The organism is Serratia sp. 2880STDY5682894 (assembly GCF_001537385.1).
Taxonomy (GTDB): domain Bacteria; phylum Pseudomonadota; class Gammaproteobacteria; order Enterobacterales; family Enterobacteriaceae; genus Serratia; species Serratia nevei.
On the sequence record NZ_FCJA01000001.1, the window covers coordinates 463153 to 509413 of the forward strand.

A 46261-nucleotide genomic window follows, 5' to 3' on the forward strand; every position below is an offset into this window, starting at 1 on the left:
GGGGGCGAGCCTCTGCCCGCCCCTCGATTACCCCTGAACAGGCGGAATGTCCTCCAGGCGGCGATAGACCGTCAGTCCCCACTCGTTGGCCAACCGCACGTCGTTATCGGCTCCCGCAGACGCCCCTTCGATGCGATACACCGCCTGACACTGCGCAATCAGCCGATGCGCCACCGGGTAAAGAAACGCCTCGCTCACCGCATCGCCAACCTGAGTGGAACCCGCCGCCGCCGCCAACGGCAGCGCCAGCCACTCGCCGATCACCGGCACGTGCCCCCGCTGGTAAACCGCCAGCGCCGCCTGTTCCAGGCGCGCCAGATTGGCGGCGATACGCTGCGGATCGCCATCGGTGCCGCTGCGATAGGGGCCGGCGATCAAGATTTGTTGGGCTTTCATCGTTCTTCCTCCAATGTCCGGTTCAAGGCGACAAACTGCAGCAGCATGATGGTCTTGGCGTCAACGATCGTGCCCTGGCGAACCGCCTGCAGGGCTTGCGCCAGCGGCAGCTCGAGCACCTCCAGATCTTCCCCCTCCGCCGCCACCCCGCCGCCCTCGTTGATGCGGTCGCCCGCCTGATATTCGCCGACGAAAAAGTGCAGCTTCTCGGTGACCGAGCCTGGGCTCATGTAGGCTTCGAACACCTTTTCCACGCTCTGCACGAAATAGCCGGTTTCCTCTTCCGCTTCGGCGCGGATGCGCGCCTCCGGCGACGCGTTGTCCAGCAAACCGGCGGCGGCCTCAATCAACATGCCGTCATGGCCGTTGACGAACACCGGAAAACGGAACTGGCGCGTCAGGATCACCGTTTGCGCCTGCCGGTTGAACAGCAAAATCACCGCGCCATCGCCGCGATCGTAGGTCTCACGGCTTTGTCGCTGCCAAACGCCGTCGCGCCGCAGAAAATCAAAGGTGGTTTTTTTCAGCAGGTACCAGTCATCGGACAACACCCGGGTTTCGACAATGCGAACCCTGTCTTTGGTGGCTATCATCGGTTTACTCCGCCAGAGGAAGGAAATTGATACTATCGTGCAATTTCGTGTATGATCAAGGAATTTCGTGCAACCCAAATTTGAGAGGAAAATGGCCATGTTGACCAGCCAGCGCAAGAAGATCATCCTGGAAAAACTGGCCCAGGACGGCCAGGTGTTGGCCAAGCAGCTCAGCGAAATGTTTGGGTTGTCGGAAGATACTGTCCGGCGCGATCTGCGCGAACTGGACGCCGAGGGGTTGCTGCAGCGGGTACATGGCGGCGCTCTGCCGGTTTCCTCTGCCATTGCCAGCTTCGCCGAGCGCAATCAGTTGGAATCCGGCGCCAAACGCGCGATCGCCAAAGCCGCAGCGGCGCTGATCGCCCCCGGCCAGGTAGTGATTATCGACGGTGGCACCACCTCTGCAGAACTGGTCCGGCAGCTGCCGCTCAACCTGAACGCCACCATCGTCACCCACAGCCCCAGCGTCGCCGTGGGCCTGGTCGATCACCCCACGGTGGAGGTGATCCTGATCGGCGGCCGGCTGTACAAGCATTCGATCGTCAGCGTCGGCGCCGCCGCGGTGGAGGCGATGTCGCATATTCGCGCCGATCTCTATTTTATGGGCGTGACCGGCGTGCACCCCACTGCAGGGCTGAGCACCGGCGATCTGGAAGAGGCCTACATCAAGCGGGCGCTGGCGGCCCGCGCGGCGGAAACCGTGGTGCTGGCTTCCGCCGCCAAGCTTAACGCCGCCTCGCAGTATGCGATCGGTGACATTACGCTGGCGCATACCATCATCGTTGAACGCGCCACCGACGACGCATTGATCGCGCCGTTGCAGCAGGCGGGCGTCAGCGTGTTGAAAGCCTGATTCACGACGATAATGCGATACACCTCGCATTATTTGTGATGTAAGTCACTTTTTTATGCAACGAGATGGCAAGTTTCATTCATTTGTTTTTATACTGTTCTGCACTTTACCTACGATAAATTAGCGAGTGCCCAGCATGATCGATCCCCGCCTACCGCTTACCGACATTCACCGCCATCTCGACGGCAATATCCGCGCGCAGACCATTCTCGACCTCGGTCGCCAGTTCAATCTCGCCCTGCCGGCCAACGATTTGGAGAGCCTGCGCCCGCACGTGCAGATCACCCACGCCGAACCGGATCTGGTCAGCTTCCTGCAGAAACTGGACTGGGGCGTAGCGGTGCTGGGCGATCTGGACGCCTGCCGCCGCGTGGCCTACGAAAACGTCGAAGACGCCGCCAACGCCGGCCTGCACTACGCCGAGCTGCGTTTTTCCCCTTACTACATGGCGATGAAGCACCAGCTGCCGGTCGCCGGCGTGGTGGAAGCGGTGATCGACGGGATCCGTTCGGGCTGCCGCGATCGCGACATCGACATTCGCCTGATCGGCATCATGAGCCGCACCTTCGGCGAGGCCGCCTGTCTGCAGGAACTGGAAGGATTGCTGGCGCACCGCGACGGCATTACCGCGCTGGATTTGGCGGGCGATGAGCTGGGCTTCCCCGGCAGCCTGTTCCTCAGCCACTTCAACCGCGCGCGCGACGCCGGCCTGCGCATCACCGTGCACGCGGGCGAAGCCGCCGGCCCGGAAAGCATCTGGCAGGCGATCCGCGAGCTGGGCGCCGAGCGTATCGGCCACGGGGTGAAAGCGGTCGAAGATCCGGCGCTGATGGACTTCCTGGCGGAACACGGCATCGGCATCGAATCCTGCCTGACCTCCAACATCCAGACCAGCACCGTGCCTTCGCTGGCGCAGCATCCGCTGGCCACCTTCCTGCGCCACGGCGTGCTGGCATCGATCAACACCGACGATCCGGCGGTTCAGGGCATCGAGATCGAGCACGAATACCGCGTCGCCGCGCCGCAGGCCGGGCTGACGCCGGAGGAAATCCGCACCGCACAGGAAAACGGCCTGAAGCTGGCCTTCCTCAGCGAGCAGGAAAAACAGGCGCTGCGCGCCAAAGTTCAGGGTTAAATCTCCCCAAGGCGCCAAGCGGCGCCTTCTTCTCACCCCCCCCATTTTCTTCCGCCTGCTCGTCTTTATCGCTGTTTTCACCCATAGCTCTGCCGCAAGAGAGGAATTCCGTATGTCTGACAAACTACGCCGCATCGTGCTGACCGGCGGCCCGGGTTCGGGCAAAAGCACGCTCATCGACGTTCTTCATCGCCGAGGTTACCCGCATTCGCAGGAGGCGGGCCGGGCGATTATTCAGGATCAGGTGGGTATTGGCGGCAATGCGCTGCCATGGGGCGATCGCCAGGCTTTCGCCGAGCGGATGCTGGATTGGGAGCTGCGCTCATGGCGAGAAGCGACGGGCGCAACATGCTGGTTCTTCGATCGCGGCCTGCCGGATATCGCCGGTTACCTGACGCTGTGCGGGTTGCCGATCCCCGCCCCCTTAACCGCGGCGATCGGCGCTTTTCGCTATGCCGATACGGTGTTCATCGCCCCACCGTGGCGAGCGATCTACGCGCAGGACAGCGAGAGAAAACAATCTTTCGCCGAAGCCGAGCAGACCTACCAAGCGATGTTGGCCGTCTACCGCCGATCGGGTTATCGGCTGCAGGAACTGCCGCGCGCCTCACCCAACGAGCGCGCCGACTTTCTGCTCGACGCGCTGGGCTGCCGTTAGCGGCCTGTGCTCTATTTGGCCACCAGCGCCTCCGCCTCGGCCCGCTGTTTGGCGGTTTTACGCGCATAGCGCTGCGCCAGCACCGCGCACACCATCAGTTGCACCTGGTGGAAAATCATCAGCGGCAGCACCATGGCGCCCACCGCTGCAGCCGGGAACAGCACGTTGGCCATCGGGATGCCGTTCGCCAGGCTCTTTTTCGAGCCGCAGAAAACGATGGTGATCTCATCGGCGGTATTGAAGCCCAGCCAGCGCGCCGCATAGGTGTTGATCACCAACACCACCGTCAGCAGCACCAGCGACATCACCAGGATGGTCAGCAGCGACCAGCCGTCGATACGGTGCCAAATCCCTTCCACCACCGCCGCGCTGAACGCGGTGTACACCACCAGCAGGATCGACGAGCGGTCGGTCAGGTTGATCAGCTTGCGATGGCGATCGACCCACTTGCCGATCAGCGGCCGCGCCAGATGGCCAACCACGAACGGCACCATCAGCTGCAGAATGATTGAACCGATGGCGTGCAGCACGTCGGTGTTGCCGCCCTGGGTATGCATCAACGCCCCCACCAGCAGCGGCGACAGGAACACGCCGAGAATGCTCGACGCCGAGGCGCTGCAGATCGCCGCCGCCACGTTGCCGCCCGCCGCCGAGGTAAAGGCGATGGCCGATTGCACCGTGGCCGGCAGCGCGCACAGGTAGAGGAAGCCGAGATAGACCGTCGGCGTCATAATGCCCGGCACCAGCAGGTTCATCGCCAGCCCAAGCAGCGGGAACAGCGCAAAGGTACTGAGGAACACCAGCAGATGCAGCTTCCAGTGGCTCATGCCGGCGACGATCGCCTCGCGCGACAGCTTGGCGCCGTGCATAAAGAACAGCAGCGCGATGGCGGCGGTGGTCAGGTGTTCAAAGAAGGTTTTCCAGATGCCTTCGCAGGGGAACAGCGAGGCGACGATCACCACCAAGATCAGAACCAGCAAAAATTTATCAATGCGCAAACGCTGCAACCAGGACATGAAACGGATTTCCTTGCACGTAAAGTCGTAAAAAGGCCCGACGTTGCGCCGGGCCACTGGAGAAACGGGCGGTATCAGGCCACCGGCAGCGCCTGCTGCAGCCGGGCCGACTCCAACCCCAGTTCGATCAATGCCATCACCGCAATGGCGTCGGCGGCCGGCACCGGGTTTTCGCCTGTGCCGGCGATCGCGTCGCGCACCGCGGCGTAATAGGCCGGGTAATTGCCGGGAATGTTGAGCAGCGGTTGCTCCGCCAGCAGATCGCCACGTGACAGCGTCACTACGCCGTCGCGCATGTCATAGCCCCAGTCGGCCTGCGGCAGGCGCTCGCCGGCCTTCAGCCGGTCTTCCTGCGGGTCCAGGCCGTATTTGATATAGCTACCGCGGGTGCCGTGCACCACGTAGCGCGGGCTCTCCGCCGCCGCCAGCATGCTGGCGTGCAGCACCACGCGGCGATTGCCATAGCTCAGCAGCGCGTGGAAATAGTCCACCGCCTGCGCCCCCGGCCGCAGCTCCCCCAAATCGACGAACAGCCGGTCGGGCTTGCCGAATAACTGCAACGCCTGATCGAGCAGATGCGGCCCTAAATCGTACCAGATTCCGCTGCCGACGCCGCCTTGTTCGCGCCAGCGCTGGCGCACCTGCGGCCGGTAGCGATCGAAATGCGACTCGAAATAGACCACCTCGCCCAGCGCACCCTCATTCAGCAGCGCTTTCAGGGTAAGGAAGTCGCTGTCCCAGCGGCGGTTGTGAAATACCGACAGCAGCAAACCGCTCTGCTGCGCCTGCTGTTGCAGCGCCTGCGCTTGTGACAATGTCACGGTAAACGGTTTATCCACCACCACATGCTTGCCGGCGGCCAGCGCCTGCTGCGCCAGAGGGAAATGGGTATCGTTGGGGGTAGGAATCACGATCAGATCGAGGGCCGGATCGGCGAACAGCGCCTGCGCATCGCCCACCACCGCCATCGACGGCCAGTCGGCGTGCACTTTGCCGGCATCGCTGCTGGCGACAGCGGCCAGCTCGAACCCCGGCGTACCGGCGATCAGCGGCGCATGAAAGGTTTTGCCGGCGTAGCCGTAACCGACCAGCCCAACACGAATTTTTTCAGCCATGGGATTTCCTCTTGCAGGCTCACGACAGACCTTTCGATTTGACACCATGCGGCCGGATGGAACAAGAAGTAAATGAGATGTTAATTTGAAGCAGGCTCAATACGGCGTCGAGTAGCCAAACGTGCTGCCACGCGCCGCGATGCCGGGCTATCCGGTTGATAGAGATGACGAAGCCGGTATTACCCGCTAAGCTATGCCGCCTGTGATCCCCGTTTCAATCAGGAAGCCTTTATGTCTCAAGCTGAATACTCTCGTATCGGCGGTTGGTTGCTGGCCCCGATGGCCTATCTGATCGTCACCCTGCTCAGCGCCAGCCTGATGCTGCTCCTGTACGCCATGGCGATCTTTATGCCCGAGTCGCGCGACTACCTGCTGACCAACGCCCAGGCGTTTACCCTGCAATGGTACTTTTCGGTGCTGACCACGCTCTTGATGTGGTGCTTCACCCTGTGGCTGCTGTGGCTGTTTTGCCAGCGCTCGCAGCGCTTCCCCAAGCTGTTCTTGCTGTGGCTGCTGATCACGGTGATCCTGGCGGTGAAAGCCTTCGCCTTCGCGCCGGTACCGGATGAAGTGGCGGTGCGCAGCCTCGGCTGGCCGCTGCTGATGGCGGCGTTGCTGGTGCCTTACATCAAGCGCTCGCAGCGGGTCAAAGGGACCTTTACCGAACGTTAAAGGCGGTTGCAGCACGTTTTATTGGGTGATTTGTGTAAATTTTCACCAAAAAAGGCAATACCCCTGCGATTCATATGTTGTCGTCCGGCCGCCGATTTCCGATAATAGGCGGCTTTTATTTTTTTAGGCATCGCAATGACCGAATACCTGCTCCTGTTTGTCGGCACCGTACTGGTGAACAACTTCGTTCTGGTGAAGTTTCTTGGCCTGTGCCCGTTCCTCGGCGTTTCCAAGAAGCTGGAAAGCGCCATCGGCATGGGAATGGCCACCACCTTCGTTATGACGCTGGCCTCCGTCAGCGCCTGGGTGATCAACACCTTTATTCTGGTTCCGCTGGATCTGGTGTACCTGCGCACGCTCTCCTTCATTCTGGTGATCGCCGTCGTCGTGCAGTTCACCGAGATGGTGGTGCGCAAAACCAGCCCGGCGCTCTACCGCCTGCTGGGCATCTTCCTGCCGCTGATCACCACCAACTGCGCGGTGCTGGGTGTGGCGTTGCTTAACGTTAACCTCGGCTACAACTTCCTGCAGTCCGCCGTTTACGGCTTCAGCGCCGCCGCCGGTTTCTCGCTGGTCATGGTGCTGTTCGCCGCCATTCGCGAACGCCTGGCGGTCGCCGACGTGCCGGCGCCGTTCCGCGGCTCCTCGATCGCGCTGATCACCGCCGGGCTGATGTCGCTGGCCTTTATGGGCTTTACCGGGCTGGTGAAATTCTAATGACTGCGTTGTGGATAGCTATCGCGGCTTTAAGCGCGCTCGGCCTGCTGTTCGGACTGGTGCTGGGCTACGCCGCGCGCCGTTTTGAGGTGGAAGAGGATCCGGTCGCCGAGCAGGTCGACGCGATCCTGCCGCAAAGCCAGTGCGGCCAGTGCGGCTACCCCGGTTGCCGCCCCTACGCCGAGGCAGTGGCCAACGGCGAGATGATCAACAAATGCGCGCCGGGCGGCGAACAGGTGATGCTGAAGCTGGCGGAGCTGCTCAACGTCGAGCCGCAGCCGCTGGGCAGCGAAGCCGCCGCCGAGCCGGAGCGTAAGGTGGCCTATATCGACGAGGCCAACTGTATCGGCTGCACCAAGTGCATTCAGGCCTGCCCGGTGGACGCCATCGTCGGCGCCACCCGCGCCATGCACACCGTCATCACCGACCTCTGCACCGGCTGCGATCTGTGCGTCGCCCCTTGCCCTACCGACTGTATTGAAATGAGACCGGTCGCCACCACCACCGCCAACTGGAAGTGGGACATGAAGACGATCCCGGTGCAAGTGATCCACGTGGAGCAACATGCTTAATCTGTTCGCCGCCTTTAAAAAAGACCGGATCTGGGATTTCGACGGCGGGATCCATCCACCGGAAATGAAAACGCAGTCCAGCGGTGCGCCGCTGCGTGTCGCTCCCCTGCCCAAGACCTTTATCATTCCGCTGCAGCAGCATCTGGGGCCGGAAGGCGAGCTGTGCGTCAACGCCGGCGATCGGGTGTTGAAAGGCCAGCCGCTGACCGTCGGCCGTGGCCGCACCGTGCCGGTACACGCCCCAACCTCGGGCACCGTCAGCGCCATCACGCCGCACATCACCGCTCACCCTTCCGGGCTGACGGAACTGTGCGTGATTATCGAGGCGGATGGGGAAGACCGCTGGTGCGAGCGCGATCCGGTGGCGGACTACCGCCAGACGCCTGCCGCAGAGCTGATTCAACGTATTCATCAGGCCGGCATCGCCGGTCTGGGCGGCGCCGGTTTCCCGACCGCCAGCAAACTGCAGGGCGGCATGAGCGGCGTGGAAACGCTGATCCTCAACGCCGCCGAGTGCGAGCCTTACATTACCGCCGACGACCGCCTGATGCAGGAACATGCCGACCAGATCATCGAAGGCACGCAGATCCTGCAACACATTCTGCAGCCCAAGGTCACGCTGATCGGCATCGAAGACAATAAACCGGAGGCGATCGCGGCGCTGAAGCAGGCGCTGCGCGGCCAGTCCGGCATTGGGCTGCGCGTTATCCCCACCAAATACCCGTCCGGCGGCGCCAAGCAGTTGACCAAGATCCTGACCGGCAAGGAAGTGCCGCACGGCAAGCACTCCTCCGCCATCGGCGTACTGATGCAGAACGTCGGCACCGCCTTCGCCATCAAACGAGCGATCGTCGACGGCGAACCGCTGATTGAGCGCGTGGTGACCCTGACCGGCGAGGCTATCGAGCGCCCGGGCAACCTGTGGGCGCGCATCGGCACGCCGGTGCAGCACCTGCTCGACTTCGCCGGTTTCCGCCCGCAGGCGCAGCAGATGGTAGTCATGGGCGGCCCGCTGATGGGCTTCACCCTGCCCGCGCTGAATGTGCCGATCGTCAAGATCAGCAACTGCATTCTGGCGCCGACGGTCGATGAAATGACGCCGCAGGAGCCAGAGCAGTCCTGCATCCGCTGTGGCCTGTGCGTAGACGCATGCCCTGCCGGGCTGCTGCCGCAGCAGCTGTACTGGTTCAGCCGCGGACAAGAGCACGACAAGGCGCGCAACCATAACCTGTTCGACTGCATCGAATGCGGCGCCTGCGCGTTCGTCTGCCCCAGCAACATCCCGCTGGTGCAGTACTACCGTCAGGAAAAGGCCGAGATCAAGGCTATCGATCTGGAGGCGGCGCGCACCGCCGAGGCCAAGGCGCGTTACGAAGCCAAACTGGCCCGTCTGGAACGCGAGAAGCTGGCGCGCGAAGAGCGGCACAAAAAAGCCGCCGTCAAACTGACCGACGACGATCAGGGCGCGGTGCAGGCCGCGTTGGCGCGCGTGCGCAGCAAAAATGCCGAAGCGGCGGTCACGCCGGTCGACGGCCAGCAGCCGGATAACAGCGAGATGATCGCCGCCCGCGAAGCGCGTAAAGCGCAGGCGCGCGAACGCCGAGCCCAGTTGGCGGCCGAAGCAGAGCAAGCCTCACCGGCCGTTTCCGGCGACGACGCGCGCAAAGCCGCCGTGGCCGCAGCGCTGGCCCGTGTGAAAGCACGCAAAGAAGCGCCGGCCGCAGATGGCACTGCTCCTGCCGTAACAGAGGACGATCCGCGTAAGGCGGCGGTCGCTGCCGCCCTGGCGCGCGTCAAAGCCAAAAAAGCAGAGCAGCAGGCGGACGTTCCTGCTCCAGCGGAAACGACGCCGGCAACCACTGAGGAAGACCCGCGCAAGGCCGCGGTCGCTGCCGCTCTGGCGCGTGTAAAGGCCAAGAAAGCGGCACAGCAGGCGGACGTTCCTGCTCCAGCGGAAACGACGCCGGCAACCGCCGAGGAAGACCCGCGCAAGGCGGCGGTGGCAGCGGCTATCGCGCGCGCCAAAGCCAAGAAAGCGGCGCAGCAGGCGGACGCCCCTGCATCGGCGGAAACGGCGCCGGCAACCGCCGAGGAAGATCCGCGCAAGGCGGCGGTGGCAGCGGCTATCGCGCGCGCTAAAGCCAAGAAAGCGGCGCAGCAGGCGGACGCCCCTGCACCGGCGGAAACGACGCCGACAACCACTGAGGAAGACCCGCGTAAAGCGGCGGTGGCGGCGGCTATCGCCCGCGCCAAAGCCAAGAAAGCGGCGCAGCAGGCGGACGCCCCTGCACCGGCGGAAACGGCACCGGCGACCGCCGAGGAAGATCCGCGAAAGGCGGCGGTGGCAGCGGCTATCGCCCGCGCCAAAGCGAAGAAAGCCGCCAGAGAATCGCTGGCGGCCGCAACGGAAGAAAAATGATCGATAGCGGCGCCGGGCCTACGCCGGGTGCCGTTTAATCGATAGAGATCAGGTAGGTGTAATCCACCTCAATCTGACGCAGTTTAGATTCCGGATTCCACTCTTTGGTCTGAATGATCTCCATTTCCATACTGCCGCGCACCTCATCCTTCAGCCCTGGCATCACATGCGACATCAGGTAACCGAAAAACTGCAGACACTCTTTCGCCGTGCCCTTATGGTTGATGGAGATAAACTCGCGGCTCGGCAAATGGAAGGTGTCTATCTGATGGTTGGAAAGAATATCCTTTTTGTGTTCAGGATCGACCGCCATCACCAGCGTGGATGACAGCTCGTCGCCTTCCCCGGCCTGGGGGGAATAGATGCTGTAAATCCGCCGGCAGTCGACGTGCAGCCCCTTGAAGAAGTCGTTGAAAATCTCGTCCTTCATCGCCATGCAGGAAGAGTACTCCAGCTCCTGCTCGGAGGCGAAATCCAGCCGGCGCGTGAAGCCGACCAGCTGCATCTCGGGCAGCGTCAGCCGCTTCACCTCCGGATAATAACCGGCGCCGTAGCTGGCTTCGAAGTTAAAGCGTGGCATCAGGTTTTTCACATCCCAGTGCTCCATCGCGCGGTAGCGATTGGGGGTGATGTTGAAGCGCTGCTTGAACATGCGGGTAAAGGTCTGCTGCGAGTCGAAGCCCAGCTCATCGGAAATGTCGATGATCGAGCGACGGGTGATGCGCAGCGCCACCGCGGCGCGCGTCAGGATGCGCGAACGGATATAGGTGGCGAGTTGAATGCCGGTAATACGCTTGAATTTACGCTGCAGATGCCACTTGGAATAGCCCGAAATACGCGCGACTTCATCCAGGTTTGGCCGCTTCTCCAGATGTATCTCCACCCACTCAATTAGCTCTTCAATAAAAAAAATGTCTTCATTTGTCATTATTATGGATTCACTAACTCAATAATGTCGCGATAGTAACCTACACAGATTATGTGAAAGTTGTTATTTTGTGCGAAAACTTGGAGAAAAATCATATCTCATTCATACGGTTACCCGGTTTTTTGCGGTCGCTAGCGGCACAAGTTCCACTGACAATTCCTCACGTTAGCCCATTTTCCGGCCAAAAAAAAATCAAATTGCATTGCCCCGATCGCCGCGAATGCGAAAAGCTGAATACCCCTATTATTAAGGCGTATTACCCTCGCATCGAATCAGGTAGAATGCTCGGCTATCATTTTTGCCGCGCCTTCAGAACGGCGCATCGAAACTGCCGCAGGCGCGGCGCAGAAGGTATCGTTACTCTATGAAGTTCAGGCCGGTATCACCCACAGCCGCCAAAGGCTTACACATCGCCAGCTCGCCTTTCACCCACAACCAGCAAAGCACCAGCCGCATCATGCTGTGGGTCATGTTGGCGTGCATTCCCGGCATCGCGGCACAGATTTGGTTCTTCGGCTACGGCGTATTGATTCAAGTGGCGCTGGCGGCGATCGTCGCGCTGGCGGCGGAAGGCGCGATCCTCAAGCTGCGCAAGCTGCCGGTGCGCAGCCGGCTGGCGGATAACTCCGCCCTGCTCACCGCGCTGCTGCTCGGCATCAGCCTGCCGCCGCTGGCCCCCTGGTGGATGATCGTCATCGGTACTTTCTTCGCCATCGTCATCGCCAAGCAGCTGTACGGCGGCCTCGGGCAGAACCCGTTCAACCCGGCAATGGTCGGTTACGTGGTGCTGCTGATCTCCTTCCCGGTACAGATGACCAGCTGGCTGCCGCCGGATGAGCTGCGCGCCACCGCGCTGTCGCTCCACGACACGCTGCTGGCCATTTTCAGCGGCCATACCTCGCAAGGCGCGACGCTGCACGAACTGCAGATGGGCGTGGACGGCATCAGCCAGGCCACGCCGCTCGACGGCTTCAAAACCGGCCTGCGCAGCGGCCACAGCGTGGAACAGGTGCTGCAGCAGCCGCTGTTTGGCGGCGCCCTGGCCGGCATCGGCTGGCAGTGGGTCAACCTCGGCTTCCTGGCCGGCGGCCTGTTTATGCTGGCGCGCCGCCTGATCCATTGGCAGATCCCTTTCAGCATGTTGGCCGCCATCGCCTTCTGTTCCGGCCTGGCCTGGTGGATCGATCCGGCGCATCAGGCTTCGCCGCTGATCCACCTGTTCTCCGGCGCCAGCATGCTGGGCGCGTTCTTTATCGCCACCGATCCGGTCAGCGCCTCTACTACGCCGAAGGGCCGTTTGATCTACGGAGCGCTGATCGGCGTGCTGGTGTGGCTGATCCGCGTCTATGGCGGCTACCCTGACGGCGTAGCCTTCGCCGTGCTGCTCGCCAACATCACCGTCCCGTTAATCGACCACTACACGCAGCCGCGCGTGTACGGCCATCGCTAAGGAGCCGCCATGCTGAATTCCATGAGAAAGCACGGCACCACGCTGGCGGTGTTCGCGGCGGTCACCACCGGCCTGACCGCCGTGGTCTACGCCCTGACGAAAACCACCATCGCCCATCAGGCGGCGCTGCAACAAAAAGCGCTGCTCGATCAGGTGGTGCCGCCGGAAAACTACGACAACGTCATGCAGAACGAATGCTTCCTGGTCAGCGACCCGGCGCTGGGCGACGGCGCGCCGCACCGCTTGTACCTGGCGCGCAAAAACGGGCAGCCGACCGCCGCCGCGCTGGAAACCACCGCGCCGGACGGCTACTCCGGCGCCATCAAGCTGCTGGTCGGCGCCGATTTCAACGGCACGGTGCTCGGCACCCGAGTCATTGAGCACCACGAAACCCCGGGGCTGGGGGACAAAATCGAACTGCGCATTTCCGACTGGATTTCCTTCTTCAGCGGCAAGAAAATCGAAGGCCCGGACGATAAGCGCTGGGCGGTGAAGAAAGACGGCGGCATGTTCGACCAGTTCACCGGCGCCACCATCACCCCGCGAGCGGTGGTCAATGCGGTACGCCGCACGGCGTTGTATATGGAAACGCTGCCGCCTAAACTTGAAAGCTTACCTGCGTGTGGAGCCAGCGAATGAGTGAAGCCAAAGAATTGATCGTCCAGGGGCTGTGGAAAAACAACTCCGCCCTGGTGCAGCTGCTGGGCATGTGTCCGCTGCTGGCGGTGACCTCCACCGTCACCAATGCGCTCGGCCTGGGGCTGGCTACCACGCTGGTGCTGACGCTGACCAACGCCTCCATCTCCGCGGTGCGCCGCTGGGTGCCGAGCGAGGTGCGCATTCCTATCTACGTGATGATCATCGCCGCCGTGGTGAGCATCGTGCAGATGCTGATCAACGCCTATGCCTTCGGCCTGTATCAGTCGCTCGGCATCTTTATTCCGTTGATCGTGACCAACTGCATCGTGGTGGGCCGCGCCGAAGCGGTGGCCGCCAAGAAGCCGGTCGGCCTCTCGGCGCTGGACGGCATGGCCATCGGCCTCGGCGCTACCGGCGTGATGGTGACGCTGGGCTCAATGCGCGAACTGTTGGGCAACGGCACGCTGTTCGACGGCGCCGATCAGTTGCTGGGCGGCTGGGCCAAGTCGCTGCGCATCGAAGTGGTGCATTTCGACAGCCCCTTCCTGCTGGCGATGCTGCCGCCGGGCGCCTTTATCGGCCTGGGGCTGCTGCTGGCGGTCAAATATCTGATCGACGAAAAAATGAAGGCGCGCAAAGCCCGCGCCGTGGCGGTGGAACCGCTGCTGGAACAAGGACGTGCTGAGAAGGCCTGATGAACAAGCAGAAGCGACTCGAAATTCTGACCCGGCTGCGCGACAACAATCCGCACCCGACCACCGAGCTGGTGTATACCACGCCGTTTGAACTGCTGATTGCGGTGCTGCTGTCTGCGCAAGCCACCGACGTGAGCGTCAACAAGGCGACCGCCAAGCTTTATCCGGTCGCCAACACTCCCGCCGCCATGCTGGCGCTGGGGGTTGATGGCGTCAAGGAGTACATCAAGACCATCGGCCTGTTCAACAGCAAGGCCGAAAACGTGATCAAAACCTGCCGCATGCTGCTGGAGCTGCACGGTGGCGAAGTGCCGGAAGACCGTGCCGCGCTGGAAGCGTTGCCCGGCGTCGGCCGCAAGACCGCCAACGTGGTGCTCAACACCGCCTTCGGCTGGGCGACCATCGCCGTCGACACCCATATCTTCCGGGTGTGCAATCGCACCCACTTCGCGCCGGGCAAGAACGTCGATCAGGTGGAAGAGAAGCTGTTGAAGGTGGTGCCCGCCGAATTCAAGGTCGATTGCCACCACTGGCTGATCCTGCACGGCCGCTATACCTGCATCGCGCGCAAACCGCGCTGCGGCTCCTGCATTATCGAAGACCTGTGCGAGTATAAAGAAAAGGTTTATCCGGAATCCTGAGTTTGTGGGGTGCGGCAAACCGTACCCCACCGCGTTCTTTCCCCCGCCAACGCCTCTTTTTTATCGGAAATGTGATATCGCGCAGCAGTAACCCCGGCGTTATCGCGGTTTTCAGTGAAAAACTCAGTGCCGTGTTATTTTCAAGCGAAAAATTAGTCGAAAATTGCGGTGAACGTCACGCTTTCGGGATCACAAGGCGTTCACAAATGCCAGTCCCGTTTTCCTAAATTTCTATAATTTTACAAAACGCGCCATATACACAACATTCCAACGGATTAATAACCGTACATACACTGATGCGCTAAGAAATAGCAATTCAGCAGAATATATCCCTGTTTAAAATCCGTATAGCTTTTAATCAAAACAAAAAATCGGCAAACCATTAAAACCCGAAAGTTAATACTGCATAACATTTGCAACATCGCAGCATAATCCTGTGGGCGTTAAATGTAACCAAATATGACAAACTGCTTGCCACGTTGACAAAGATAGTGAACATTAACCGCCGTCCCCATCCTATAACAACGCAAAAGGATGCCGTTCCGCATCAACTTTTGTACTTTCCCGTCCTCCAAAGACGGGCTGTGAAAAAACAGAGGTACCAGTGTCAACAGCAAACAACCAACACCCGGAGAGCGTTAGCCTTAACGCGTTCAAACAACCGAAAGCGTTCTATCTGATCTTCTCGATCGAACTGTGGGAGCGTTTCGGCTATTACGGCCTGCAAGGCATCATGGCGGTTTATCTGGTCAAGATGCTCGGCATGAGCGAAGCCGACTCCATCACCCTGTTCTCTTCCTTCAGCGCCTTGGTATACGGCTTCGTCGCCATCGGCGGCTGGCTGGGCGACAAGGTGCTGGGCGCCAAACGCGTGATCGTGCTCGGCGCGCTGGTGCTGGCCGCCGGTTACGCCATGGTGGCCTACTCCGGCCACGACATCTTCTGGGTCTACATGGGTATGGCGACCATCGCCGTGGGCAGCGGCCTGTTCAAGGCCAACCCATCCTCCCTGCTGTCCACCTGCTATGAGAAAGACGATCCGCGTATCGACGGCGCCTTCACCATGTACTACATGTCGGTGAACATCGGTTCCTTCTTCTCCATGCTGGCGACTCCGTGGCTGGCGGCAAAATACGGCTGGAGCGTGGCGTTCTCCCTGAGCGTGGTCGGCATGCTGATCACCCTGGTCAACTTTATGATGTGCCACAAGTGGGTGAAGGAAAACGGTTCCAAGCCTGACTTCAAGCCGCTGCATCTGCCGAAACTGCTGATGGTGCTGGTCGGCATCGTGGCGCTGATCGCCGTGTCCAGCTGGCTGCTGCACAACCAGGTGATCGCGCGCTGGGCGCTGGCCCTGGTTTCCGCCGGCATCGTATTGGTGTTCGCCAAGGAAACCTTCGCCCTGCACGGCGCCGCACGCCGCAAGATGATCGTCGCCTTCCTGCTGATGCTGGAAGCGGTGGTGTTCTTCGTGCTGTACAGCCAGATGCCAACCTCGCTGAACTTCTTCGCCATCCATAACGTGGAACACAGCATCTTCGGCGTTGCCTTCGAGCCGGAGCAGTATCAGGCGCTGAACCCGTTCTGGATCATGCTCGCCAGCCCGATTCTGGCCGCGCTGTATAACAAAATGGGCGATCGCCTGCCGATGCCGCACAAGTTCGCTTTCGGCATGATCCTGTGTTCCTGCGCCTTCCTGGTGCTGCCATGGGGCGCCAGCTTCGCCAACGAACAGGGCATCGTGTCGGTCAACTGGCTGATCCTGAGCTACGCGCTGCAGAGCATCGGCGAGCTGATGATTTCCGGCCTGGGTCTGGCGATGGTGGCACAGCTGGTGCCGCAGCGTCTGATGGGCTTCATCATGGGCTCCTGGTTCCTGACCACCGCCGCCGCCGCGCTGATCGCCGGTAAGGTTGCCGGTCTGACCGCCGTCCCGAGCGACATCAACGACGCGCACGCTTCGCTGGCCATCTACAGCCATGTGTTTATGCAGATCGGCATCGTCACCGCCGTCATCGCTATCCTGATGATGCTGACCGCGCCGAAGCTGTACCGCATGACGCTGGACACCACCGAAGACGCCAATCAGAAAGCGCAGGAAGCCACCGCGGCTCGCTGATCGCCGGCAGATTGAACGTAAATAAAAACACCGGGGTTAACGCCCCGGTGTTTTTTTATGCCTGCAAGAAAAAGGCTTACGCTGACTTGGGCTTGCCGCTCAGGTTGGCCCACATGAATTCGCTTACCAGCGCGCTGTGGAACGCCGCCTGTTGCTTGTCGGCGGCGGCGCTGTGCCCGCCTTCGGTATTTTCATAGAAATAGGCCTGCTGATACCCCATCGCCTGCATGCGCGCAGCCATTTTGCGGGCGTGGGCCGGGTTGACCCGATCGTCGCTGGTCGCGGTATAGAACAGCACCGGCGGATAGGCCGTCTGCGCCTGAATATTGTGGTACGGCGAGAAGGTCTTGATGTAGGCCCACTCCTCCGGCTTGCTCGGGTCACCGTATTCGGCGATCCACGACGCGCCGGCGGAAAGCTGGGTATAACGCTGCATGTCCAGCAGCGGCACTTCGCAGACGATGCAGCCGAACAGCTGCGGATACAGCGTCAGCATATTGCCCACCAACAGGCCGCCGTTGCTGCCGCCGCGCGCCCCCAGATGCGGCGCCGAGGTCACCTTGCGTGCGATGAGATCTTCGGCCACGGCGGCAAAATCCTCGTAGGCGCGATGGCGGTTCTGCTTGAGCGCCGCCTGGTGCCAGGCCGGGCCGTATTCGCCGCCGCCGCGGATATTGGCCACCACGTACACCCCGCCGCGCTCCAACCAGGCCGGCGCCTTGCCGCCGAGATAGCCCGGCAGCAGCGGCACTTCAAACCCCCCGTAGCCATACAGCAGCGTCGGCGTGCTGCCGTCCGGTTTGAGATCTTTGGCGGCAATCTGGAAATACGGCACGCGGGTACCGTCCTTGGAACGCGCAAAATGCTGGCTCACCTGGTAGCCTGACGCGTCAAAATCCTGCGGCGCCTGTTTCAGCAGCGTCGCCTCACCGCCGTCGAGATTGCCCATGTACAGCGAGGTCGGCTGCAGGAACCCGCTGACGGTCAGGAAATAGGCGTTGCTCTCTTCGTCGATGCCGCCGGCGGAAAGGGTGCTGATGGCGCCGGGGTTGCCCAGCGGGCGACGTTGCCAGCTGCCGCCCTGCGGCGTCAGCACTTCCAGCCGGTTGACCACGTTATCCATGATGCTGAGGATCAGATGATCGCGGGTGCCGCTGTAGCCGCTCAGCGCCTGCTCCGCCGTCGGGGTAAACAACAGCTGCAGCTCGCGCTTACCCGCCAGATAGTCATCGAAGTTGGCCGCCAGCAGCGCGCCGGACGGATAACGCTTGCCGCCCACCTCCCAGTCGCTGCTCGGTTTGATCAGCAGCCATTCCCGATGCGTGTCCAGCTCGGCGTCGGCCGGGATATCGATTTTTTTCTGCCGGCCGTCCTGCATCAGCAGGAAATAGTCGCGGCGATAGAAATCCACGCTGCGGCCGACGAAATCGCGCTCAAAGCCCGGCGTGCGATCGTGATAGGCGAAGACCGCCATATCCTCGGGCTGCGCTTCGTACAGCGTTTCGGCGGCGCTCAGCGGCGTGCCGCGCCGCCAGCGTTTGGCGATGCGCGCGTAACCGGACTGGGTCATCGATCCGGGGCCGAAATCGGTGGCGATGAACAGCGTGTCCCGATCGACCCAGGAGACCCGGCTTTTCGCCACCGGCACGTTGAAGCCGTCCTTGACGAAACGTTTGGCCACCAGATCGAATTCGCGGATTTCGGTGGCATCACCGCCGTCCGGCGACAGCTGCATCAGGCAATAGCGGTATTCCGGCGCCAGCGGTTGCGAGCCCTGATAGACCCAATCCTTGCCTTCCGCCTTGCCCAACGCATCGATATCCAGCACCGTCTCCCAGGCCGGTTTGGCCTTGCGGTACTCGTCCAGCGTGGTGCGCCGCAGCAGGCCGCGCGGGTTGGCCTGATCCTGCCAGAAGTTGTAATAGTACTCGCCGCGCTTGCTCACCCACGGGATTTGGGTGTCTTTATTGAGGATATCCAACACCTCGCGTTCAATGCGCTGAAAGTCTTCGCCCTGGCCGAAACGCGCCACGGTGCGCTGATTTTCCTGCTGCACCCATTGCAGCGCTTTTTTACCCTGCAGCTCTTCCAGCCACAGGAAGTCATCGCCGGCGGCCGCGCCGCCTTCCGCCGCCATCGCCAGGCGGATACTGTTGGGTAATGAAGTCATCGCGAATACGGCTCCTGCGGTTTGCGCACTGAGTTTAATGAACTGACGTCGATTGGTGACCGGCAAAATCAAGCTCCTTTTGAGTCGGCTGCAACGCCGCCCCGTCGTGGGCGACAGCCTGTGAAATAAGAGTCATTTTCAACAAGGTAGGCGTTTGGCGGCGCGGAGTCAAAGCCCACGGCCGCCGCGTTGAGTCAGGATTGAGGATAGTGGATCAGATCGTGAATACGCACCGTTTGTGAACTGGCGTTGCGGTAAGCGTGCGGCCGATCGGCCTGAAAGCGCATCGCCTCGCCGGCGGCCAGGCTGTGCCATTCGCCGTCTATCGCCAACTCCAACCGGCCGCTGATCACGATGACATGCTCGATCACGCCCGGCTCATGGGGCGACGACTCGCTGAGCGCGCCCGGTGCAAGATCGATGACGAACATATCGAAACCCAGCTGGCGATCGTAGGGAAACAGCGGCACCACGCGCATATCGGCGTTGTCCTGATCGTACACCGGCAGCTCGCCGTAGCGATGCAGCGTCGCCTGCTGCTGCGCGGGCGAGGCCTCAAGGAAGGCGGAAAACGCCACGTTGAAACCGGTGGCGATCTTCCACAGCGTCGCCACCGTCGGGCTGGACTCGCCGCGTTCAATCTGCCCGAGCATCGCCTTGCTGACGCCGGTGTATTCCGCCGCCTGCGTCAGGCTCCAGCCGCGCTGCGCGCGCAGCGTGCGAAGGGTGTGTGCCAAATGGCCGGCAAGTTCCTGCATCCAGTTCTCCTCTGCGTGTCGAGCCCGATTATACCCGCTTGTGCGCTATAGCGCACGGTGCTATGCTGATTTCTCAACGTGCGTTATAACGCACAACCACCGATTGGAGCCACTCATGCGCCCAGCCCTCTCCCTGCGCCATCTGACCCTGCCCGCCGTCATGGCCGGCTTTGTCGCCGTTCTGGTGGGTTACACCAGCTCCGCCGCGATCATTTTTCAGGCCGCCGCCGCTGCAGGCGCCACGCCGGCGCAGATCGGCGGCTGGCTGAGCACGCTGGGGATCGCGATGGGCATCACCTCGCTCGGACTCTCGCTTTACTACCGTACCCCGATCCTCACCGCCTGGTCGACGCCCGGTGCGGCACTGCTGGTCACCAGCCTGCCCGGCACGCCGATCAACGAGGCGATCGGCGTGTTTATCTTCGCTTCCGGTCTGATCCTGCTGTGCGGCGTCACCGGGCTGTTCGCCCGCCTGATGGACTACATTCCGCAGGCGATTTCCGCCGCGATGCTGGCGGGGATCCTGCTGCGTTTCGGCCTGGACGCCTTCGCTTCGCTGCAGCTCAATTTCCCTATGAGCGCCGGCATGGGGCTGGCCTATCTGCTCAGCCGCCGTTATCAACCGCGCTACGCCATCGTGCTAACGCTGGCGGCCGGGCTGGCGATCGCCGCGCTGCAGGGCAATATCCAGCTGACGCAGCATGCGCCGGCGTTCGCCATGCCGGAATTTATCGCGCCGCACTTCAGCTGGCCGACGCTGCTGGGCATCGGCGTACCCTTCTTCGTGGTGACCATGGCTTCGCAGAACGCTCCCGGCATCGCCACGCTGCAGGCGGCGGGCTACCGCGTGCCTACGTCACCGCTGATCGCCTGGACGGCGCTGACCGCGTTGCTGCTGGCGCCGTTCGGCGGCTTCTCGGTGTGCATCGCCGCGATCACCGGCGCCATCTGCATGGGGCCGGACGTGCATCCCGATCCGCAGCGACGCTATATGGGCGCGGTGGCCGCCGGCGGTTTCTACCTGCTGGCCGGGCTGTTCGGCGGCGCCATCGGCCTGCTGTTCAGCGCGTTGCCGGTCGCCCTGATCCACACCATCGCCGGGCTGGCGCTGCTCGGCACCATCGGCGGCAGCCTGCAGCGCGCGCTGCATGATGAGAAACAGCGCGACGCGGCGCTGATCGCCTTCCTCATCACCGCCTCCGGCGTCACGCTGCTCGGCATCGGTTCGGCCTTCTGGGGCATTGTCGGCGGCGCCATCGCCCATCTGCTGCTGTCGCTGCCGCGGCGAGAAACGGCAGCATAAGATGCCAAACGCACGCCGTGCATTGACAAGCTCGGCGGCGACGCCTTCACTTGGTGGGCACACTGCGTTTCCCGCACGAGGCCCGCATGAAAGAAAAGGAACAATGGTCCCAGGTCGATCGCTATATCGCAGACAGCCTGGTAGAACAAGATGATGCCCTGCTGCAGGCGCTGGCGACCAACGCTGCCGCCGGGCTGCCGGCGCATGATGTGGCGCCGAATCAGGGCAAACTGCTGCAGCTGTTCGCCCGCATGGTGAACGCCAAACGCATTTTGGAAATCGGCACGTTGGGCGGCTACAGCACCATCTGGCTGGCGCGCGCGCTACCGGCGGATGGCAAATTGATCACGCTGGAAGCGGATGAAAGCCACGCCGCCATCGCCCGCCGGAATATCACTCGCGCCGGTCTCGACGGCCTGGTTGAGCTGCGCGTCGGCCCCGCCATGACTCACCTGCCGACGCTGCACACCCTGGCCCCCTTTGATCTCATCTTCATCGACGCCGACAAACCCAGCAACCCCGATTACCTGCGTTGGGCGCTTAAACTCGCGCGCCCGGGCACGGTGATTATCGGTGACAACGTGGTGCGCGATGGCGCAGTCACCGACGCCGCCAGTACGGACGCCCGTGTACAAGGCGTACGCGAGTTCTTCACGATGATGGCGCAGGAACCCCGTTTGACCGCCACCGCCTTGCAAACCGTGGGCAGCAAGGGCTGGGACGGATTTTCTCTGGCTATCGTCAATTTTTAAGTGACAACGTCACCAAGGAAGCCTATGACTGAGAAAGCCGCGCTGTTAGCTCAGCGCTTGATACGCAATGTCGAACGGGTAGATAAGCAACACGATCGGCGACCGCCGCTGTATGACAGCGTCGGCGCTCGCCTCGGCACCGGCACCGCCGCCGACAAGCTGGGCGCCTCCTTCGATTGCGTGGCGCCGGGCATGCGTTCCTGCCCCTACCATTTTCACTACGCTCAGGAGGAAATGTTCATCATTCTGGAAGGCAGCGGTACGCTGCGGGTGGCCGGAGAAATGCTGCCGATCGTCAGCGGGGATGTCATCTTCATTCCGCCGGGCCCGGAATACCCGCACCAGATCATCAACACCTCCGATGCGCCGCTGAAGTACCTGTCCGTCAGCACGCGCGAGCAGCCGGAGCTGGTGATGTACCCGGATTCCGGCAAATACCAGGCGATGGCGCGCAGCGCAGACGGCGAGCAGGTACGCTACCTGCAGCGCCCTTCAACCTCGCTCGATTACTGGCAGGATGAACCCTGAATCGCCGTCCGGCAGCGGGAGATCCAATGCGCGCGCCGCCAGCTCTGCCACGCGGAAGTCGATATCCGCCGCCTGCCCGTCTTCCATAAACCAGGCGGCGGAGAGCCCCGACCAGGCCAGGATCCATTGCAGCAAGCGCCGGCGCTCCAGCCCGGCCAAGCGGCAGACCTGTTCCACGCGCCGCTGGAAAATGGCCGGGTCGGTGGCGATGCCGTAGTTGGGATTACAGAAGATATTGGCGTAATCGAAGCCCCGTTCGCCGTACAAGCGCTTGGGATCGATCGCCAGCCAGCCGCGTTCGCCGAAGTCCAGCACGTTGTCATGGTGTATATCGCCGTGCAGCACGCTTTCTTCTCGCGGGCTGCTCAGCAGCTCCGCCGCCGTCGTGGCGCTGAGACGCAGCATGCCGCCGTGCGCCTGCGCCGCCGGCCATAGCGAGCTGAACCACTCCTGCAACGGGATCAGCTCGGGCAACGGTGCGGCACGCGGCGCATGCAACGCGGCGATCGCCCGACAAAGGATCTGCGTGGCCTGCTCATCGTCGCCGTCACGCACCAGCTGCGCCAGCGAACCTTCACCCTGCGCGCGCTCCAGCAGAATACCGTCGTCGTGCCACGCCAGCACCTGCGCGGCGCCTTCCCCGCGCCACCAGCACATCAGCTGGCCGCCGAAGCGCTCTTCCTGCTCGCGGGCGATCTTCAACATAGCCGCCTCGCCCCGGTAACGCACCGGCATCAGCAGGCTGCTGTGGGTTTCGAAGGCTTTGCCGTCCTGTTCCAGTTGCCAGCGTTGCAGGTAGGGAGTAAAAAGCGGGTTCATCGTCTCATGCGTCCTTGTGGCCGATCTGCGCCGCACTGTCACATTCGCGTGAGAGACGACGTATAAAATAAAGAGGGATGATACTCTCAGATATCATCGGTGTGCGGCGTCTGGCCGCCGCTTCCTCAGTATCCTAACCAAGTTTGTCGATTTTATTAACCGGTCTTGCGCGGGGTTTGATCATGACATCATTAAAACGCACGAATTATCCGCAGTTGCCTACGCCGGGCGGCCCCTATGTGCATGCGGTGCGCCACGGCGATCGCCTGTACGTGTCGGGATTGACGGCCTTCGCCACCGACGCGCAAGGCTTGAGCGCGCCGGAACAGACGCAGGAGATCCTCGAACAGCTGGCGACCATCGCCGCCAGCGAAGGCGTGAATCTCAAGGCATTGATTAAAATCAGCGTGTTCCTGACCGACATTGCCGATCTGGCGGGCGTGCGCCCGGTGCTGTTTGACTATTTCGATGGCGCGCTGCCGGCCTGTTCATTGGTGGCGGTCAGCGCGTTGTTCTCACCGCAGGTGTGCGTAGAGATAGAGGCGGTGATGGCGTTGCAATAATGCGCGGCTAGAGCGCGCCTTCATCCGGCACGCAGGGGCCGATCTTGAACCAGGCTTTGGCGATCTGCCCCTGTTCCACTTCGTAGATGGCGATGACATCCATTTTGCCGCGCCCCTGCGGGAAGTTGCGCGTCACCACTTCCTGATCGACCACCATGTTCCCCACCGCCATACGTTTTATCCGTTCGCCGTACAGACTCGGCTCCTGGAAACGCACCAGATGCCGTTCGCGGATCGCCGCCTTACCGCTGGCCAGCAGCGTGTCGGGATGCTCGTAATACTGCGCGTCGTCCGCCCAGCAGGCCATGAAGGCATCGATGTCGCGGGCGTTATAGGCGTCAAGCTGTTGTTGAACCACATCCTGCGGGCGTGCCGTTTTATCGTTCATCACATCCTCCTGCCGAAGTTAACCGCCGCATGTATCGAACCCATCACGTTAACCGCCCAGTGCTGCAGCTTGATGACACGGCGAGAATTGAATAAAAACCCAAAAATAGCGAATAAATAACCTACCACGCCCAATGGACAATTCAAGCACCCGCACACAAATTTTCTGCGCCGCGCCAGGGGCGGTGAAAACCGCATGGCACCGTGCGTTAATCTTTGCGACGGTGAGGGAAATTCTGTTAATTTAGCGTGAACAGCCTGATGATAACGAAATGCTATGCAGCAAAAGCCGGTGTTGGACGAAGCCAGACAGTTAAAGCGACTCAACGCCGCCACGCGGCGTCAATCCCATATGTATAAATGGATCGCGCTGATTGCGGCGCTGGATGCGCTGCTGGTGTTTTGGTATGACCGGGATATGCGCAACGTCACCTTCTCGGGAGCGGTTGCGCTGGTGTGCGGCTATCTGTGGATCCGCGATCGCAACAAGGCCCGGGGTTACCGGCGCGAGTTCGACCGCAAATTCGGCAAGCGCAGCGGCGATTAAGGCTGCATCGCTTCCAGCACTTTAGCGCTGTCGACAATCTGCACGAACTTCACGATTTTGCCGGCGCGCAGCGTATAAATATGCGCAAAAGAGGCGCTGAAGGATTTGCCGGTGGCCCGGTAGGTGCCGTGATAAAAACCTTGCGCGATCACATTGTCGCCGGCGTCGTAAAAGTGGTCGACATCGGCGCGGTAGCCTTGCCATTCGCTGCCCAGGCGCTGATGCACGTTCTTGATGATATTTTCCGGGCCGATATAGGTACCGGCATAGGGGAAACCGGCGGCTTCGGTCCACTCGGCATCGGGGGCCAGCGCCGCCAGCAGATTACGGCCGTTTTCTTCGGAACTGCCTTCATAGGTTGCGCGCACTATCTCAAGAGGGGTTGGCATGTCTCTTCTCCAATGGCTGATGAGGATATTCCGGCCATCCCCGCGGACACAGGCTCTCACCAAGCGGAGACGGCGGAATGCGGCTATTCTAGGTTGCTTGTTTCGCTGCAAAAACCGCAGTTATGACAATAGTGGGTTGCACTTTAGTAAACAATAGCCGTTTTACTGTCATTCTCCCGGCATCCGGCGCGGCTATGCTGATTGACCGATTTCCCCCAACAGGAGCTGAACGTGTCTTTACCCTCGCTGACGCAAGAGCTGTTACAACCTTTCTCACCCTACCAGGCGCTGGCGCAAACATTGCTGCCGCTGACCCTCGAGTCGGACGACGGTTCGCATGACGTCGCGCACCTGCACCGGGTCTGGAAGAACTGCCGCCGAATCAGCAAGCTGGAAGGTGGCGACCGGCGCATTCTCTGCGCGGCGGTGCTGCTGCACGACGCCGTCGCGGTGGAAAAAAACTCGCCGCAGCGCCATCTGGCCTCGCGCATGGCGGCGGAGCAAGCCACGTTGACGCTGACCCGGCTGGAATGGGCACCGGCGGATATCGCGGCGGTGGCTCACGCCATCGAAGCGCACAGTTTTTCCGCCGGCATCCCCCCGCAAACGCTGGAGGCGAAGATCCTGCAGGATGCCGATCGCCTCGACGCCATCGGTCTTATCGGCGTGGCGCGCTGCTTCTATATCGGCGGCCGCATGCGCAGCGCGCTGTATGACGCCGCCGATCCGCGGGCCGAGCATCGTCAATATGACGACAAGCGTTTCAGCCTGGACCACTTCGAAACCAAGCTGTTCAAACTGCAAGATGGCTTCCAGACCGCTGCCGGGCGGCACATGGCCGAACTGCGCACCGAACGCATGCGGCGCTTTGTCGACGATCTGCTGGAAGAGGTGTAATGCCGGCTTACCGGGTATTTTCGTTATGCCCATAACATTTTCGGTCATATAACGCCGCTAAACTGTAAGTCAACTTCACCGAACGGGCGGCACAGATGAAAAAGTTGACGTTGAAAGAGATGACGGAAAGCGAACAGCGGGAAGTGAAAACCGAACTGGACAAAGCGCGCAAAAGCCATGGGCGGCCACTGACCAACGCCGAACAGCACAAGGTCAAAGATGAAGTGGTGGCGCGCATCATGGCCGCCAGAGCGAAGCTCGCCAAGGCGGAGCGCGCAGAACGCAAGGCCAACCGCTACCGGCCAAGCGGCGACACCTTCAGTTGGTCCGCCACCATCGGCTCCCGCCCGCCGCGCTGAGCCGGCCAAACCCTCCCCGCCGCTGCGGGGATTTTTATTTATTAGCCAAACTCATTCCCGCCGACGAATCATGAATAACAATGTTATCAATCTGTTGTAAATTGACAGCCTGATGAAGACTATTCATTATCACCCCACTTCCCCTTTTCGCGAGACCGCCATGGCCTACCCACGCAACGCTGACATTCTGATGACGCCCGCGTTGCCTATTGGCGGTTTGGCGGCGGTAAAATCGAAGAAACAGACGCTCATTTGACCGGGGCGAGCTGTCCCGTCGGATGAGCTGACTGGATGGCACGCAACGCCCCGCCTTCAATTTTCTCATCTGGCTTCTCTGTCGGTCACACAGAAGGAATATTTTATGGCCTCATTTTCGGGTATTTGGGTGGCGATGGTTACCCCTTTCAATCACGATGCCGTCGATCTGCCGGCGGTGAAACGCCTGGCGCGGCACCTGCTCGACGCCGGCATCGAGGGTCTGGTGGTCTGCGGCTCTACCGGTGAAGCCGCCGCGCTGAGCAAAGAAGAACAGCTGGCGGTGCTCGACGCCGTGCTGGACGTGGCGCCCGCCCATCAGGTGGTGATGGGCCTGTCCGGCAATAACATGGTCGCCACGCTGCAAATGCAGCAGGCTATTCAGCTGCGCGATATCGCCGGCGTGCTGATCCCGGCGCCTTACTACATCCGCCCTTCGCAATGCGGCCTGATCGACTATTTCACCCAGCTGGCCGACGCCTCAACCGTGCCGGTGATCCTGTACAACATTCCGCAACGCACCGGCATCGCCATGGAGCTGGCCACGCTGCGCCGGCTCGCACGCCACCCGCGCATCGCCGCCATCAAGGACTGCGGCGGCAACCCTGACGCCACCATGGCGCTGATCGCCGACGGCGAGATCGATGTGATGACCGGGGAAGACAATCTGATCCTCACCACGCTGTGTCTCGGCGGCACCGGCGCCATTTCCGCCGCGGCCCATGTTCACCCGGAACGCTTCGTTCAGCTGACGCAGCAGGTCGCCGCCGGCGATCTGGCCGCGGCGCGCAGCAACTTCTATGAGCTGCTGCCGATGATCCACCAGATGTTCAGCTTCCCCAATCCGGCGCCGGTCAAGACGGTGCTGGCCCAGCAGGGGCTTATCGCCAACGAGCTGCGCTCGCCGATGCAGGTGGCACCGCAGGCGCTGCAGCAGCAGATCGCCGCAACGCTGGCGCAGCTGCAGCCCGCCGAGGCGATCATCGGTTAAATTTGTTAGCTAAGCCGCTGTAATTTTGGCGCTATGGGACTACGATGAGAGGTTAAGCATGCCCGTCATTCGTCATCAACAAGGAGCTTCCGATGAAACTGTTCTATAAAGCCGGCGCCTGTTCGCTGTCCCCGCATATCGTGCTGCGTGAGGCAGGGCTGGATTTTACGGCGGAGAAGGTCGACCTGGCGCAGAAGAAAACCGAGAGCGGCGCCGATTACCTCACCATCAACCCCAAGGGACAGGTACCGGCGCTGCAGCTGGATGACGGCAGCCTGCTGACCGAGGGCGTGGCGATCGTGCAATACCTGGCGGATCGCGTGCCGGACCGCAACCTGATCCCGGCGGCGGGCACCCTGTCGCGCTACCACGCGATCGAATGGCTGAACTACATCGCCACCGAGCTGCACAAAGGATTCAGCCCGCTGTTCAACCCGAAAACGCCCGAGGAATATAAAACCATCGCGCGCGCCAAGCTGGAGCAGCAGTTCAGCTATCTGGATTCGGTGCTGGCGAAGCAGCATTTCCTGTTGGGAAGCCGTTTCAGCGTGGCTGACGCCTACCTGTTCACCGTGTTGCGTTGGGCGTTTGCCCTGCAGTTCGACGTGCGCAAGCACGCCCATCTGGCGGCCTGGTTCGATCGCGTTGCGGCGCGCCCGGCGGTAGATGCGGCGCTGAACGCCGAAGGATTGAAGTAAACATCGGGCCCCGGCGACTGTCGCCGGGGCCGAATGCCACTTACAGTTTGACCGCTTTGAACTCGCTGCGCGGCTGCACGATCCGATCCTGCGCCGCCACCACCTGCAGTTCGTACTCGCCCATCTCCTGCGTGGTCAGCATCACCTCATACACAGCGGCGGTGACGTGCTCCAGCGCTTTATCCAGCGCCTCGCCCTTCAGCAGATCCACCAGCAGCAGACCGCTGGTCAAATCGCCGACGCCGACCGGCTGACGCGCGCCGAAGTCCACCAGCGGCCGGCTGATGTGCCAGGCCTCGTCCGCCGTCACCAGCAGCATTTCGAAACAGTCAGCATGATAGCCGGCGCGGGCCAGGTGCTTGACCAGCACCAGCCGCGGCCCTTTGGCGATCAGCGCGCGGGCGGCCTGCACCGCATCGGCCACGTCGGCGACGGCCATCTGGCTCAGCATCTCCAATTCCAGCAGGTTCGGCGCCATCATGTCGCTGCACGGCAGCGCCTGGCGGCAGTGAAACTCGGCCACGCCCGGCGCCACGATGCAGCCCTTTTCCGGATGCCCCATCACCGGATCGCAGAAATACCAGGCATTCGGGTTCGCCTGCTTAACTTGACGCACGATCTCCAGAATATGGTCACCCTGCTCCGGCGAACCGATATAGCCACTCAACACCGCATCACAGCACTTCAGCTGATCGATATTGGCAATGCCCTGCGCGATCTCGGTCAGGTGGCTGGCCGGCATGACGCAGCCGGTCCACTGACCGTATTGCGTATGGTTGGAGAACTGCACCGTGTTTAGCGGCCAGACGTTGACGCCCATGCGGCGCATCGGGAACTCCGCCGCACTGTTGCCGGCGTGACCAAACACCACGTGCGACTGGATAGAAAGAATGTTTTTCATCGACAGAACTCGTTCGGAATACGGCAGCCGGGCGGCTGCCCAAAAATAAAGGGGCCGCCAGGGCCCCTTACCGTCATTATTCGTTACTGCCAATCCACCAGGCAGTAGTGTTTCTTGCCGCGACGCAGCAGCGTGTAGCGGCCGAACAGACGGTCTGAATCGCTGAAGCGGTATTCGGCATCGGACTGTTTCTCGCCGTTGATGGTCACCGCGTTGGAACCGATCATGGTGCGCGCCTGGCCGCGTGACGGCACCAGTTCGGCATTCACCAACGCCTGCTGCAGATCGGCGTCGCCATCCAGTTTGATGGTCGGCATGCCGTCCTGCGCCAGCTGGGCGAAGTCCGCTTCAGTCATGTCGTGCAGCGCGCCGGAGAACAGGCTCTGGGTGATGCGCTTCGCGGCCGCCAGGCCTTCCGCACCGTGCACCATGCCGGTCACTTCTTCCGCCAGCACGTACTGGGCGCGTGGCGCCTTGCCGCTGTTCTTGTCTTCTTCTTCCAGCGCATTGATGTCTTCCAGGCTCATGAAGGTGAAGAACTTCAGGAAGCGGTAGACGTCGGCATCGGCGGTGTTGATCCAGAACTGGTAGAACTTGTACGGGCTGGTTTTTTCCGGCGCCAGCCAGACCGCGCCGCCTTCGGTTTTACCGAACTTGGTGCCGTCTGCTTTGGTGATCAACGGCACGGTCAGACCGAACACCTGCTTCTGGTGCTGGCGACGCGTCAGATCGATACCCGAGGTGATGTTGCCCCACTGATCGGAACCGCCGATCTGCAGCTCCACCTGGTGGCGGTTGTACAGCTCGGAGAAATCGAAGCCCTGCAGCAGGTTATAGGAAAACTCGGTGAAGGAGATGCCGGAGTCGTCGCGATTCAGGCGCTGCTTAACCGCTTCCTTATTGATCATCTGGTTGACGGAGAAGTGCTTGCCGATGTCACGCAGGAAGGTCAGCACGTTCATGCCGCCGAACCAGTCGTAGTTGTTGGCCGCGATGGCGCTGTTGCTGCCGCAGTCGAAATCGAGGAACGGAGAAACCTGCTTGCGGATCTTCTCGACCCACTCGTTCACCGTATCGGTGGTGTTCAGCTTGCGCTCCGCCGCTTTGAAGCTCGGATCGCCGATGAGGCCGGTGGCGCCGCCCACCAGTGCGACCGGCTTGTGGCCGGCCAGCTGGAAGCGCTTCAGGCACAACAGAGGAACCAGATGGCCCAAATGCAAGCTGTCAGCGGTCGGATCGAAACCGCAATACAGTGCAATTGGCCCTTGCGCCAGTCGCTCCGCTAACGCTTCCTCATCCGTAACCTGGGCAACGAGGCCCCGCTCTTGCAGTTGTTTAATCAAGTTGCTGCTTGCCATCAATGACTCCATGTATAAACGAATGCACCTTTGCCGGTACACGGCCTTTCGCCCAGTGGCGAAATAAAAAATTCAGGGTAGCGCATAGAATAAAGCGCCGGCGGCGTCAGCACCAGCGCTTAGAGGGGATTTTCCGTCTTCAGGGTGCCAGTCGGTCAATTTTCCAGTCATTCCCGTCCCGCTGATACAGGAAACGGTCATGCAGGCGATGGGCGCCGCCCTGCCAGAACTCGACGGAGTCGAATTTCACGCGGAATCCGCCCCAGAAACTCGGCAACGGCACCTCGCCCTGCTGGAACTTCTGCTTCAGCTCGAGGAATTTGCTTTCCAGCACGCCGCGCGCGGAAATGCGCGAAGATTGCTGCGATACCCAGGCGCCGATCTGGCTGTCTTTCGGGCGACTGTTGAAATACTTCAGCACGTCGAGGGTCGACAGACGCTCCACCTGGCCGAGAAAAATCACCTGGCGATCGAGCATGTGCCAGGGGAACAGCAGGCTGATATGCGGGTTGTGCGCCAGCTGCTGCGCCTTGCGGCTGCCGAGGTTGGTGTAGAACACCAGCCCCTGCTCATCGAAATGCTTGAGCAGCACGATGCGTTGATAAGGCTGGCCGTGTTCGTCGACGGTCGCGACGCACATGGCGGTAGGATCGGCCAGGCGGGCGTCGCAGGCCTGTTTCAGCCAACGCTCGAACAGTTCGAGCGGATTGGCGGTCAGATCGTTGCGGCGCAGGCCGCCTCGGGTGTATTCACGGCGCAGGTCCGCAACATCAAACTCATTCTTTTCAATCATCTGGGTTATCGACCAACTGAAAAATCCGTCGTTACATTCTGCGCCTGCGGCGCCAGGAACTCAATCGCTCCGACGCCGCCGCCGACCGTCACTCCGTCAACACGCAGTCGCTCATGACTACCTTGCCGTTGCGCTCAAGATAGGCGTTACGGTCTTTCGACCAAAAAGTGTATTTGCCGTCGCTGTATTTGGCACCGGTCAGCGCCAGCACCTGCTTGAGATGCAGCTGTTCGCCATCCATCAGCAGGCTGACTTCGCTCGCCTTGCCGTCGAGCGCCACCGTCAGCGGCGTAGTGCCGCACTGGTAGTGCATCGTCTGGCTGCTTTGCGGCAGGATGTAGCTGCAGCCGGACAGCGCCAGCGCGCCGGCGACGAAAATGACTTTTTTCATGCTGTTGCTCCTTAGAAAAATCCTTCACAGGCTATCCTAACAGAGCTAACGGGCCCCCAATGGCAAAACCGGATAAATCCCACCCAACACCGTTTCACGGCTGGCGCCGGTCACCGAAGGCAGGTTGCCGGCCTGGCCGGACAGCGTGCGAAACGCCAGCCAGGCGAAGGCCAGCGCCTCCATGTCGTCGCCGCTGACGCCGAAATCGTCGGTCAGCCCGACCTCCGTCCCCGGCAGCAGCGCAGACAGGCGCGCCATCAGCAGCACGTTGCGCGCCCCGCCGCCGCACACCAGCAGGCGCTCGCACCCGCCGGCCAGCAGCACCTGTTCGCTGATGCTGACGGCGGTCAGTTCCGTGAGCGTGGCCTGCACGTCGACCGGCGCCATCGCCGGCAATCCGGCCAGCTGCCGCTCCAGCCAGGCGATATTGAAATACTCGCGGCCGGTGCTTTTCGGCGCCGGCAGCGCAAAGTAAGGATCCGCCAGCATCTGCTGCAACAGCGGTAAACAAATCCGCCCCTGCATGGCCCAGCCGCCGTCCTGATCGTAAGGCTGCGCACGGTGGCGCCACACCCAGGCGTCCATCAGCATGTTGCCCGGCCCGGTATCGAAACCGCGCACCGGCGTACCGGGCAACAGCAGAGAAAGGTTGGCGATGCCGCCGACGTTCAGCACCATGCGCCTCTCGACGGGATGCCCCAGCAACGCCTGATGAAACGCTGGCACCAGCGGCGCGCCCTGCCCGCCGTAGGCCATGTCGCGCCGGCGGAAATCGCCGACGGTGGTGATATTGGTCAGCGCGGCGATGCGGTTGTTATCGCCGAGCTGCATCGAGAAACGCGCGTCGCCTTCCGGTTCGTGCCACACCGTCTGGCCGTGGCAACCGATGGCGGTGATCTGCTCAGCGTCGATGCCGGTTTGCTTCAGCAAGCCGAGCACCGCCTCGCCGAACAGCGTGCCCAGTTGAGCGTCCAGCCGGCCGACGGCCGCCAACGTGGTCTGCTGCCCCTGGCACATGCCCAGAATCTCTTTTTTCAGCGCCATCGGCATCGGGTGGCTATAGCTGGCCTGCTGCGCCACCATGCGATCGTCGATCGCGGCCAATACCACATCGATTCCGTCCAGACTGGTGCCGGACATGACGCCTATATAGCGGCCTGACTTCATAGCAACATCCTCTAACCCGCGCGGTAAGCAAATTTTATCCTGACAAATAAACCAGAATTGCCGGATTAACGCCATGAATTATGATGCTTTTTTTACAGGCCGTGAGCCAGACACCGCCTCCCGGCGCCGCTGTGGCACATGTAATGTGTTAAACCGTGCCATAACAGGCAACGGAATGTCGCCAAGGCTGTCATAAAGGTAAACCGCGGTTTATTATTGGTTGAACAGAGAAAAGTTAAGCTGCGTGCAGCGATGGAGCATGGCGGTGTGTCAACTTTCAGCCATACTTTGTCTATCATTTTCACTGAATCTTGCCTGGAGAGCATTGCCAGGTTATGGACTACTACCATCAGGAGTTTTGTATGATCAAGCGTCTTCTCGTCGTTGCCGTCGCCGCCGTTACGCTGGCCGGCTGTGCCAATGAATCCATGTCCGGCGATGTCTACTCGTCCTCGCAGGCCAAGCAGGTGCAGAACGTCACCTACGGGACGCTGGTTTCCGTGCGTCCGGTTAAAATCCAGGGCGGCGAAGGCTCCAACGCCTTGGGGATGATCGGCGGCGCAGTGATTGGCGGCCTGTTGGGTAACACCGTAGGCGGCGGCACCGGCCGTACGCTGGCTACCGCGGCGGGCGCCATCGCCGGCGGCGCGGCGGGCAACAGCATCGGTGAAGTGGCCGGCCGTACCTCAGGCTACGAGCTGGAAATCAAAACCGACCAGAAAGAGAACATCGTGGTGGTACAGAAAGCGGGCGACACCAAGTTCAGCCCAGGCCAGCGCGTGCGCATGGCGCGCATGGGCGACACCATCACCGTCTCTCCGCTGTAAGTCAGTCGGCGACAAACGGCAAACCGGAGGCAATCGCCTCCGGTTTTATTTCTGATGCTGTGAAACTGTAATCGTAGAAAATAAGAATATTATTATTTGTTCTGCAGTTCGGTGATATTTTGTTCTAACTTGCCAATCAGCCCTACCAACAGATGCACTTCGTCGGCGGTAATGCCGCTTAAAATCTCACTGCGTGTCGACGTGATCACACTGTCCACTTCCCTGATGATCGGATCGGCCGCGTCGGTCAGCTTGATGCGCTTCGCGCGGCGATCGTTGGCACAGGTGTGGCGCGTGATCAGCCCCTTCTCCTCCAGTTGGTCCAGCGTGCGAACCAGTGATGGTTGCTCGATACCGATCGCCTTGGCCAGCTGGATTTGCGACTGCTCCGGCGGCAAGCGATTGATATTGTGCAAAGTGACCCAGTGCGTTTGGGTCAGCTCCAACGGCTTGAGCCGATGATCGATGAGCGCGCGCCAAACACGAACTAATCGTGCTAAATCTGAACCTAATGTTGACTCCACTTCCCCCTCCTTATAATTAGCATGCTAACATTACCTCCCAGAGTTTAGACTATTTTGGGTAACTCACATTAAAAACACAAATGTATATAATGTATATTGTGGAAATAGCCACTATTTTTAGCCGCTATTGTTTAATCGTTATGCAAATATTCAACATATTCACCCTTAGGGATTGTTAATGTGAATACATCATGGTTACACACCTCATCCCCCTTACCCGATTTGGTCCTGGGGGCATCGCTTTATTTTCCACCTATATTTAAAGCTTTTTTACTAGGACTGGTCTTATGGCTGCTGATTCATCAGCTGCTGAGAGACTGGATGTATTCCGGTGAAATCTGGCATCCCATGTTGATGGACCTGTCCATTTTCGTTCTGACCGTCAGCGGTTCCTTATGGATTTTAGCGAGTTGGTAACCCATGCAGCATAAAACATTAAAATACTTTTCTACGGTGATCGTCTGCGCCATTGCCGTCTGCGCCGGTTGGTGGCTCTGGAATTATTATATGCAATCCCCATGGACCCGTGATGGAAAAGTGCGCGCCGAACTCGTCAATATCACCCCTGAAATCTCTGGAAGATTAGAGAAAATAAGCGCGAATGACAATCAGTTCGTACCTGCGGGAAGTCTGATTTTTACCCTCGACCCGGTGCCCTACCAGATCGCGCTGGACAATGCTGAGGCCGCGGTGGCAAAAGCGCAATCCGATCTGGCCAAGGCAGACCACGAGGCCGCCCGCCGTCGCGGTTTGCCGCGTAACGTTATTTCCGCTGAAGATTTGGACGCGTCCAATTTAGCCGCTCAGGCAATGAAGGCCGCCTATAAAGCCGCCCTGGCCAACCTGGAACAGGCCAAATGGAATTTGAGCAAAACCAAAATTTACGCGCCAACCGACGGCTATATCACCAATCTGCAGGCACGGGTCGGGAACTACGCCAACGCCGGCACGCCGCTGGTGGCGTTGGTGGATGTACATTCGTTTTATGTACTCGGTTATTTCGAAGAAACCAAGCTGAAGCATATAAAAGAAGGCAATAAAGCGGACATCGTTTTATATAACGGCAACACGCCGCTGCAGGGGGAAGTAGAGAGCATCGGCCGCGCCATTTACGATCAGAGCGTCGACAGCAGCAACGATCTATTAATGGACGTTAAGCCTAATGTTCCCTGGGTGCGTTTGGCTCAGCGCGTGCCGGTACGGATAAAATTGCTCAACGTGCCCGCCGATTTGACGCTGGTCGCCGGCACCACCTGCACCATTTCGATTCATCAGCGGAACTAAAGTGTGAACCTGCCTTTTTTGGAGTGGAGCCGCACCCCCTGGGGTAAGGCGACCGGCGGCCAATGGCGCTATGCGCTGCGCAATTCGCTGGCGATGTGTCTCGCGCTGTGGGTAGCGTTCGTGCTCGAGCTCGACGAGCCCTCTTGGGCGCTCACCTCCGCCGCAGTGGTGAGTTTCCCCACCGTCGGCGGCGTGATCAGCAAAAGCATCGGCCGCATCTTCGGCAGCCTGATGGGTGCCGCCGCGTCGGTGGCGATCGCCGGCCACTGTCTGAACGATCCCTGGCTGTTTACGCTGTTCATCGCCGCGTGGATCGGGCTGTGCACCTATATCTCCAACCATTACCAAAACAACGTCTCTTACGCGTTCGCGCTGGCGGGCTATACCGCCGCCATCATCGCCTTCGGCACGGTCAACGTCACCGATACCCAGCAGATTTTCGATATCGCGCAGGCGCGGGTTTGCGAAGTGATCACCGGCATTCTGTGCGGCGGATTGATGATGATGATCCTGCCCAGTACCTCCGACGGCGAAGCGCTGCTGACCTCGCTGCGGCGCATGCAGCTACGCCTGTTAGAGCACGCCGCCATGCTGTGGCAGCCGGAGATCACCGCCCAGATGCGCACCTCGCACGAAGGGGTCATCGGCCAGATCCTGACCATGAACCTGCTGCGTATTCAGGCGTTCTGGAGCCACTACCGGCTGCGGCGGCAAAATAACCTGCTCAACTATCTGCTGCACCAGCAGCTGCGCATTACCAGCGTTATCTCCAGCCTGCGCCGCATGCTGCTGAACTGGCCGGATCGCCCCGCCAATCTGATGCCGGTGCTGACGCAACTGCTGGACGAGCTGCGCGATCCCGCCACCGACAAATACCGTTTGGCGCGCCTGCTTCAGCAGATCGCGCCGCAAGAGCCTACGGACTACCGACACCGCGCCTTCTGGCTGCGCCTGCGCCATTTCTGCTGGCTTTACCTGCGCTGCAACCGCTGGCTGCAGCGGCTGGAGAGCGCCACAGCGGTCAGCGATCTCCAGCCGCCGCGCGTCACCTCGCTGGCGCGCCATACCGACAGCTACGAAGCCGCCTACAACGGTCTGCGCACCTTTTTGTGCATCGTGATCGGCTGCGCCTATTGGATCAACACGCAGTGGGACGCCGGCAGCGCGGCGCTGACGCTCACCGCCATCAGCTGCGTGCTCTACTCCTCGACGCCTTCACCGATCAACAGCGTCAGCACCTTGCTCAAGGCGGTGCTGCTGCTCTCGGTCGTCTGCTTCGTAGTAAAATTCGGTTTGATGATCCAGATTGACGACTTCTGGGTGTTCTGCGCCTTCCTGTTTCCGATCCTGGTGACCATGCAGATGCTCAAGCTGCAGAATCCGCCTTATGCCGCGCTTTGGGGGCAGCTGATCGTCTTTATGGGGTCGTTCCTGACCGTCAGCAACCCGCCGAGCTATGACTACCAGTCCTTCATCAATGACAACATCGCTAAAGTCGTCGGCGTGCTGCTGGCCGGGCTGGCGTTTCAGATCCTGCGCCCCAGCTCGGACAAACGCAAAAGCCGCCGCATTATCCGCGCGCTGCGGCGCGACTTTATCGATCAGTTGAGCAAAAGGCCGCAGCAGAGCGAAAGCCAGTTCGAATCGCTGATCTACCATCGCATCAGCCAGCTCAATCAAAGTCAGGATCAGGAAGCGCGCACCTGGCTGCTGCGCTGGGGCGTGGTGCTGCTCAACTGCAGCCATATCGTCTGGCAGCTGCGCGACTGGCAAACCCGTTCCGATCCGCTGTCGGCGGTGCGCGATGTCTGCATCCACTGCCTGCGCGGTATCATGACGGAGAAAGGCGTGCAGCACAGTTCGCTGGACGCCACGCTGCAGGAGCTGCTGCGCATGAGCAACGCGCTGGCGCACCACCCGGAACAGGCGGCGCGCGATTTGGCCGGTCTGATTTGGCGACTCTACTGCTCGCTGCAGCAGTTGCAGCAGGCGATGGGCCAGCCCGCCACCGCGCCGGCCGTTAGCGGCGGGTGATCACTTGATCACCCCGCAGGCGAAACGCTCACCGCCGCCGCCGAGCGGCAATGGGTGATCCGAGTGGTTATCGCCGCCGGCGTGCACCATCAGCGCCTTGCCCTCAATTTCACTGATTTTTTTCAGCCGCGGCGCCAACACCGGATAGTTCGCCATGCCGTCGGCGGTCACATAGATGGCAGGCAAATCACCCAGATGCCCGTCGGCATACGGCCCGAGGTGCTTCCCGGTCTTTTGCGGATCAAAATGCCCGCCGGCCGCCAGCGCCGCCACCGCTTTGCCGTCCTTCATCCCCGGCTCGCAGCTGCCTTTTTCATGCACGTGGAAGCCATGAACCCCGGCCGGCAACGCTTTCAGGCTCGGCGTGAACAGCAAGCCATACGGCGTTTCGCTGATGACCACCTTGCCGATATCCTGACCGATCCCCTGCCCGGTCACCAGGTGCATCTCGACGTCGGTTGTCGCCGCCTGAGCCGCGCCACACGCCATCAGGCCAAGTGCTGCATACCAATAACGTTTCATCAATCAGTCTCCTTAATGTCTGTGCTGAGCTTTCAGTATAGGAGAGCCGGCGCAGGCACTGTTAACCAACGCACAATCTCGCCAATTTGATTCGCACACCTAATATTTAGGGCTAATACTATTTCTACCGATGTTGGTCCTCTGACCAGCTGTCGTTCGGCTAACGTTGTTTCCCTGTTTCCACCGCCGACGCATGAGAGTTCACTCCCCGGCCAGGCGGCATAATTCATAAGGAACTGATATGGGCATCTTTAGCTATAAGGATTTGGACGAAAACGCGTCGAAAACGCTGTTTTCCGACGCCTTGGCCATCTCTACCTACGCTTACCACAATATCGATAACGGCTTCGACGAAGGCTACCACCAGACCGGTTTCGGGCTGGGCCTGCCGCTGACGCTGATCACCGCGCTCATCGGCAGCACCCAATCGCAGGGCGGCCTGCCCGGCCTTCCCTGGAACCCCGACTCAGAACAGGCCGCGCAGGAGGCGGTGAACAATGCGGGCTGGTCGGTCATCAGCGCCGCGCAGCTGGGTTACGCCGGCAAAACCGATGCACGCGGCACCTACTACGGTGAGACCGCCGGTTACACCACCGCTCAGGCCGAGGTGCTGGGCAAATATGACAGCGAAGGCAATCTCACCGCCATTGGCATCTCATTTCGCGGTACCAGCGGCCCACGCGAGTCGCTGATCGGCGATACCATTGGCGATGTGATTAACGATCTGCTGGCCGGTTTCGGGCCGAAAGGCTACGCTGACGGCTACGCGCTGAACGCCTTCGGCAATCTGCTGGGCGACGTAGCGAAGTTCGCGCAGGCGCACGGGCTGAGCGGCGAGGACGTGGTGGTCAGCGGCCACAGCCTCGGCGGGCTGGCGGTCAACAGCATGGCCGCGCAGAGCGACGCCAACTGGGGCGGCTTCTACGCGCAATCCAACTATGTTGCCTTCGCCTCGCCGACCCAGTACGAAGCCGGCGGCAAGGTGATCAACATCGGCTACGAAAACGATCCGGTGTTTCGTGCGCTCGATGGCACCTCGCTAACCCTGCCGTCACTGGGCGTCCACGATGCGCCGCACGCCTCCGCCACCAACAATATCGTCAACTTCAACGACCATTACGCGTCGGACGCCTGGAACCTGCTGCCGTTTTCCATTCTCAACATTCCGACCTGGCTGTCGCACCTGCCGTTCTTCTATCAGGACGGGCTGATGCGGGTGCTGAACTCCGAGTTTTATTCGCTGACCGACAAGGACTCGACCATCATCGTCTCCAACCTGTCGAACGTGACGCGCGGTAATACCTGGGTGGAAGACCTGAACCGCAACGCGGAGACGCACAGCGGGCCGACGTTTATCATCGGCAGCGACGGCAATGATTTGATCAAGGGCGGCAAAGGCAACGACTATCTCGAGGGCCGCGACGGCGACGATATCTTCCGCGACGCCGGCGGCTACAACCTGATCGCCGGCGGCAAAGGCCACAATACCTTCGATACCCAACAGGCGCTGAAGAACACCGAGGTCGCCTACGATGGCAATACGCTTTACCTGCGCGACGCCAAAGGCGGCATTACGCTGGCGGACGACATCAGCACCCTGCGCAGCAAAGAAACCTCCTGGTTGATTTTCAGCAAAGAGGTGGATCATCAGGTGACCGCGGCCGGATTAAAATCGGATTCGGGCCTCAAAGCCTATGCCGCTGCCACCACCGGCGGCGACGGCGATGACGTCCTGCAGGCTCGCAGCCACGACGCCTGGCTGTTCGGCAACGCCGGCAACGACACGCTGATCGGCCATGCCGGCGGCAACCTGACCTTCGTCGGCGGCAGCGGCGATGACATCCTGAAGGGCGTCGGCAACGGCAATACCTTCCTGTTCAGCGGCGATTTTGGCCGCGACCAACTGTATGGCTTCAACGCCACCGATAAGCTGGTGTTTATCGGCACCGAAGGCGCCAGCGGAAATATCCGCGACTACGCCACGCAGCAAAACGACGATCTGGTGCTGGCCTTCGGCCACAGCCAGGTCACGCTGATCGGCGTCTCGCTCGATCACTTCAACACCGATCAGGTGGTGTTGGCCTAAGGATCGGCGTAAAAAAAGCCGGGCGCTGTCGCCGCCCGGCTTTCCTCTTTTTTGCTCCGCCTTAAGGCACGTCATACCCCAGCGCCGCCTTGCGAATGCGGAACCACTGCTGGCGGTTCAGTACCAGCTTCTGCGCCTTCAGCGCCGAGCGCACCCGCTCAATCTTGCCGGAGCCAATAATCGGCAGCGGCGACGACGGCAGACGCATCACCCAGGCGTACACCACCTGTTCAATGGTATCGGCGCCGATCTCTTGCGCCACCCGCTGTAGCTCGTCGCGCAGCGGCTGGAACTCGGCGTCGTTGAACAGGCGCCCGCCCCCAAGGCAGGACCAGGCCATCGGCTTGATGCGCAGTTGCTGGCACTGGTCGAGCGTGCCGTCGAGAATGGCCGGCTGGTGAATCGGCGAGATCTCCACCTGGTTGGTCGCCAGCGTGAACGGCAGGCGCGACTGCAATAGCTGGAACTGCGCGGGCGTAAAGTTGGAAACGCCGAAATGGCGCACCTTGCCGCTTTTATGCAGCGCGACGAAGGCTTCGGCCACGTCGTCGGCATCCATCAACGGATCCGGCCGGTGGATCAGCAGCAGATCGAGGTAGTCGGTATGCAGATGGCGCAGCGATTGTTCCGCGCTCTGTACGATATGGTCACGGTCGGTGATGTAATGGCCGATCGGGTTGCCGGGCTTGGCGGTGGTGGCGATGCCGCACTTGGTCACCAGCTCCAGCGACTGGCGCAGCGCCGGCTTCAGGCGCAGCGCGTCGCCGAATGCCTGTTCGCAGGCGTAACCCCCGTAGATATCCGCGTGGTCGGCGGTGGTGACGCCCAGTTCAACATGCTGTTCGATGAACGTCAGCAGCTGCTGCGGCGACATGCCCCATTCCATCAACCGCCAGTAACCGCAAATCATGCGGGAAAATTCAGGCCCCTGCGGCGCGAGACGTATACGTTCTACCATTGCGAAAACCTCATGACATTAGTTGTCAGCCAGCATACACAAGCCGGTGAGGCACAGGGAAGCGGTAAGCCACACTAACGTGCGGCAGATCAGGAAAGGTTAAAACAGCGACGGCTGTTCCGGCAGCGGCTCGTCGGGCGCTTTATTGGCGCGTTGCAGGCGCAGGAAGCGTTGACGGCAAAGGCGCAGCACCTCGCGCTTCTGCGCGTCGCTCATGCTCATCCAGCCGAAGCGCTCCTCGCGGCTGCGCAGGCAGCCACGGCAGAATCCGCGGTCGTCGGCCTGACAAATGCCGCGACACGGGCTGGGGATGTCGAAAAATTCAAGCTGCTGCGCCACGGGGCCTCCTGCGTTCTCTTGCTAATTGAAGACGCCATCGCCGCCGCTGGCAAGTCCCTTTTCGCCATTGCGGCGAAAATAGTCGCGCAAATAACGCAGCGCCTGGCGGCTTTTCTCCGGCACGTTACGCTCGAGCGTCAGCGCGTGCAGCCGCAGCGGCGCCGGCCGCCACTCCGGCAACAGCAGCAACAGCTCGCCACGCTGAAGCTCGTCGCCAATTTCATACAGCGGCTGAATGGAAATGCCCAGCCCGGCGCGGGTAAAGGCGCGCATCACGTTCATGCTCTCGCTGACGATCTGCCCTTCCGCCAGCCGCAGCTTAACCTGCTGGCCGGACTGGTGCAGCAGGTCCAGATGGGCCCCGCTGTAGCCGCTGGAGATCCAGCGGTGCTGCACCAAATCCTGCGGTTTTTCCGGCACCCCATGCTGGCTGAGATAACGCGGTGCGGCGCACAGCACCATCGGCCATGCCGTCAGCGGGTGCGCGATCATATTAGCGTCCGCCAGCTGCCGGTTGGCCCGCAGCGCAATGTCGACCCGCTGCTCTATCATATTAACGATGCGATCGTCCGCCAGCACCCGCAGCGTCAGCTTGGGATGCGCCTGCAGCAGCGGCGCCAGCGCCTCCGCCAGCGATCGGCCGCCGATGCCGACCGGGGTGGCGATGCGCAGCTCACCCACCAGCGTATCCCGCAGCTCCGCCAGCCGCTGTTCCGCCTGCTGCGCCTGTTGCAGCATCGCCTCGCAGCCGGGGTAAAACGCCGCCCCCGCCTCGGTCAGCGCCAGACGACGGGTGGAGCGGTGCAGCAGCGGCACCCCGAGCGCCTTCTCCAGCGAGCGCATATGCTGGCTGACCGCCGACGGCGTCATGCCCAGCCGCCGCGCCGCGCCGGCCAGCGACCCCTCCGCCACCACGGTGGCGAATATCGCCATTCGATTGAGTTTATCCACGATTATGAAGTTTTACTTAATCAAGAAAGCATGAATATGGCACTAATCACGGCTATTGTTAAGGGCTAGTCTATAAACCACGCAGCAGGCATATCGGCCTGCTTCATGATACTGAACACATCCCCGAAGGAGCATACAGATGAAAGTAGCCATTATTGGAGCAACCGGTTTTGTTGGCCGCCGCGTGGTGGATGAAGCGCTGGCTCGCGGCATTCAGGTGACGGCGATCGCCCGTCAGAAAAAAGAGTTGCCGGAGCACGCCAATCTGACCGTCGCGCTGGGCGACGTTGCCGATACCGCCTGGCTGGCGGGGCAATTGCGCGGTCAGGATGCGGTGATCAGCGCCTACAACCCCGGCTGGGGCGAAGACAACCTGTATGAAAAGACCGCTCGAGGCGCCCAACAGATCCTCACCGCGGTCGAACAGGCCGGCGTCAAGCGCCTGCTGGTGGTCGGCGGCGCCGGCAGCCTGGAAGTGGCACCGGGCGTTGAACTGGTGGATACGCCACAGTTCCCGGAAAATATCCGCCCCGGCGCGCAGGCGGTACGCGATCTGCGCAACAAGCTGCGCAATGAATCGGCGCTCTACTGGACCTATCTCTCGCCGGCTGCCCTGCTGGAACCGGGCAAACGCACCGGTCAGTTCCGCCTCGGCACCACCCAGCTGCTGATGAACGGCGAAGCGCCGGCCAGCATTTCGGTGGAAGATCTGGCGGTCGCCATCGTCGATGAGATTGAAAAACCACAGTTTATTCGCGCGCAGTTCACCGCCGCCTACTAAACTGCCTCATTGCCAGGCCGCCCGGCCTGGCCTTTTCCCTGCGTTCACCGCCGCCAGTATTCTGAATTTCTAAGGTTTTCTTAAGTTTCATCCGGTAGATTTCAAGGCATTATCTCCTCTCAGGATCCAGATTTGGCAATGTGGTTACGTCAACGCTTACAGTGCAACAGCCTCGGTTTTATCCTCGCCACCGCCCTGTTCTTCACTCTGTTTCAAAACGCGTTATTCCTGCACCGCGCCTGGTCGTATATCACCTTCGATAGCGTCCACAGCGTCATTTTCGCCGCCAGCATGCCGGTGGTGATTTTCTGTGCGCTGAATATCATCTTCAGCGTGTTGACCGTGCCCTACCTGCGCAAGCCGCTGATCGTCTTTTTCTTGCTGGGCAGCGCCGCAGCCAACTATTTCATGTACAGCTATGGCGTGGTGATCGACGGCAACATGATGCAGAACGCCTTCGAAACCAATACCCAGGAAGCGACGGCGCTGCTGACGCCGCGCATGGGGTTGTGGCTGGCGCTGCTCGGCGTTCTGCCGGCGGTGGCGGTCTGCTTCACCCATATTCGCCAGACCCGCCCCTGGTGGTATATGGTCGGGCTGCGCGCCGCCAACGTCATGCTGTCGTTGGTGGTGATCCTGATCGTCGCCGCGCTGTTCTACAAAGACTACGCTTCGCTGATCCGCAACAATAAAAGCGTGGTGAAGATGTTGACGCCTTCCAACTTCGTCGCCGGCACGCTCAAATTTACCGAACAGCGCTATTTCACCCGCAATCTGCCGCTGGTAAAAATCGGTGAAGACGCGCGCAAAGGGCCGCTGATCGCCGGGCAGGCCAAGAAAACGCTGGTGATCCTGGTGGTGGGCGAAACCGCCCGCGCCGAAAACTTCTCCCTCGGCGGCTACGAGCGCGAAACCAACCCGCGCCTGAAGCAGGACGACGTGGTCTACTTCAAGAACGCCAGCTCTTGCGGCACCGAGACGGCGATCTCCGTCCCCTGCATGTTCTCCAACATGCCGCGCAGAGAGTACGACGCGACTCAGGCGGCACACCAGGAGGGCATGCTCGACGTGCTGGCGCATGCCGGCGTCAACGTGCTGTGGCGTGATAACGACGGCGGCTGCAAAGGCGCCTGCGACCGGGTGCCGCACATCGACATGACCAAATTGAAACTGCCGCAGGACTGTGACGGCGAAGTTTGCATGGATAACGTGCTGCTGTATAAGCTGAACGACTACATCAATAGCCTGAAAGACGACGGCGTGATCGTGCTGCACCAGATGGGCAGCCACGGCCCGGCTTACTACCGCCGCAGCACGCCAGAATTCCAGACATTTTCGCCGACCTGCAACAGCAATCAGATCCAGGATTGCAGCCATGAACAGCTGGTGAACACCTACGACAACTCGATCTTGTATACCGACGCGATGCTCGATGCCACCATCAAGCTGCTGCAGCAGTATGACGACCGCTTCAATACCGCGCTGGTCTATTTGTCCGATCACGGCGAGTCGCTGGGGGAAAACGGCATGTACCTGCACGGCACGCCTTATGTCTTCGCGCCGAGCCAGCAAACGCACGTGCCTTTCCTGATGTGGATGTCGGCCGACTATCAGCGCAACTTCGGCGTCGATCGCCAATGCCTGAACGCGCTGGCGGAAAAGGGCGATGTGTCGCAGGACAACCTGTTCCATACCCTGCTGGGCATGCTGAACGTACAAAGCCGCGAATATCAATCCCGGCTGGATATCCTGCAGCGTTGCCGCAACGCGGCGTAAGCGCTTAACTTCCTCGTGCCGCTGGGGCACAATAGTTCGCAGACAACCGGCGTTTTGTGCGCCGGTTTTTTTATTCCCATTGACCTAGACCAATCGGTCTATTATGCTCGGCACCATGATGACCAAATCAACGCATTGCAACGTGGACACACGTGAACATCTGCTCGCCACCGGCGAAACTCTCAGCCTGCGCCTGGGCTTTACTGGCATGGGGCTGAGCGAATTGCTGGCCACTGCGGGCGTGCCGAAAGGCTCGTTCTACCACTATTTCCGCTCGAAGGAAGCCTTCGGCGAAGCGATGCTGCAACGCTATTTCGCGCATTATGATGCAGAAATGCAGGCGCTGTTTGCCGATGAGCACGGCGATGCCCGCCACCAGCTGCTCGGCTATTACGCCCAGGCCATCAGCTACCACTGCCGCAGCGAATGCCATAACGCCTGCCTGGCGGTGAAGCTTTCCGCCGAGGTGAGCGATCTGTCAGAACCGATGCGCCATGCGCTGGAAACAGGCACCGCTCGCGTGATCGGCCACCTGCAGGAGGCCATCGAACGCGGTATCGCCGAGGGCTCGCTGTCGGTGGCCATGAGCCCGGCAGCGACCGCAGAGACGCTGTACTCACTGTGGCTCGGCGCTTCGCTGCGCGCCAAGATCCGCCACTCGCTGGCGCCGTTGACCAGCGCGCTGGAAAGCATCGAGTTGCTGCTGCGCCCGCCGCAACCGTAACGGTAACAATTTCTTTTTATTGAAAAATGCAGTTCGTGGTTTTTTATCGCCCACCACTAGACGACCGGTCTATTAAATACAGGATGCACTATGAAGACTGAAAAATTGCTCTCTCCGCTGAAGGTTGGCGCCATCACCCTGCCCAACCGCGTGTTTATGGCTCCGCTGACGCGTCTGCGCAGCATCGAGCCGGGCGATATTCCTACGCCGCTGATGGCGGAATATTACGCACAGCGCGCCGGCGCGGGCCTGATCGTGACCGAAGCGACGCAGGTTTCCTTCCAGGCGAAAGGCTACGCCGGTGCGCCGGGGTTGCATACGCCGGAGCAGATCGCCGCATGGAAAAACATCACGCAGGCAGTGCATGATAAAAACGGCCATATCGCCGTGCAGCTGTGGCACGTAGGCCGCATCTCCCACGCCAGCCTGCAGCCGGGCGGGCAAGCACCGGTCGCCCCTTCGGCAATCAACGCCGAAACCCGCACCACCGTGCGTGATGAAACCGGTGCCTGGGTGCGCGTACCGACCTCCACGCCGCGCGCGCTGGAAACCAGCGAGATCCCGGGCATCGTCAACGATTTCCGCCAGGCGACCGCCAACGCGCGGGAAGCCGGCTTCGACTTCATCGAACTGCATGCCGCCCACGGCTATCTGCTGCATCAGTTCATGTCGCCGGCCTCCAACCAACGTACCGATCAATACGGCGGCAGCATCGAGAATCGCACCCGCCTGACGCTGGAAGTGGTCGACGCGGCGGTCGCCGAATGGGGTTCTGAGCACATCGGCATCCGCATCTCGCCGCTGGGGCCGT

Annotated in this window: 50 protein-coding genes; 30 read left to right on the forward strand and 20 right to left on the reverse strand. The window is 61.0% G+C overall.

Annotated features, from left to right (window positions below; translation table 11 throughout):
* Positions 1 to 27: 27 nt before the first annotated feature.
* A complete protein-coding gene (locus tag AWX27_RS02030) occupies positions 28 to 396 on the reverse strand; it encodes a hypothetical protein (RefSeq protein WP_060419134.1) in 369 nt (122 codons plus the stop codon).
* Positions 393 to 989: an NUDIX hydrolase gene (locus AWX27_RS02035; RefSeq protein WP_060419136.1), complete on the reverse strand. Its 597-nt coding sequence runs from the start codon at positions 987 to 989 to the stop codon at positions 393 to 395. Before AWX27_RS02035 ends, AWX27_RS02030 begins: the two co-directional genes overlap by 4 nt.
* A 97-nt stretch (positions 990 to 1086) precedes the next feature.
* Here AWX27_RS02035 and AWX27_RS02040 point away from each other — a divergent pair, with 97 nt between their 5' ends.
* The 3 genes from AWX27_RS02040 to AWX27_RS02050 all read left to right on the forward strand — a co-directional run bounded on the left by AWX27_RS02040 (position 1087) and on the right by AWX27_RS02050 (position 3635).
* Complete coding sequence (locus AWX27_RS02040) at positions 1087 to 1842, forward strand: DeoR/GlpR family DNA-binding transcription regulator (RefSeq protein WP_049201919.1); 756 nt, start codon at positions 1087 to 1089, stop codon at positions 1840 to 1842.
* 136 nt (positions 1843 to 1978) lie between these two features.
* Positions 1979 to 2977 (forward strand): adenosine deaminase, encoded by a 999-nt coding sequence (gene add, locus AWX27_RS02045; RefSeq protein ID WP_016927887.1) that lies wholly within the window; start codon positions 1979 to 1981, stop codon positions 2975 to 2977.
* Positions 2978 to 3089: 112 nt separating this feature from the next.
* On the forward strand, positions 3090 to 3635 hold the full coding sequence (locus AWX27_RS02050) for an AAA family ATPase (RefSeq protein WP_060419138.1): 546 nt from the start codon (positions 3090 to 3092) through the stop codon (positions 3633 to 3635).
* Positions 3636 to 3646: 11 nt separating this feature from the next.
* Here AWX27_RS02050 and AWX27_RS02055 read toward each other — a convergent pair whose 3' ends face one another.
* Together AWX27_RS02055 and AWX27_RS02060 are read right to left on the reverse strand one after the other, a co-directional pair.
* Positions 3647 to 4651 (reverse strand): bile acid:sodium symporter family protein, encoded by a 1005-nt coding sequence (locus tag AWX27_RS02055; protein WP_038873888.1) that lies wholly within the window; start codon positions 4649 to 4651, stop codon positions 3647 to 3649.
* A 74-nt stretch (positions 4652 to 4725) separates the two neighbouring features.
* On the reverse strand, positions 4726 to 5766 hold the full coding sequence (locus AWX27_RS02060) for an oxidoreductase (RefSeq protein ID WP_060419140.1): 1041 nt from the start codon (positions 5764 to 5766) through the stop codon (positions 4726 to 4728).
* Positions 5767 to 5997: 231 nt separating this feature from the next.
* Here AWX27_RS02060 and AWX27_RS02065 point away from each other — a divergent pair, with 231 nt between their 5' ends.
* The 4 genes from AWX27_RS02065 to rsxC all read left to right on the forward strand — a co-directional run bounded on the left by AWX27_RS02065 (position 5998) and on the right by rsxC (position 10146).
* Positions 5998 to 6438 (forward strand): DUF2569 domain-containing protein, encoded by a 441-nt coding sequence (locus tag AWX27_RS02065; RefSeq protein ID WP_047567683.1) that lies wholly within the window; start codon positions 5998 to 6000, stop codon positions 6436 to 6438.
* Between the two features lie 135 nt (positions 6439 to 6573).
* A complete protein-coding gene (gene rsxA / locus AWX27_RS02070; protein ID WP_004938443.1) occupies positions 6574 to 7155 on the forward strand; it encodes an electron transport complex subunit RsxA in 582 nt (193 codons plus the stop codon).
* Positions 7155 to 7727, forward strand: coding sequence for an electron transport complex subunit RsxB (rsxB, locus tag AWX27_RS02075; RefSeq protein ID WP_004938428.1), 573 nt, complete (start codon positions 7155 to 7157; stop codon positions 7725 to 7727). Before rsxA ends, rsxB begins: the two co-directional genes overlap by 1 nt.
* On the forward strand, positions 7720 to 10146 hold the full coding sequence (rsxC, locus tag AWX27_RS02080; protein WP_060419142.1) for an electron transport complex subunit RsxC: 2427 nt from the start codon (positions 7720 to 7722) through the stop codon (positions 10144 to 10146). The genes rsxB and rsxC overlap by 8 nt, the downstream gene beginning before the upstream one ends.
* A 34-nt stretch (positions 10147 to 10180) precedes the next feature.
* Here rsxC and AWX27_RS02085 read toward each other — a convergent pair whose 3' ends face one another.
* Positions 10181 to 11074 carry a helix-turn-helix domain-containing protein gene (locus AWX27_RS02085; protein ID WP_060419143.1) on the reverse strand — a complete coding sequence of 298 codons (894 nt, stop codon included), beginning with the start codon at positions 11072 to 11074 and terminating at the stop codon, positions 10181 to 10183.
* A 364-nt stretch (positions 11075 to 11438) separates the two neighbouring features.
* Between AWX27_RS02085 and rsxD the strand changes: the two genes are divergently transcribed.
* From rsxD to dtpA, 5 genes are all read left to right on the forward strand, one after another.
* Positions 11439 to 12524, forward strand: a complete 1086-nt coding sequence (gene rsxD / locus AWX27_RS02090; protein WP_048233608.1) for an electron transport complex subunit RsxD — start codon at positions 11439 to 11441, stop codon at positions 12522 to 12524.
* Between the two features lie 9 nt (positions 12525 to 12533).
* Entirely contained in the window at positions 12534 to 13163 is a 630-nt protein-coding gene (gene rsxG, locus AWX27_RS02095; RefSeq protein WP_033652583.1) for an electron transport complex subunit RsxG, read from the forward strand.
* A complete protein-coding gene (locus tag AWX27_RS02100; RefSeq protein ID WP_038873082.1) occupies positions 13160 to 13858 on the forward strand; it encodes an electron transport complex subunit E in 699 nt (232 codons plus the stop codon). The genes rsxG and AWX27_RS02100 overlap by 4 nt, the downstream gene beginning before the upstream one ends.
* Positions 13858 to 14499 carry an endonuclease III gene (gene nth, locus AWX27_RS02105; protein WP_019455952.1) on the forward strand — a complete coding sequence of 214 codons (642 nt, stop codon included), beginning with the start codon at positions 13858 to 13860 and terminating at the stop codon, positions 14497 to 14499. The genes AWX27_RS02100 and nth overlap by 1 nt, the downstream gene beginning before the upstream one ends.
* Positions 14500 to 15103: 604 nt before the next feature.
* Positions 15104 to 16618: a dipeptide/tripeptide permease DtpA gene (gene dtpA, locus AWX27_RS02110; protein WP_038873079.1), complete on the forward strand. Its 1515-nt coding sequence runs from the start codon at positions 15104 to 15106 to the stop codon at positions 16616 to 16618.
* Between the two features lie 76 nt (positions 16619 to 16694).
* Here dtpA and AWX27_RS02115 read toward each other — a convergent pair whose 3' ends face one another.
* A complete protein-coding gene (locus AWX27_RS02115) occupies positions 16695 to 18788 on the reverse strand; it encodes a prolyl oligopeptidase family serine peptidase (protein WP_060419145.1) in 2094 nt (697 codons plus the stop codon).
* A gap of 194 nt (positions 18789 to 18982) precedes the next feature.
* Positions 18983 to 19546, reverse strand: coding sequence for a helix-turn-helix domain-containing protein (locus AWX27_RS02120; protein ID WP_060419147.1), 564 nt, complete (start codon positions 19544 to 19546; stop codon positions 18983 to 18985).
* 115 nt (positions 19547 to 19661) lie between these two features.
* Between AWX27_RS02120 and AWX27_RS02125 the strand changes: the two genes are divergently transcribed.
* The 3 genes from AWX27_RS02125 to AWX27_RS02135 all read left to right on the forward strand — a co-directional run bounded on the left by AWX27_RS02125 (position 19662) and on the right by AWX27_RS02135 (position 22129).
* On the forward strand, positions 19662 to 20849 hold the full coding sequence (locus tag AWX27_RS02125) for a benzoate/H(+) symporter BenE family transporter (protein WP_060419149.1): 1188 nt from the start codon (positions 19662 to 19664) through the stop codon (positions 20847 to 20849).
* Between the two features lie 86 nt (positions 20850 to 20935).
* Positions 20936 to 21601 (forward strand): O-methyltransferase, encoded by a 666-nt coding sequence (locus tag AWX27_RS02130; RefSeq protein WP_060419152.1) that lies wholly within the window; start codon positions 20936 to 20938, stop codon positions 21599 to 21601.
* Between the two features lie 24 nt (positions 21602 to 21625).
* Positions 21626 to 22129 carry a cupin domain-containing protein gene (locus AWX27_RS02135; protein WP_048233594.1) on the forward strand — a complete coding sequence of 168 codons (504 nt, stop codon included), beginning with the start codon at positions 21626 to 21628 and terminating at the stop codon, positions 22127 to 22129.
* On the opposite strand, the gene AWX27_RS02140 is transcribed toward AWX27_RS02135, so the two are convergent.
* Positions 22094 to 22948 (reverse strand): aminoglycoside phosphotransferase family protein, encoded by an 855-nt coding sequence (locus AWX27_RS02140; RefSeq protein ID WP_060419154.1) that lies wholly within the window; start codon positions 22946 to 22948, stop codon positions 22094 to 22096. The genes AWX27_RS02135 and AWX27_RS02140 overlap by 36 nt on opposite strands.
* A gap of 182 nt (positions 22949 to 23130) precedes the next feature.
* Here AWX27_RS02140 and AWX27_RS02145 point away from each other — a divergent pair, with 182 nt between their 5' ends.
* Positions 23131 to 23511 carry a RidA family protein gene (locus AWX27_RS02145; RefSeq protein WP_038874872.1) on the forward strand — a complete coding sequence of 127 codons (381 nt, stop codon included), beginning with the start codon at positions 23131 to 23133 and terminating at the stop codon, positions 23509 to 23511.
* Between the two features lie 7 nt (positions 23512 to 23518).
* Here the strand turns inward: AWX27_RS02145 and AWX27_RS02150 are convergent, their stop codons facing one another.
* Positions 23519 to 23899, reverse strand: coding sequence for a nuclear transport factor 2 family protein (locus AWX27_RS02150; protein WP_038874851.1), 381 nt, complete (start codon positions 23897 to 23899; stop codon positions 23519 to 23521).
* 276 nt (positions 23900 to 24175) lie between these two features.
* On the opposite strand from AWX27_RS02150, the gene AWX27_RS02155 reads away from it, so the two are divergent.
* Positions 24176 to 24445 (forward strand): hypothetical protein, encoded by a 270-nt coding sequence (locus AWX27_RS02155; RefSeq protein ID WP_004938382.1) that lies wholly within the window; start codon positions 24176 to 24178, stop codon positions 24443 to 24445.
* Here AWX27_RS02155 and AWX27_RS02160 read toward each other — a convergent pair.
* A complete protein-coding gene (locus AWX27_RS02160) occupies positions 24442 to 24834 on the reverse strand; it encodes a nuclear transport factor 2 family protein (protein WP_004938379.1) in 393 nt (130 codons plus the stop codon). The two genes, AWX27_RS02155 and AWX27_RS02160, sit on opposite strands and share 4 nt — an antisense overlap.
* Positions 24835 to 25035: 201 nt before the next feature.
* On the opposite strand from AWX27_RS02160, the gene AWX27_RS02165 reads away from it, so the two are divergent.
* The 4 genes from AWX27_RS02165 to gstA all read left to right on the forward strand — a co-directional run bounded on the left by AWX27_RS02165 (position 25036) and on the right by gstA (position 28034).
* Positions 25036 to 25731, forward strand: coding sequence for an HD domain-containing protein (locus AWX27_RS02165; RefSeq protein ID WP_050596009.1), 696 nt, complete (start codon positions 25036 to 25038; stop codon positions 25729 to 25731).
* 95 nt (positions 25732 to 25826) lie between these two features.
* The gene (locus AWX27_RS02170) at positions 25827 to 26090 is read left to right on the forward strand and encodes a YjbD family protein (protein WP_004938373.1); all 264 of its coding nucleotides are present in this window, start codon (positions 25827 to 25829) and stop codon (positions 26088 to 26090) included.
* 361 nt (positions 26091 to 26451) lie between these two features.
* Complete coding sequence (gene dapA / locus AWX27_RS02175; RefSeq protein ID WP_049273328.1) at positions 26452 to 27336, forward strand: 4-hydroxy-tetrahydrodipicolinate synthase; 885 nt, start codon at positions 26452 to 26454, stop codon at positions 27334 to 27336.
* A gap of 92 nt (positions 27337 to 27428) precedes the next feature.
* Positions 27429 to 28034: a glutathione transferase GstA gene (gstA, locus tag AWX27_RS02180; protein WP_038874842.1), complete on the forward strand. Its 606-nt coding sequence runs from the start codon at positions 27429 to 27431 to the stop codon at positions 28032 to 28034.
* Positions 28035 to 28074: 40 nt separating this feature from the next.
* On the opposite strand, the gene pdxY is transcribed toward gstA, so the two are convergent.
* The 5 genes from pdxY to anmK form a co-directional block, all read right to left on the reverse strand.
* Positions 28075 to 28935: a pyridoxal kinase PdxY gene (pdxY, locus tag AWX27_RS02185; protein WP_060419156.1), complete on the reverse strand. Its 861-nt coding sequence runs from the start codon at positions 28933 to 28935 to the stop codon at positions 28075 to 28077.
* 83 nt (positions 28936 to 29018) lie between these two features.
* Positions 29019 to 30293, reverse strand: a complete 1275-nt coding sequence (tyrS, locus tag AWX27_RS02190) for a tyrosine--tRNA ligase (RefSeq protein ID WP_025302669.1) — start codon at positions 30291 to 30293, stop codon at positions 29019 to 29021.
* A gap of 139 nt (positions 30294 to 30432) precedes the next feature.
* Entirely contained in the window at positions 30433 to 31086 is a 654-nt protein-coding gene (gene pdxH / locus AWX27_RS02195; protein WP_049201958.1) for a pyridoxamine 5'-phosphate oxidase, read from the reverse strand.
* An 88-nt stretch (positions 31087 to 31174) separates the two neighbouring features.
* A complete protein-coding gene (locus AWX27_RS02200; RefSeq protein WP_004931294.1) occupies positions 31175 to 31477 on the reverse strand; it encodes an MliC family protein in 303 nt (100 codons plus the stop codon).
* A 45-nt stretch (positions 31478 to 31522) separates the two neighbouring features.
* Complete coding sequence (gene anmK, locus AWX27_RS02205; RefSeq protein ID WP_060419157.1) at positions 31523 to 32644, reverse strand: anhydro-N-acetylmuramic acid kinase; 1122 nt, start codon at positions 32642 to 32644, stop codon at positions 31523 to 31525.
* Between the two features lie 362 nt (positions 32645 to 33006).
* Between anmK and AWX27_RS02210 the strand changes: the two genes are divergently transcribed.
* Complete coding sequence (locus AWX27_RS02210; RefSeq protein WP_025159710.1) at positions 33007 to 33471, forward strand: outer membrane lipoprotein; 465 nt, start codon at positions 33007 to 33009, stop codon at positions 33469 to 33471.
* A 92-nt stretch (positions 33472 to 33563) separates the two neighbouring features.
* Here the strand turns inward: AWX27_RS02210 and slyA are convergent, their stop codons facing one another.
* Complete coding sequence (slyA, locus tag AWX27_RS02215) at positions 33564 to 33995, reverse strand: transcriptional regulator SlyA (RefSeq protein WP_038874827.1); 432 nt, start codon at positions 33993 to 33995, stop codon at positions 33564 to 33566.
* 180 nt (positions 33996 to 34175) lie between these two features.
* Here slyA and AWX27_RS24300 point away from each other — a divergent pair, with 180 nt between their 5' ends.
* From AWX27_RS24300 to AWX27_RS02225, 3 genes are read left to right on the forward strand one after another with little or no spacing between them, the layout of a single operon-like run.
* Positions 34176 to 34412, forward strand: coding sequence for a DUF1656 domain-containing protein (locus AWX27_RS24300; protein ID WP_004931303.1), 237 nt, complete (start codon positions 34176 to 34178; stop codon positions 34410 to 34412).
* Positions 34413 to 34415: 3 nt separating this feature from the next.
* Positions 34416 to 35279 (forward strand): efflux RND transporter periplasmic adaptor subunit, encoded by an 864-nt coding sequence (locus tag AWX27_RS02220; protein WP_060419159.1) that lies wholly within the window; start codon positions 34416 to 34418, stop codon positions 35277 to 35279.
* A 3-nt stretch (positions 35280 to 35282) separates the two neighbouring features.
* Positions 35283 to 37313, forward strand: a complete 2031-nt coding sequence (locus AWX27_RS02225) for an FUSC family protein (RefSeq protein WP_060419161.1) — start codon at positions 35283 to 35285, stop codon at positions 37311 to 37313.
* Here the strand turns inward: AWX27_RS02225 and sodC are convergent, their stop codons facing one another.
* Positions 37314 to 37835: a superoxide dismutase family protein gene (gene sodC / locus AWX27_RS02230; protein WP_060419163.1), complete on the reverse strand. Its 522-nt coding sequence runs from the start codon at positions 37833 to 37835 to the stop codon at positions 37314 to 37316.
* A gap of 241 nt (positions 37836 to 38076) precedes the next feature.
* On the opposite strand from sodC, the gene AWX27_RS02235 reads away from it, so the two are divergent.
* Positions 38077 to 39921 (forward strand): polyurethane esterase, encoded by a 1845-nt coding sequence (locus AWX27_RS02235; protein WP_060419166.1) that lies wholly within the window; start codon positions 38077 to 38079, stop codon positions 39919 to 39921.
* 61 nt (positions 39922 to 39982) lie between these two features.
* Here the strand turns inward: AWX27_RS02235 and AWX27_RS02240 are convergent, their stop codons facing one another.
* From AWX27_RS02240 to AWX27_RS02250, 3 genes are all read right to left on the reverse strand, one after another.
* Entirely contained in the window at positions 39983 to 40879 is an 897-nt protein-coding gene (locus AWX27_RS02240; protein ID WP_038874812.1) for an aldo/keto reductase, read from the reverse strand.
* A 99-nt stretch (positions 40880 to 40978) separates the two neighbouring features.
* On the reverse strand, positions 40979 to 41218 hold the full coding sequence (locus AWX27_RS02245; protein ID WP_019455980.1) for a DUF1289 domain-containing protein: 240 nt from the start codon (positions 41216 to 41218) through the stop codon (positions 40979 to 40981).
* 21 nt (positions 41219 to 41239) lie between these two features.
* A complete protein-coding gene (locus AWX27_RS02250; RefSeq protein ID WP_195892960.1) occupies positions 41240 to 42169 on the reverse strand; it encodes a LysR substrate-binding domain-containing protein in 930 nt (309 codons plus the stop codon).
* Positions 42170 to 42308: 139 nt separating this feature from the next.
* On the opposite strand from AWX27_RS02250, the gene AWX27_RS02255 reads away from it, so the two are divergent.
* From AWX27_RS02255 to nemA, 4 genes are all read left to right on the forward strand, one after another.
* Positions 42309 to 42950 carry an NAD(P)-dependent oxidoreductase gene (locus AWX27_RS02255; RefSeq protein WP_060419171.1) on the forward strand — a complete coding sequence of 214 codons (642 nt, stop codon included), beginning with the start codon at positions 42309 to 42311 and terminating at the stop codon, positions 42948 to 42950.
* A 138-nt stretch (positions 42951 to 43088) separates the two neighbouring features.
* A complete protein-coding gene (gene eptA, locus AWX27_RS02260) occupies positions 43089 to 44726 on the forward strand; it encodes a phosphoethanolamine transferase EptA (RefSeq protein ID WP_060419173.1) in 1638 nt (545 codons plus the stop codon).
* A gap of 103 nt (positions 44727 to 44829) precedes the next feature.
* A complete protein-coding gene (locus tag AWX27_RS02265; RefSeq protein ID WP_047727651.1) occupies positions 44830 to 45450 on the forward strand; it encodes a TetR/AcrR family transcriptional regulator in 621 nt (206 codons plus the stop codon).
* A gap of 90 nt (positions 45451 to 45540) precedes the next feature.
* Positions 45541 to 46261: N-ethylmaleimide reductase (gene nemA / locus AWX27_RS02270; protein ID WP_060419175.1), on the forward strand; the 721-nt coding region annotated here is incomplete at its 3' end.

Bases quoted from the DNA above. Each gene is read 5' to 3' on its own strand.
- AWX27_RS02030 (WP_060419134.1), bottom strand. From the start codon at position 396: ATGAAAGCCCAACAAATCTTGATCGCCGGCCCCTATCGCAGCGGCACC.
- AWX27_RS02035 (WP_060419136.1), bottom strand. From the start codon at position 989: ATGATAGCCACCAAAGACAGGGTTCGCATTGTCGAAACCCGGGTGTTG.
- AWX27_RS02040 (WP_049201919.1), top strand. From the start codon at position 1,087: ATGTTGACCAGCCAGCGCAAGAAGATCATCCTGGAAAAACTGGCCCAG.
- add (WP_016927887.1), top strand. From the start codon at position 1,979: ATGATCGATCCCCGCCTACCGCTTACCGACATTCACCGCCATCTCGAC.
- AWX27_RS02050 (WP_060419138.1), top strand. From the start codon at position 3,090: ATGTCTGACAAACTACGCCGCATCGTGCTGACCGGCGGCCCGGGTTCG.
- AWX27_RS02055 (WP_038873888.1), bottom strand. From the start codon at position 4,651: ATGTCCTGGTTGCAGCGTTTGCGCATTGATAAATTTTTGCTGGTTCTG.
- AWX27_RS02060 (WP_060419140.1), bottom strand. From the start codon at position 5,766: ATGGCTGAAAAAATTCGTGTTGGGCTGGTCGGTTACGGCTACGCCGGC.
- AWX27_RS02065 (WP_047567683.1), top strand. From the start codon at position 5,998: ATGTCTCAAGCTGAATACTCTCGTATCGGCGGTTGGTTGCTGGCCCCG.
- rsxA (WP_004938443.1), top strand. From the start codon at position 6,574: ATGACCGAATACCTGCTCCTGTTTGTCGGCACCGTACTGGTGAACAAC.
- rsxB (WP_004938428.1), top strand. From the start codon at position 7,155: ATGACTGCGTTGTGGATAGCTATCGCGGCTTTAAGCGCGCTCGGCCTG.
- rsxC (WP_060419142.1), top strand. From the start codon at position 7,720: ATGCTTAATCTGTTCGCCGCCTTTAAAAAAGACCGGATCTGGGATTTC.
- AWX27_RS02085 (WP_060419143.1), bottom strand. From the start codon at position 11,074: ATGACAAATGAAGACATTTTTTTTATTGAAGAGCTAATTGAGTGGGTG.
- rsxD (WP_048233608.1), top strand. From the start codon at position 11,439: ATGAAGTTCAGGCCGGTATCACCCACAGCCGCCAAAGGCTTACACATC.
- rsxG (WP_033652583.1), top strand. From the start codon at position 12,534: ATGCTGAATTCCATGAGAAAGCACGGCACCACGCTGGCGGTGTTCGCG.
- AWX27_RS02100 (WP_038873082.1), top strand. From the start codon at position 13,160: ATGAGTGAAGCCAAAGAATTGATCGTCCAGGGGCTGTGGAAAAACAAC.
- nth (WP_019455952.1), top strand. From the start codon at position 13,858: ATGAACAAGCAGAAGCGACTCGAAATTCTGACCCGGCTGCGCGACAAC.
- AWX27_RS02115 (WP_060419145.1), bottom strand. From the start codon at position 18,788: ATGACTTCATTACCCAACAGTATCCGCCTGGCGATGGCGGCGGAAGGC.
- AWX27_RS02120 (WP_060419147.1), bottom strand. From the start codon at position 19,546: ATGCAGGAACTTGCCGGCCATTTGGCACACACCCTTCGCACGCTGCGC.
- AWX27_RS02125 (WP_060419149.1), top strand. From the start codon at position 19,662: ATGCGCCCAGCCCTCTCCCTGCGCCATCTGACCCTGCCCGCCGTCATG.
- AWX27_RS02130 (WP_060419152.1), top strand. From the start codon at position 20,936: ATGAAAGAAAAGGAACAATGGTCCCAGGTCGATCGCTATATCGCAGAC.
- AWX27_RS02135 (WP_048233594.1), top strand. From the start codon at position 21,626: ATGACTGAGAAAGCCGCGCTGTTAGCTCAGCGCTTGATACGCAATGTC.
- AWX27_RS02140 (WP_060419154.1), bottom strand. From the start codon at position 22,948: ATGAACCCGCTTTTTACTCCCTACCTGCAACGCTGGCAACTGGAACAG.
- AWX27_RS02145 (WP_038874872.1), top strand. From the start codon at position 23,131: ATGACATCATTAAAACGCACGAATTATCCGCAGTTGCCTACGCCGGGC.
- AWX27_RS02150 (WP_038874851.1), bottom strand. From the start codon at position 23,899: ATGAACGATAAAACGGCACGCCCGCAGGATGTGGTTCAACAACAGCTT.
- AWX27_RS02155 (WP_004938382.1), top strand. From the start codon at position 24,176: ATGCAGCAAAAGCCGGTGTTGGACGAAGCCAGACAGTTAAAGCGACTC.
- AWX27_RS02160 (WP_004938379.1), bottom strand. From the start codon at position 24,834: ATGCCAACCCCTCTTGAGATAGTGCGCGCAACCTATGAAGGCAGTTCC.
- AWX27_RS02170 (WP_004938373.1), top strand. From the start codon at position 25,827: ATGAAAAAGTTGACGTTGAAAGAGATGACGGAAAGCGAACAGCGGGAA.
- dapA (WP_049273328.1), top strand. From the start codon at position 26,452: ATGGCCTCATTTTCGGGTATTTGGGTGGCGATGGTTACCCCTTTCAAT.
- gstA (WP_038874842.1), top strand. From the start codon at position 27,429: ATGAAACTGTTCTATAAAGCCGGCGCCTGTTCGCTGTCCCCGCATATC.
- pdxY (WP_060419156.1), bottom strand. From the start codon at position 28,935: ATGAAAAACATTCTTTCTATCCAGTCGCACGTGGTGTTTGGTCACGCC.
- tyrS (WP_025302669.1), bottom strand. From the start codon at position 30,293: ATGGCAAGCAGCAACTTGATTAAACAACTGCAAGAGCGGGGCCTCGTT.
- pdxH (WP_049201958.1), bottom strand. From the start codon at position 31,086: ATGATTGAAAAGAATGAGTTTGATGTTGCGGACCTGCGCCGTGAATAC.
- AWX27_RS02200 (WP_004931294.1), bottom strand. From the start codon at position 31,477: ATGAAAAAAGTCATTTTCGTCGCCGGCGCGCTGGCGCTGTCCGGCTGC.
- anmK (WP_060419157.1), bottom strand. From the start codon at position 32,644: ATGAAGTCAGGCCGCTATATAGGCGTCATGTCCGGCACCAGTCTGGAC.
- AWX27_RS02210 (WP_025159710.1), top strand. From the start codon at position 33,007: ATGATCAAGCGTCTTCTCGTCGTTGCCGTCGCCGCCGTTACGCTGGCC.
- AWX27_RS02220 (WP_060419159.1), top strand. From the start codon at position 34,416: ATGCAGCATAAAACATTAAAATACTTTTCTACGGTGATCGTCTGCGCC.
- sodC (WP_060419163.1), bottom strand. From the start codon at position 37,835: ATGAAACGTTATTGGTATGCAGCACTTGGCCTGATGGCGTGTGGCGCG.
- AWX27_RS02235 (WP_060419166.1), top strand. From the start codon at position 38,077: ATGGGCATCTTTAGCTATAAGGATTTGGACGAAAACGCGTCGAAAACG.
- AWX27_RS02240 (WP_038874812.1), bottom strand. From the start codon at position 40,879: ATGGTAGAACGTATACGTCTCGCGCCGCAGGGGCCTGAATTTTCCCGC.
- AWX27_RS02255 (WP_060419171.1), top strand. From the start codon at position 42,309: ATGAAAGTAGCCATTATTGGAGCAACCGGTTTTGTTGGCCGCCGCGTG.
- eptA (WP_060419173.1), top strand. From the start codon at position 43,089: ATGTGGTTACGTCAACGCTTACAGTGCAACAGCCTCGGTTTTATCCTC.
- AWX27_RS02265 (WP_047727651.1), top strand. From the start codon at position 44,830: ATGCTCGGCACCATGATGACCAAATCAACGCATTGCAACGTGGACACA.